Annotated in this window: 45 protein-coding genes and 1 riboswitch (2 of these 46 only partly in view); of the genes, 15 read left to right on the forward strand and 30 right to left on the reverse strand. The window is 69.6% G+C overall.

The window, feature by feature from the left end:
* Positions 1–111 carry the start of a helix-turn-helix domain-containing protein gene (locus tag HQ314_RS13640; protein ID WP_308119400.1) on the reverse strand. Its footprint begins 714 nt before the window's first position, so 111 of the gene's 825 nt are visible here — the first part of the coding sequence; the start codon lies at positions 109–111; the stop codon falls past the left edge of the window.
* A gap of 72 nt (positions 112–183) precedes the next feature.
* On the opposite strand from HQ314_RS13640, the gene HQ314_RS13645 reads away from it, so the two are divergent.
* Genes HQ314_RS13645 through HQ314_RS13655 form a run of 3 tightly spaced genes read left to right on the forward strand, consistent with a single transcriptional unit; the run spans position 184 to position 1343 of the window.
* Complete coding sequence (locus tag HQ314_RS13645; RefSeq protein WP_056442458.1) at positions 184–561, forward strand: VOC family protein; 378 nt, start codon at positions 184–186, stop codon at positions 559–561.
* Positions 562–615: 54 nt separating this feature from the next.
* Positions 616–906, forward strand: coding sequence for a putative quinol monooxygenase (locus tag HQ314_RS13650; RefSeq protein ID WP_027503772.1), 291 nt, complete (start codon positions 616–618; stop codon positions 904–906).
* Positions 903–1343, forward strand: a complete 441-nt coding sequence (locus tag HQ314_RS13655) for a 6,7-dimethyl-8-ribityllumazine synthase (protein WP_027503771.1) — start codon at positions 903–905, stop codon at positions 1341–1343. Before HQ314_RS13650 ends, HQ314_RS13655 begins: the two co-directional genes overlap by 4 nt.
* Here HQ314_RS13655 and sigJ read toward each other — a convergent pair.
* The 4 genes from sigJ to HQ314_RS13675 form a co-directional block, all read right to left on the reverse strand.
* Positions 1340–2233 carry an RNA polymerase sigma factor SigJ gene (gene sigJ, locus HQ314_RS13660; RefSeq protein WP_222627294.1) on the reverse strand — a complete coding sequence of 298 codons (894 nt, stop codon included), beginning with the start codon at positions 2231–2233 and terminating at the stop codon, positions 1340–1342. The genes HQ314_RS13655 and sigJ overlap by 4 nt on opposite strands.
* Positions 2230–2985, reverse strand: a complete 756-nt coding sequence (locus HQ314_RS13665; RefSeq protein WP_222650324.1) for an SDR family oxidoreductase — start codon at positions 2983–2985, stop codon at positions 2230–2232. Before HQ314_RS13665 ends, sigJ begins: the two co-directional genes overlap by 4 nt.
* A 78-nt stretch (positions 2986–3063) precedes the next feature.
* Entirely contained in the window at positions 3064–5073 is a 2010-nt protein-coding gene (locus tag HQ314_RS13670; protein ID WP_222650325.1) for an SDR family oxidoreductase, read from the reverse strand.
* 35 nt (positions 5074–5108) lie between these two features.
* Positions 5109–7223, reverse strand: a complete 2115-nt coding sequence (locus HQ314_RS13675; RefSeq protein ID WP_222650326.1) for an MMPL family transporter — start codon at positions 7221–7223, stop codon at positions 5109–5111.
* Between the two features lie 111 nt (positions 7224–7334).
* Here HQ314_RS13675 and HQ314_RS13680 point away from each other — a divergent pair, with 111 nt between their 5' ends.
* From HQ314_RS13680 to HQ314_RS13690, 3 genes are all read left to right on the forward strand, one after another.
* Positions 7335–7649: a DUF6412 domain-containing protein gene (locus tag HQ314_RS13680; protein WP_261781651.1), complete on the forward strand. Its 315-nt coding sequence runs from the start codon at positions 7335–7337 to the stop codon at positions 7647–7649.
* Between the two features lie 64 nt (positions 7650–7713).
* Positions 7714–8337, forward strand: a complete 624-nt coding sequence (locus HQ314_RS13685; protein WP_222650327.1) for an ABC transporter ATP-binding protein — start codon at positions 7714–7716, stop codon at positions 8335–8337.
* A complete protein-coding gene (locus HQ314_RS13690; RefSeq protein WP_222650329.1) occupies positions 8328–9632 on the forward strand; it encodes a DUF6297 family protein in 1305 nt (434 codons plus the stop codon). Before HQ314_RS13685 ends, HQ314_RS13690 begins: the two co-directional genes overlap by 10 nt.
* A gap of 10 nt (positions 9633–9642) precedes the next feature.
* On the opposite strand, the gene surE is transcribed toward HQ314_RS13690, so the two are convergent.
* From surE to HQ314_RS13705, 3 genes are read right to left on the reverse strand one after another with little or no spacing between them, the layout of a single operon-like run.
* A complete protein-coding gene (surE, locus tag HQ314_RS13695; protein ID WP_222650330.1) occupies positions 9643–10449 on the reverse strand; it encodes a 5'/3'-nucleotidase SurE in 807 nt (268 codons plus the stop codon).
* Between the two features lie 29 nt (positions 10450–10478).
* Entirely contained in the window at positions 10479–11420 is a 942-nt protein-coding gene (locus tag HQ314_RS13700) for a 1-phosphofructokinase family hexose kinase (RefSeq protein WP_222650331.1), read from the reverse strand.
* 57 nt (positions 11421–11477) lie between these two features.
* Positions 11478–12002 (reverse strand): hypothetical protein, encoded by a 525-nt coding sequence (locus HQ314_RS13705; protein ID WP_261781652.1) that lies wholly within the window; start codon positions 12000–12002, stop codon positions 11478–11480.
* 198 nt (positions 12003–12200) lie between these two features.
* Between HQ314_RS13705 and HQ314_RS13710 the strand changes: the two genes are divergently transcribed.
* Entirely contained in the window at positions 12201–15512 is a 3312-nt protein-coding gene (locus HQ314_RS13710) for an error-prone DNA polymerase (RefSeq protein ID WP_222650333.1), read from the forward strand.
* A 106-nt stretch (positions 15513–15618) separates the two neighbouring features.
* Here HQ314_RS13710 and HQ314_RS13715 read toward each other — a convergent pair whose 3' ends face one another.
* Positions 15619–16083, reverse strand: coding sequence for a tRNA (cytidine(34)-2'-O)-methyltransferase (locus HQ314_RS13715; protein WP_222650334.1), 465 nt, complete (start codon positions 16081–16083; stop codon positions 15619–15621).
* Positions 16084–16137: 54 nt separating this feature from the next.
* On the opposite strand from HQ314_RS13715, the gene HQ314_RS13720 reads away from it, so the two are divergent.
* Together HQ314_RS13720 and HQ314_RS13725 are read left to right on the forward strand one after the other, a co-directional pair.
* Positions 16138–17010: a bifunctional methylenetetrahydrofolate dehydrogenase/methenyltetrahydrofolate cyclohydrolase gene (locus HQ314_RS13720; protein ID WP_222650335.1), complete on the forward strand. Its 873-nt coding sequence runs from the start codon at positions 16138–16140 to the stop codon at positions 17008–17010.
* A gap of 62 nt (positions 17011–17072) precedes the next feature.
* Positions 17073–17339 (forward strand): DUF3017 domain-containing protein, encoded by a 267-nt coding sequence (locus HQ314_RS13725; protein ID WP_027503762.1) that lies wholly within the window; start codon positions 17073–17075, stop codon positions 17337–17339.
* Here HQ314_RS13725 and HQ314_RS13730 read toward each other — a convergent pair.
* From HQ314_RS13730 to HQ314_RS13750, 5 genes are all read right to left on the reverse strand, one after another.
* Positions 17336–18175, reverse strand: a complete 840-nt coding sequence (locus HQ314_RS13730; RefSeq protein WP_056447645.1) for an ABC transporter permease — start codon at positions 18173–18175, stop codon at positions 17336–17338. The two genes, HQ314_RS13725 and HQ314_RS13730, sit on opposite strands and share 4 nt — an antisense overlap.
* On the reverse strand, positions 18172–19176 hold the full coding sequence (locus HQ314_RS13735; protein WP_222650529.1) for an ATP-binding cassette domain-containing protein: 1005 nt from the start codon (positions 19174–19176) through the stop codon (positions 18172–18174). Before HQ314_RS13735 ends, HQ314_RS13730 begins: the two co-directional genes overlap by 4 nt.
* Complete coding sequence (locus tag HQ314_RS13740; RefSeq protein ID WP_222650336.1) at positions 19173–29678, reverse strand: non-ribosomal peptide synthetase; 10506 nt, start codon at positions 29676–29678, stop codon at positions 19173–19175. The genes HQ314_RS13735 and HQ314_RS13740 overlap by 4 nt, the downstream gene beginning before the upstream one ends.
* A gap of 177 nt (positions 29679–29855) precedes the next feature.
* Complete coding sequence (locus tag HQ314_RS13745) at positions 29856–30947, reverse strand: homoserine O-acetyltransferase (protein WP_222650337.1); 1092 nt, start codon at positions 30945–30947, stop codon at positions 29856–29858.
* A 56-nt stretch (positions 30948–31003) separates the two neighbouring features.
* Positions 31004–32359, reverse strand: coding sequence for a bifunctional o-acetylhomoserine/o-acetylserine sulfhydrylase (locus tag HQ314_RS13750; protein WP_081821014.1), 1356 nt, complete (start codon positions 32357–32359; stop codon positions 31004–31006).
* Positions 32360–32586: 227 nt separating this feature from the next.
* A riboswitch (SAM riboswitch) is annotated at positions 32587–32705 on the reverse strand.
* Positions 32706–33001: 296 nt separating this feature from the next.
* On the opposite strand from HQ314_RS13750, the gene HQ314_RS13755 reads away from it, so the two are divergent.
* Both HQ314_RS13755 and HQ314_RS13760 read left to right on the forward strand, forming a co-directional pair.
* Positions 33002–34153, forward strand: coding sequence for an MFS transporter (locus tag HQ314_RS13755; RefSeq protein WP_027503756.1), 1152 nt, complete (start codon positions 33002–33004; stop codon positions 34151–34153).
* 94 nt (positions 34154–34247) lie between these two features.
* Positions 34248–35000: an exodeoxyribonuclease III gene (locus HQ314_RS13760; protein ID WP_261781721.1), complete on the forward strand. Its 753-nt coding sequence runs from the start codon at positions 34248–34250 to the stop codon at positions 34998–35000.
* Between the two features lie 9 nt (positions 35001–35009).
* Here HQ314_RS13760 and araA read toward each other — a convergent pair whose 3' ends face one another.
* The 9 genes from araA to HQ314_RS13805 form a co-directional block, all read right to left on the reverse strand.
* The gene (gene araA, locus HQ314_RS13765; RefSeq protein ID WP_222628131.1) at positions 35010–36554 is read right to left on the reverse strand and encodes an L-arabinose isomerase; all 1545 of its coding nucleotides are present in this window, start codon (positions 36552–36554) and stop codon (positions 35010–35012) included.
* Positions 36555–36633: 79 nt separating this feature from the next.
* Positions 36634–37311 carry an L-ribulose-5-phosphate 4-epimerase gene (locus tag HQ314_RS13770; protein WP_222650340.1) on the reverse strand — a complete coding sequence of 226 codons (678 nt, stop codon included), beginning with the start codon at positions 37309–37311 and terminating at the stop codon, positions 36634–36636.
* Positions 37308–38990, reverse strand: a complete 1683-nt coding sequence (gene araB, locus HQ314_RS13775) for a ribulokinase (protein ID WP_222650341.1) — start codon at positions 38988–38990, stop codon at positions 37308–37310. The genes HQ314_RS13770 and araB overlap by 4 nt, the downstream gene beginning before the upstream one ends.
* Positions 38987–40015, reverse strand: a complete 1029-nt coding sequence (locus HQ314_RS13780) for a LacI family DNA-binding transcriptional regulator (protein WP_027503751.1) — start codon at positions 40013–40015, stop codon at positions 38987–38989. The genes araB and HQ314_RS13780 overlap by 4 nt, the downstream gene beginning before the upstream one ends.
* Positions 40012–41055: a galactofuranose ABC transporter, permease protein YjfF gene (gene yjfF / locus HQ314_RS13785; protein ID WP_037183810.1), complete on the reverse strand. Its 1044-nt coding sequence runs from the start codon at positions 41053–41055 to the stop codon at positions 40012–40014. Before yjfF ends, HQ314_RS13780 begins: the two co-directional genes overlap by 4 nt.
* Positions 41052–42158, reverse strand: coding sequence for an ABC transporter permease (locus HQ314_RS13790; RefSeq protein WP_231476089.1), 1107 nt, complete (start codon positions 42156–42158; stop codon positions 41052–41054). The genes yjfF and HQ314_RS13790 overlap by 4 nt, the downstream gene beginning before the upstream one ends.
* On the reverse strand, positions 42155–43780 hold the full coding sequence (locus HQ314_RS13795) for a sugar ABC transporter ATP-binding protein (protein WP_027503748.1): 1626 nt from the start codon (positions 43778–43780) through the stop codon (positions 42155–42157). Before HQ314_RS13795 ends, HQ314_RS13790 begins: the two co-directional genes overlap by 4 nt.
* Position 43781: 1 nt before the next feature.
* Positions 43782–44771: an ABC transporter substrate-binding protein gene (locus HQ314_RS13800; protein ID WP_056447659.1), complete on the reverse strand. Its 990-nt coding sequence runs from the start codon at positions 44769–44771 to the stop codon at positions 43782–43784.
* A 192-nt stretch (positions 44772–44963) separates the two neighbouring features.
* Positions 44964–45980 carry an aldose epimerase family protein gene (locus tag HQ314_RS13805; RefSeq protein ID WP_222650342.1) on the reverse strand — a complete coding sequence of 339 codons (1017 nt, stop codon included), beginning with the start codon at positions 45978–45980 and terminating at the stop codon, positions 44964–44966.
* Positions 45981–46067: 87 nt separating this feature from the next.
* Between HQ314_RS13805 and trpS the strand changes: the two genes are divergently transcribed.
* Positions 46068–47111, forward strand: coding sequence for a tryptophan--tRNA ligase (gene trpS, locus HQ314_RS13810; RefSeq protein WP_056447663.1), 1044 nt, complete (start codon positions 46068–46070; stop codon positions 47109–47111).
* Positions 47112–47116: 5 nt separating this feature from the next.
* Positions 47117–48139: an inner membrane protein YhjD gene (gene yhjD, locus HQ314_RS13815; protein ID WP_222650343.1), complete on the forward strand. Its 1023-nt coding sequence runs from the start codon at positions 47117–47119 to the stop codon at positions 48137–48139.
* A gap of 18 nt (positions 48140–48157) precedes the next feature.
* On the opposite strand, the gene HQ314_RS13820 is transcribed toward yhjD, so the two are convergent.
* From HQ314_RS13820 to iolC, 5 genes are all read right to left on the reverse strand, one after another.
* Positions 48158–49537, reverse strand: coding sequence for a D-alanyl-D-alanine carboxypeptidase family protein (locus HQ314_RS13820; RefSeq protein ID WP_037183807.1), 1380 nt, complete (start codon positions 49535–49537; stop codon positions 48158–48160).
* A 69-nt stretch (positions 49538–49606) separates the two neighbouring features.
* On the reverse strand, positions 49607–51559 hold the full coding sequence (gene iolD / locus HQ314_RS13825; protein ID WP_222638737.1) for a 3D-(3,5/4)-trihydroxycyclohexane-1,2-dione acylhydrolase (decyclizing): 1953 nt from the start codon (positions 51557–51559) through the stop codon (positions 49607–49609).
* A 2-nt stretch (positions 51560–51561) separates the two neighbouring features.
* Entirely contained in the window at positions 51562–52455 is an 894-nt protein-coding gene (gene iolB, locus HQ314_RS13830) for a 5-deoxy-glucuronate isomerase (RefSeq protein ID WP_222650344.1), read from the reverse strand.
* Entirely contained in the window at positions 52452–53360 is a 909-nt protein-coding gene (locus tag HQ314_RS13835) for a hypothetical protein (protein ID WP_027503740.1), read from the reverse strand. The genes iolB and HQ314_RS13835 overlap by 4 nt, the downstream gene beginning before the upstream one ends.
* Entirely contained in the window at positions 53353–54387 is a 1035-nt protein-coding gene (gene iolC / locus HQ314_RS13840; RefSeq protein WP_051612912.1) for a 5-dehydro-2-deoxygluconokinase, read from the reverse strand. The genes HQ314_RS13835 and iolC overlap by 8 nt, the downstream gene beginning before the upstream one ends.
* A 173-nt stretch (positions 54388–54560) precedes the next feature.
* Here iolC and HQ314_RS13845 point away from each other — a divergent pair, with 173 nt between their 5' ends.
* The gene (locus HQ314_RS13845) at positions 54561–55298 is read left to right on the forward strand and encodes a GntR family transcriptional regulator (RefSeq protein ID WP_027503738.1); all 738 of its coding nucleotides are present in this window, start codon (positions 54561–54563) and stop codon (positions 55296–55298) included.
* 10 nt (positions 55299–55308) lie between these two features.
* On the opposite strand, the gene HQ314_RS13850 is transcribed toward HQ314_RS13845, so the two are convergent.
* Both HQ314_RS13850 and HQ314_RS13855 read right to left on the reverse strand, forming a co-directional pair.
* On the reverse strand, positions 55309–56307 hold the full coding sequence (locus HQ314_RS13850; RefSeq protein WP_222650345.1) for an ABC transporter substrate-binding protein: 999 nt from the start codon (positions 56305–56307) through the stop codon (positions 55309–55311).
* An 82-nt stretch (positions 56308–56389) separates the two neighbouring features.
* Positions 56390–57409 carry a LacI family DNA-binding transcriptional regulator gene (locus HQ314_RS13855; protein ID WP_285188685.1) on the reverse strand — a complete coding sequence of 340 codons (1020 nt, stop codon included), beginning with the start codon at positions 57407–57409 and terminating at the stop codon, positions 56390–56392.
* 172 nt (positions 57410–57581) lie between these two features.
* On the opposite strand from HQ314_RS13855, the gene HQ314_RS13860 reads away from it, so the two are divergent.
* Positions 57582–57671, forward strand: partial view of a Gfo/Idh/MocA family protein gene (locus HQ314_RS13860; protein WP_222650347.1) — the 5' portion only. The gene runs 1092 nt beyond the window's last position; the window shows 90 of its 1182 coding nt (coding positions 1–90); the start codon lies at positions 57582–57584; the stop codon falls past the right edge of the window.

Genomic DNA, 57671 nt, shown 5'->3' on the forward strand with positions numbered 1-57671 from the left:
GTCGTCGGGAGGGCGGGAGCGGCCGACGGTGATCCGACCCTCCGCACGCGCGGGGTGCAGGATCGCCGACTGCGCGCGTCGGCCTGCTCGGGTCAACGGATCCTCCGTCACGGAGCGAACCGTACCGCTCGAGGTGACGCGTTTGTTCAAGTCACGGTCCCGATGGTGAGGGAGGCTGGGGTCATGACGACGACGCGACTGGCGATGATGACTCTGGACTGTGCCGAGGTTCCTCCTGTGGCCGAGTTCTGGGCGGCGTTCCTCGGTCTGACCCAGACGATGGGCGACGGCGAGAACTACGCCATGCTCTCTGCCGCGAACGGGGGCCCGGCGCTGGGCTTCGGCCGCGTGGACGGCTATCGGCCACCCGCCTGGCCGAACCCCGACGGGAGCAAGCAGTTCCACTTCGACGTAGCGGTCGAGGACATCCCGGCCGCCGAGGCCCGTGCGATCGAGCTGGGGGCGACGCTCGCCGAACCACAGCCGGGTGAGACGTGGCGCGTTCTCCTCGATCCGGCCGGCCATCCGTTCTGTCTGACGGATGCCGCCAACTGGGGCTGACCACACGCGTGGTGAACTGGGATCGACAACGATCCCCGACCGAACGGACGTCCCGTGGCCATCACCGCTCTGCTCGAACTGCGTCTCGATCCCGCCCGGCTCGAGGAGTCGCACCGCATCATCGACGAGACCCTCGTCGCCACCCGCGCGTTCGAGGGATGCCTCGGTGTCGAGGTCACGGCGGACGTGAAGGATCCGGCGCACGTCGTCATCGTCGAGAGCTGGGCCAGCGTCGAGGCCGACGCCGCCTACCGGGCGTTCCGGGCGACGCCCGAAGGCCGCAGTGAACTCGGCTCGATCGTCACCGCGGCGCCGGTGCTGACCGTGCTCGCGCCCGTTCGATGACGACGGACGCGACTCCCTCGGTTGCCTTCGTCCAGGCCACCTGGCATCGCGAACTGGTGGACCGGGTGCGCCAGGGTTTCGTGCGGGAGTTCGGGCGTGACGTGGACACCTTCGAGGTGCCCGGTGCGTTCGAGATCCCCCTGCACGCCAAGCGACTCGCGCTCACGGGCCGGTACTCGGCCGTCGTCGCGGCGGCGCTGGTGGTGGACGGCGGTATCTACCGGCACGACTTCGTCGAGACGGCCGTCATCGACGGACTCATGCGGGTGCAGCTCGACACCGATGTGCCCGTGTTCTCGGTGGTGCTGACCCCGCACCACTTCCACGAGCATGCCGACCACACGAGCTTCTTCGCGGAGCACCTCGAGAAGAAGGGTGTCGAGGCGGCGAGCGCGGTGGTGCGCACGCTCGCGTCCCTCGACTCGATCGGCCGCTAGCTGTCGGGTCGGTCCTGCCAGACCGAGGGGTCGACGAGCGCGAGCTTGGCTGGTGACCGGATCATGTCGATCCGCGACACCAGGCCCGTCGACGACACCTCGAACGAGACGACGCCGACCAACCCGTCGCCCGCCACGAGGGCGAGTCCCGTTCTGCCGTTCACACGGCACGGACGCACCCGCAGACCGTCTCCCGCCTTCGCCGCGATGCCGAGGAGGAATCTCGCGACGTGGTCGGCGCCGATCACGGGACGCCGTGCCGCCGAGACGACTCCGCCCCCGTCGCTGACGAGAACGACGTCGGGGTCCAACGTCGTCAGCAGATCGGCGAGCACTCCCGTACCGGCGGCACGGGTGAAGTCACGCACGGCGCCGGCATGCAGCTCGGGCGACACCGCGAAACGTGGAGCCCCCTCCGTCACGTGCCGTCGTGCACGAGACGCGAGCTGCCGCACGGCATTCGGAGTGCGGCCCACGATCCGCGCGATCTCGTCGAACGGGACGTCGAACACGTCGTGCAGGACCCATGTCGTGCGTTCGGCCGGGGACAGCGTCTCGAGCACCACCATGAGCGCGAAGCGCACGCTCTCGTCGAGCGTCACCCGGTCGGGCGGCGAGTCGGCCGGTCCGACCAACGGCTCGGGCAACCACGGTCCCACGTACGTCTCTCGTCGCACGCGGGCCGACCGCAGCACGTCCAGTGCTGCGCGCGAGACAGCGACCACGGCCCACGCCTCGACGTCGAGAACGGGTGACGTCGCATCGGCCGCGACCAGTTTCGGCCAGCAGTCGGACACGACGTCTTCGGCGTCGGCGTGCGAACCGAGGACGGCGTAGGCGATGCGGACCAGCCGTGGGCGGACGCGGACGAAGTCGTCGGTGACACTCACCGGGTCGAGGCACCCACGCGCGCGAGCCACTGATCGAACGTCTCTTCACCGTGCGCAGCGTCCGGACCGGGAAGGAGCCCACCGTTCGCCATGCCGCGACCCCCGGCGCCCGGCAGCCGCAGGGGGAGGACGAGACGCTTCGATCCACGCGCGCGCAGCAGCCTCCGGGCAAGATCGGGTTGGTACTCCGGGCGCGGACCGGCGTACTCCACGACCGAGGTGAGCGGTGTCCCCACCGCCAGGTCGACGATGTGTGCGGCGACCTCGGCGGTGCTGACCGGCTGACTCCGCATCGTCGGGACCATCGCGACCGGACCCGAAGTCATCGCGAGAGCCTGATCGGTGAACTCGTGGAACTGCGTCGCACGGAGGATCGTCCTTGGCAGCGTCGACTCGCGTACGAGCTTCTCCTGCAGACGTTTACCGGCGTAGTAGCCGTAGTCGACACGATCGCACCCCACGATGGACAACGCCACGTGGTGACGGATTCCCGCGCGCTCACCGGCGGCCAGCAACGTCGACGTGACGGCGCCGAAGAACTTCTCGGACGCGCGCGCCGACATCGTCGTGACGTTCGCGGCGTCGATCACCGCGTCGACGTCCGTCAGTGCCCGGTCGAGCTCCGGCGTCGGCCGCACGAGATCGATTCCGGCCGATCTCGCGAGTACCACGGGAGTGTGTCCTCGCGCCCGCACCTGCTCCACCACGTGCCGCCCCGCTGCGCCCGTTCCGCCTGCCACTGCGATCCGCATGGCGTCATCCTTCCCTCGTGCGAGTCCTCGGTGGAACCCGTTCGAGAGTAGGACGAGAGAGAGCCGGCATCTGTGACATCACCAGTGGGCGCCGGGAACCCATCGTCCGGCCCGCCGCACGACCCGGGGCATCCGGAACTCGCGTCGGTTCTTCTTCGGTGCACGGGGACCGGACGACCACGAGCTGGTGTCGGTGATTCCCTTGGCGGCGGCACTGTCCGGATACGCCTTGTAGTACGACGCCAGCACGCGGTCCTTCGAGCGAGGCATCAGCAGGTTGCCCCACTCCGCGGCGGTTCCGGTGGGAACGTCGATGCGCTTGGGCTTCTCGATCAGTGCCCGCATCACCATCGCGGCGGCCTTCTCCGGCGTCTCGACCTTGTTGACGTTCTTGTTGCCGGTGGGGGCGATCATCGGGGTGTCCACGAGGGGCATGTGCACGGTGGTGAACGAGACACCGTCCGCCAGGGTCTCCGAAGCGGCGACCGAGGTGAAGGCGTCGAGCGCCGATTTGCTCGCCACGTACGCGGCGAAGCGCGGCGGGTGGCTCTGCACCGAGGCGCTGCTGATGTTGACGATGTGGCCATACTTCCGCTCGCGCATGTGGGGGAGCAGCGCGAGAATCAGGCGGAGTGCCCCGAAGTAGTTGACGGCCATGGTCCGCTCGAAATCGTGCAGACGGTCGGTCGACAGGGTGAGTGAGCGCCGGATCGATCTGCCCGCGTTGTTGACGAGCATGTCGACGTGGTCGTGGTCGCGCAGGATCGCGGCCACGGTCTCGGCGACGGACGCGTCGTCGGTGATGTCGCAGACGTAGCCGTGCGCGTCGCCGCCGTTCGCCCGGATCTCCTCCACGACGGCCGCCAGCTTGGCCTCGTCGCGGGCGACGATGATGACGCGCGCGCCCTTGCGGGCCGCAGCGAAGGCAGAGGCCTTGCCGATACCCGAGGAACCGCCGGTGATGACGACGTGTCGGTCGACCAGTGGCCCGGCCGGATCGTCGCGTCGCGCCCGGTACGGGTCGAGATGCGCACGCCAGTACGACCACAGTGCGGGTGCGTACGTGCGGAACTCCGGTACGCGGGCCGCGTTCTCGCCCATCGCCTCGTTCAGTGCGGCACGGGTGAGGGTCGAGTCGAATCGGGTGGGCAGCGTGAGGTGCTCGGCCATGACGGGCGGGATGTCGTAGTTCTCGAACACCGCGTCGCGGGCGGCGACGACATGACGATTGGTCGAGCGGAGCAGCGGCGTGACGACGGAGCCGGGAATGCTCCCCACGGCGCGGGGTGCGCCGGCCGCGTCGGCGAGAGCGGAGTAGATCTCCCGCATCGGTTGCGGACGCGGGTTGACGAGGTGGAACACGCGGCCGTCGAGATCCGGGGCGTGCAGGAGGGCGACAAGCGCGTCGGCGACGTGGTCGACCGGGACGATGTTGGTCGCGCCGAGTGCGGGCACCGTCATCGGCAGGGCCGAGGGCAACTCGGCGAGGAGGGAGATGAGCCGGAAGAGGTAGTACGGGCCGTCGATCTTGTCGATCTCGCCGGTGGTCGAGTCACCGACCACTGCTGCCGGTCGGTAGACCCGCCAGGTGAGGCCCGGAGTCTCGCGGACCACCTTCTCCGCCTCGAACTTCGTGCGGTGGTACGCCGTCGGAAAGTTCTGACCGAGGTCGAAGTCGTTCTCGGTGAACACCCCTCGATGGTCTCCGGCCACCGCGATGGACGACACGTGATGCAGGGTGGCGCCGAGTGACCGGGCGAGTTCGGCGACTGCGGCCGTTCCCTGCACGTTGGTCGATTCCTGGTCCTCGCCGGCGGTCAGGTCGTAGATCGCGCCGAGATGGATCACGTGGTCGACCGCTGTCAGAGCGGACAGTGCTGAGTCGTCGATGCCGAGACCGGGTCGCTCGAGATCGCCGATCAGCGGGCGAACGCGGTGACCGGACGACTCCGCGACGCCGCTCAGGCGGTGTTCCGAGGTCGGTCGCACGAGAACGTGGACCACAGCGTTGGCGTCGCGTTCGACCAGCCGGCGCACCACGGCCCGGCCGAGGAATCCTGTGCCACCGGTGACCACGTAAGTACTCATGCGCGGACCTTACCGCGGAGTAAGTACCGGCGGTATCAGTGACCGATGCCGACTTTTTCGTGCACCTTCTTCATCCACGCGGGTGCCCACCAGTTGGCCTCGCCCATGAGCTTGACCAGCGACGGGACCAGCAGCATACGGATGATCGTGGCGTCGATGATCAACGCCAGAATCATGCCGACACCCAGGAATCGCATGATGGACAGTCCGGACATCGAGAACGCCCCCGTCACGATGATCAGGATCAACGCCGCCGCGGTCACGATGCGTCCGGTCCGCTGGGCGCCGATCAGCACCGCCTCCTCGGTGGTGGCACCGGCCGTGCGCGCCTCCACCATGCGGGACATCAGGAACACCTCGTAATCGGTGGACAGCCCGAACACGACCGCGAGGATGAGAACCACGAACGTCGCCTCGAGCGGTGCCGGTGTGACGCCGAGCAGGCCCGCCCCGTGACCCTCCTGGAAGATGAACGTCAGAGCCCCGAACGTCGCGGCCATGCTCAGTCCCGCCATGGCAACAGCCTTGATCGGCAGCACCACCGAGCCGAACGCCAGGAACAGCAGGATCAGCGTCGACACCACCATGATGGTGAGCATCACCGGCAGCCAGTTCACGATGGCGTTGTTGCCGTCGAGGACCAGGGCCGCCGCTCCGCCCACCGTCAGGTCGGTTCCGTCGGGTGCCGGGATCGCGCGGAGTTGTTGCACCACATCCTGTTGCGCTTCCTGGGACACGTCCGAGGAAAAGGTCGCGTTGATGACCACGAAGTCGCCGCTGGCCGTGCCGAACTGAACGTTGGCGATCCCGCTCACCGCGCGCGCAGCCGTCGTGACCGCATTGATGGCGGGGCCGTCCGGCCGCGCCGACTCTCCGTCCAACACGATGGTGGCGCTGTCGCCGGTGCTGCTGAAGTCCGAGGCGAGGGTTTCGAACGCGATACGCGCGGGATCGTCGGCGGGCAGCGCGGTGTAGGACACCTCGCCCAACTGGGCCTTGACCAGCGGTGCGGCAACGACCAGCAGGCCGACGATGATCAGGGTGGCGACAGCGATCGGGCGCGTCATCACCTTCGTGACGACCCCGCCCCAGAACCTGTGTGCGCGTGCATCTCCGCGATCCGAGGCGGTCCTGGACCAGGTGATGGCATTGATGCGGTCACCCAGCATGGCCAGGACGGCCGGTACAGCCGTCAACGACAGCAGAGCCGCACATCCGACGGCCGCCATCGCGCCGAAGCCGAGGGATCGGATGATGGCCTGCGGGAAGACGAGCATCCCCGCGAAGGCGCAGATGAGCAGCAGACCGGAGAAGACGATGGTGCGCCCGGCGGTGAGCATCGTGCGTCGTGCGGCCTCGTGGGACGTGGCTCCGCCCCTGAGTTCCTCGCGGAACCTGCTGACGATGAAGAGGCCGTAATCGATGGCGAGTCCGAGACCCAGCAGGCTGGCGACGTTGACGGCGAAGGAACTGATCTCGGTGAACGTGGTGAAGATGCGCAGGACGGTCAGCGCGCCGGCCACCGAGAGCGCTCCCACGATCACGGGCACTGCGGCGGCCACGACGCCGCCGAAGATGACGACCAGAAGAATCAGCGTGATCGGGATGGCGATGATCTCGGCACGGACCAAGTCTTCCTGGAGCTGGGTGTTGAAGGAGACGCCGGCGACGGAGGCGCCCGCGAACTGCGTGTCGATGCCGGCGACCTCGAGCTTGGGGAGCAACTCCGAGAACGACGCGACCGTGATGCCGCTGGCGTCGCCGAGGGTGACGGTCGCGAGTCCCTTCGTGCCGTCCTTGCTCTCCAGGAACGGCTTCTGCACCGGTCCGGCCGTCCAGTAGGAGGTGATGTCGTTCGGACCCACCTCCGCCCGGAACGCGTCGAGCACCGGCGTGACGTCCGCGCCGATGTCGTCGAGTGTGCGGCCGTCGGGCGCGGAGTAGATGACGATGATGTCCGGGGCGGCGGTTCCCAGGCCCTGGATCTGTCGGGCGACCTGCACGGCCTCGCTGCCGGGATCCTCGTATCCGCCCTGGCTGAGGCTGCCGAAGACCCCGAGTCCCCACGTGGCGCCTGCCAGAACGATGACGATCGCGGCGGTCAGGACCCACCGTGCCCGCGACACCACGAACGAAGCCCAGCGAGTCACAGAAAATCCCCATATCGGTCAGGTCGAGCATCCACGGTCGTGTGTGACTGTAGTGAACGGTTCTGGGGAAGCTCTGAGAGCGGGGACAGACCGGGCGGTACAGTTCGGGCCATGCGAACGGCACGGCAGATCAGCGAACGGCTGACGGTGGCGATGCTCGTGCTCTCGACGACTCTCACGCTGATCGTCGCGATGCCGCAACCCATCGAGGTCGCCGTAGCTGTGGCCGTCACCGTATCGGTGGCTCTGCTCGCCGCCGCGTTCCTGCGACCCGAGTCGTTCGTGGGGCGCGTCGAGTCGGCGAACGGCCCTCCCGCCGACGAACGCCGACTGCGCGGATCCTTCCGCCGTCAGTCCCACCCCGCCACGCCGGGCCGTCCCATGCCCCGAGCACCCGGAGCTCTCGCGGGGGCGCAGCCGAGCTGATCGGCGCCGTGCGTCTCCGCACCGACGACACCGTTCACATCTCGGATCGTGGGAGAGAGACCTCATGTTGCACCTTTCCGGCATCACCCGTGCCCACGGAGAGTTCACCGTCTTCCGGCACGTCGACCTCACTGCTCGTCCCGGCTCGGCCTGCGCCGTGGTCGGTGCCAACGGCTCCGGAAAATCGACGCTCCTCCGCTGTGCCGTCGGCGCAGACGACGTCGACGAGGGGCGCGTGCTCCTCGACGGCACCGACCTCGACGAGACCGATCCCGCCACCCGTACGGCGATCGCGGCCGTCCTCGACGACGGGGGCATGTTCCCTCACCTGTCGGTGCGCGAACATCTGACACTGATCGCCACGGCCCATGCGGTCGACGACGCGGAGGCCGTCGTGACGGCGATCCTCGACGGGCTCGCCCTGTCCGCCGCGGCCGATCAGCTCCCGGTCACGCTGTCCAGTGGTCAGCGTAGGCGGCTCGTCCTGGCCTCCGCCTTCGTGCGACCTCGTCGCGTCCTCGTCCTCGACGAACCGGAGCAGCATCTCGACTCGGACGGGCGCGCGTGGCTCGCCCGCACACTGGCGGCCGAGAAGGAGGCCGGAGTGGCGGTGCTGTTCGTCTCGCACGACAGGGCAATCGTCGACGCCGTGGCCGACGTCGTCGTCGACGCCGACACATGGCGATGACCTCCGCCGCCGATCTGCACCGAGAGCTCCGCCGACGCCGCCGCGGCACCGAGAGTGCGGTCGAGCAGGTGTCGATCTGGGGTGGCGGCGCCTTGTCGACGGTGGCCGTCGCGCTATGGGTGCTGTCCGGCCGCGGGACGGGATTCACATTGGACCCGGTGCTGTCGGCGTCGGCATCGACGAGTGTCGGAATTGTCCTCGCGGCGGCCGCACTCCATGTCCTGCGCGTCGTCGGACCGATCGGAACCGACGCGGCCACGACGCATTGGCTCGTGTCGGCGCCGCTCGATCGACGCACTCTTCTGCGCGGCCAGGTGCTCGCCTGGACCGGCGCGCTCGTCGCACTCGGAGTGCTGGTCGCTCGTCTGCTGGCACTGGTCGCGGGTGCGACGTCCTGGTGGCCGTTGGCCGCCGTCGGGGCGGCGGCCGGTGCGCTGGTGGTCGCCCTGGCGGTGTTGGGGCAGCAGTCCCGCAGGTGGTCGTCCGCGCTGCCGATGATCGAGCTCGGAACAGTCGTGTCGGCGGGCGTCGCGACGCTCGCACCGCCTCCTCCAGCTGTCGCGTGCGCGACTGTGCTCGCCGTCGCGGCCGTCATCGGATGGTGGGCGGCCGACTCCCGCCTCGGGCGAATTCGTCGGACGTCCCTGACGTCGGGGGCCGATCTGCTGGCGGCCGGGTCCGCGGGACTGTCCTTCCTCGACGTCGGGTTCCTCGTGTCCGCGCTGGAGACCAGGGCCCACCGACGCCGAGGGGCGGTGCGCCCGCGGGGTCGTGCCGGAAGATCCGTCGGCCCGGTCCGCGCCCTGGTGCGGTCCGACCTGATGCGGCATCGCCGGAACACGATGCTGCCGGCGGTCCTGGTGACCGGACTCGGTCTCGTGCTCGCCGCCTCCGCGGTGTCGATGCCGTACTGGGCGGGCGTCGTGGGCCTTCTCGTGGGCTACGTGGCGACGTCGGCGGCCAGCATCGGGTTCCGAGATATGTTGGCGGATAGATCGTTACGGTTCTCACTCGCGCTGCCGGACCGTACGATGGCCGGTGCGTTCCTCGTGGTGCCGTCGCTGGTGGCGCTCACCGTCGCAGTCACGGTAGCGGCGGCGGTGTCGTGGTGGGCGGGCATCGTGGTCGGGTCGACGACGCTGATCGCCGTGGTCCGGTCCCGTACCGCGCCGCCCCGCGTCTACGACGGCCTCGCCGTGGTGACCATGTTCGGTACGGTGCCGGTCGACGTGATCCGTCAGGTCCTGCGTGGCCCGGGCCTGCTCCTCGTCGGTGCCGTGCTGCTCTTGCTGTGACAGGACGCGATCACTCCAACCCGGACAGGTCCACCTCCACCGCAGACGGCGGGCGTAGCGCAGTGACCGTCGCCCACCCACGCGCGACCAGTCCGGCGTCGCTCTCGTCGTCGTCGGCTGCGGCGATGGCGTCGAAACGGGCGGTCACGAATTCGTCGTCCTTCTCACCGATCTCGGCCTGGACCGCGCCGAAGGCGGCGAGCTCTGCTGGCCGGACGCCGCGGAGTTCCGACGGGGGGACCGGCGGGATGTTGACGTTGAGGACCCAGTCCGCCGCACCGTGGTCGACGAACCAGTCGAGTGCGCGCCGGGCCACGAGGTGGGCGGTGTCCCAGCTCGGAGCGCCCGAGGCGACCTCACGGTCGATCTGGTCGTGGATGTCGCCAGGCGCGGCGAGAGACGCCGTGTCGAGGCCGGCGAGGGACAGGGCCATCGCCGGAACCCCGTGGGTGGACGCGGTGAGGGCCGCCCCCACGGTGCCGGAGTGCAGAACGGCGGAGCCGGTGTTCGGACCGTGATTGATGCCGGACAGCAGGATGTCCGGCCGCGGACCGAATGCTCCGCGCGTCGCGACGAACGCGATCATGGCGGGCGAGGCCTGCACGGCGAACGCGTCGACGTCCAGGTCGGCGACCGACACGCGGGAGACCACGAGCTGGTCGCGGTTCTGGAGCGCCGACAGCGACGCACTCGCACCGCTGCGCTCCTCGTGCGGCGCCGCCACCACGACGTCGTGACCGGCCTCGACGGCGACCCGAGCGAGCACGGCGATCCCGTGACTGTCGATTCCGTCGTCGTTCGTGATGAGCACGCGCACGTGTGCCTCCTGCGAGTGGGTGCAGCCGGTCAGGACGAGAAGGGGCGTACCTCGACCGTCGACATGATGGTCTCGACGAGCCCCACCTGTCCTGTACCCAGTCCGCGGCGGGTCACGTTGGCGGTGCCGGCGGCGCCGCCGAGGGCGAGTGCCTCCTCGATGGACATGCCGCGGGCGAGTCCGGTGGCGATGCCGGCGCTCATGGAGTCGCCCGCACCATGGTGGTCCGTCTGTTCCAGGTCGGGAGTGACCACCTCGAGCACCGTGCCGTCGACGAGGGCGAGCGCCGGGTCCGCCGCGCGGGAGAGAACCACGATGTCGGCACCCTCGTCGTGCAGGGCGCGCATCGCCTCGATGAGGACGTCCGGGTCCTCCGACTCCGCGCGCCCGTCCTCGATGAGGTCTTCGTGGCTCATCTTGAGCACGGTGAGCCCGCCCTGCAGAGCCGCCGTCGCGGTCGGTCCGGACAGGTCCGCGACGACGGGCTTCGACAGCGATCGCAGATCGGTCGTGAGCCGTCGGTAGAAGTCTGCGGGCACCACCGACCCGGTGTGCGGGCCCCCCAGCAGCACGATGTCGGACGAGGCTCCGGACTCGAGGGTGATCCCGTAGAGATCATCGAGCGCGTGCCGGGCCAGGTGCGGGGGATCGATCGTCGCCACCTCGGTGCGGTCGCCGTCGCGCCGGTCGTGGATGTAGGACCCGGATTCGTCACCGATGTCCACGGCACGCACGGTGATGCCCTCGCGGTGGATCAGATCGCGCAGCACGCCGCCGCTCTCGCCGCCGAACGCGCCGGTCAGCGTCACGTCCATGCCGAGGTTGGTGGCCATGCGGGCGATCCAGTGGCCTTGGCCGCCGGCGTGCACGTGGAGTTCGGTGTCGCCGTTCGGCGCTGCGTCCAGGGTGATGGTGAGCAGCGGGGACGGCGCGAAGACGGTGGCGGTGGGCGCGTGTTCGGCAGTCGACATCGCCGTGATGTGCCCGATTCGTCCGTTCCCCAAACCCGACGTCGAACGGTCGACAGGTCAGCTGCCGAAGGCGTCCGCGAGGTCGTCGAGCGACGGGAAAGCCGGTTCCGGTGTTGCCTCGGGCACCGTGATCACCGTCGACGCCTGCTGGACCGTGTACACGGTCCAGGGCAACACCGTGGCCATGTACTCAGTGAAACCGGGGTAGTCGGACACCCACATCGCCTCGGTCGCGTCGCCGTCCTGGAGTGCGCACGTCGCCAGCACGACGTACGAGCCGGGAGGAACGTCGGACACCGTCTGGGTCGACGTGCCGGGCTCGATGTCACCGCCGTCGTAGAGGGTCTGCCCGGGTCCGAGAATGTCTTCCAGCGGCGGCAGAACGCCGTCCGGTGCGGGTGCCAACGACGTGGCACAGCTGAGGGTGCCGTCGGCAGCAGAGGTGATGGTGTCGGTGACGGACGTGCCGTCGACAGCGAACGAGTAGGTGACGTCGGTGGGTTCCGCCGCGGCAGCGAGACCGGGAGTGGCGAGGGCCAGGGGAATCGCTGCTGCAGTGCCGAGAAGGGTTCGGGTGAGCATTCGCACGGCATGTCCTCTTCGTCGTCGATGGTCGCTTCCAGAGGAAGTGTGCAACGGAAGCGGACCATTCGGCACCTTTCGTACCGGGTGTCCCCGTGGGGGTGTGGTTCCGGGCGAGACCACGGTTTCCGTCGACTTGCCGTCGGAGTGGAGGTGATGGTCCAATGGGAACATACGTTCGAAGAGTGGGGGTGCGTCATGGGCTGGAACGACGGGCCGCCCACGTGGACCGAGATGGAGCGTCTGCTCTCGGGAAAGCCCCGCGTCATCGATCCGCTCGCGATGGGCGACGGCGGTGACAGTCCGGCGTGGTCGCGCAAGCGTGATCCCTACGAGGGTGCGGTGGTGCGGCCGCGTGACACCGTTCCCTACGCGGAACTGCACGCCCACTCGTCCTTCAGCTTTCTCGACGGAGCCTCCCAGCCGGAGGAAATGGTCGAGGAGGCCGTACGGCTGGGTCTGGACGCCATCGCGCTGACCGATCACGACGGCATGTACGGCGTCGTGCGGTTCGCGGAGGCGGCACGCGAGTTGGAGATGAAGACCGTCTTCGGGTCCGAGTTGTCGCTCGGTGACCCGGGCATGCCGACCGAATCACGGACCGGCGCAGCCGATCCGGACGGAACTCATCTGCTGGTACTCGCTCGCGGGCAGGAAGGCTACCGACGGCTCTCCCGGGAGATCGCCACCGCGCATCTCGCCGGGGGCGAAAAGGGGCGTCCGCGCTACGACATCGATGCTTTGGCCGACGCAGCAGGAGGGCACTGGCAGATCCTGACGGGGTGCCGGAAGGGCAGTGTGCGACGTGCGCTGACCGAGAGCGGGCCGGCGGCGGCAGAGCAGGCACTACGCGAACTCGTCGATAGGTTCGGTCGGGACCGGGTCACGGTGGAGCTGACCCGTCAGGGAATCGCGGAGGACGACGACCGCAACGACGTGCTCGCGGAACTGGCCGAGCGGTTGTCGCTCCCGGTCATCGCGACGACGTCGGCGCACTTCGCGCGGCCGAGTCGGCGCCGACTCGCGATGGCCATGGCAGCGGTCCGTGCGCGGCGCAGCCTCGACGACGCGTCGGGCTGGCTTCCGCCGCTGGGTGGGACGCACCTGCGCTCCGGCGCAGAAATGGCGCAGCTGTTCTCGGCGTATCCCACCGCCGTGTCCCACGCCGCGGCGCTGGGGGAGGAGTGCGCGTTCGACCTGCACCTCATCGCGCCGCAGCTGCCGCCGTTCGACGTGCCGGAGGGCCACACCGAGATCACGTGGCTCCACGAGTTGACGATGCGCGGTGCCGAGCGACGCTACGGTCGACGCGAGGACGAACCTGCGGCCTACGCCCAGATCGACCGCGAACTCGCCGTCATCACCGAACTCGACTTCCCCGGCTACTTCCTGGTGGTCCACGACATAGTCGACTTCTGCAAGAGGGCCGACATCCTGTGTCAGGGGCGAGGATCCGCGGCCAACTCCGCTGTCTGCTACGCGATCGGCATCACCAACGTCGACCCGGTGCGCAACGGTCTGCTGTTCGAGCGGTTCCTCTCCGTCGAGCGCGACGGCCCGCCGGACATCGACGTGGACATCGAGTCCGACCGTCGGGAAGAGGCCATCCAGCACGTCTACGCCAAGTACGGCCGCGACTACGCGGCACAGGTGGCCAACGTCATCACCTACCGCGGGAAGTCGTCGGTACGCGACATGGCGAAGGCGCTGGGGGCATCGCAGGGTCAGCAGGACGCGTGGAGCAAGCAGATCACCCGCTGGTCGGGGGTGCCGGGGCGAGACCTGTCCGCCGAGGCCCGCGAGACCAGCATCCCGCTCCCGGTGCTCGAACTCGCCGCGCAGATCGAGAACTTCCCACGGCATCTCGGCATCCACTCCGGCGGCATGGTGATCTGCGATCGGCCGATCGCCGACGTGTGCCCCGTCGAGTGGGCGCGCATGGAGAACCGCACCGTGCTGCAGTGGGACAAGGACGACTGTGCCGCAGTGGGTCTGGTGAAGTTCGACATGCTCGGGCTCGGCATGCTCTCGGCGCTGCACTACATGATCGACCTGGTGAAGGAGCACAAGGGACTGCACGTCGATCTCGCCGAACTCGACCTCGGCGAGGCCGCGGTGTACGAGATGCTGCAGCGCGCGGATTCGGTCGGGGTGTTCCAGGTTGAGTCGCGGGCCCAGATGGCGACGCTTCCTCGCCTCAAGCCGCGGGAGTTCTACGACCTCGTCGTCGAGGTGGCCCTCATCAGACCCGGACCCATCCAGGGACATTCGGTGCACCCGTACGTCCGGCGCCGCAACGGACTCGAGCCCGTCACCTTCGATCACCCGTCGCTCGAGCGGGCACTCGAACGCACTCTCGGCGTACCGCTGTTCCAGGAGCAGCTGATGCAGATGGCCGTCGACGTCGCCGGGTTCTCGGCCACCGAGGCGGACCAACTGCGCCGGGCCATGGGGTCCAAGCGCAGTCCGGAGAAGATGGACCGCATGCGGCAACGCTTCTACGACGGGATGCGCGACCTGCACGGCATCACCGGCGCCAAGGCCGACCGCATCTTCGACAAGCTCTACGCCTTCGCCAATTTCGGCTTCCCCGAGAGTCATTCGCAGAGCTTCGCGTCGCTGGTCTTCTACTCGTCGTGGTTCAAGCTGCATCACCCGGCGGCGTTCTGTGCCGGGCTGCTCCGCGCTCAGCCGATGGGTTTCTACTCGCCGCAATCGTTGGTGGCCGACGCTCGGCGGCACGGTGTCCTGGTGCACGGGCCGGACGTCCGTGCCAGTCTCGCCCACGCCACCGTGGAGAACAACGGCCTCGAGGTGCGCCTGGGATTGTCCGACGTGCGGTCCATCGGGACGGCGTTGGCCGAGAAGATCGTGGCGGCGCGGGAGTCCGGCGGGCAGTTCACGTCTCTGCTCGATCTCACCGGACGTGTCGAACTCTCCGTCACGCAAGCAGAGTCGCTAGCCACCGCCGGCGCCCTGGCGTGTTTCGGTGTGACACGTCGAGAGGCGCTGTGGGCAGCCGGGGCCGCCGCAGCCGAACGCCCCGATCGACTCCCGGCACTGGGTGCGTCCACCCGGGCTCCGTCGCTGCCGGGAATGAGTGCGTGGGAGTTGGCCGCCGCGGACATCTGGGCCACCGGTGTCTCACCCGACAGCTACCCCACCCAGTTCCTGCGCGAGCGGCTCGACGAGATGGATGTCGTCCCCGCCGACCGCCTGCTGTCGGTGGCCGACGGAGATCGGGTGCTCGTGGCCGGCGCGGTCACCCACCGCCAACGTCCGGCCACCGCGGCGGGCGTCACGTTCATCAACCTCGAGGACGAGACCGGGATGATCAACGTGGTGTGCTCGGTGGGACTGTGGCAGAAATACCGCTCGGCGGCGCAGTTGTCACAGGCCCTGTTCATCCGGGGCATCGTGCAGAACGCCGAGGGCGTCGTGACGCTGGTGGCCGACAAGCTCGAGACGCTGGACCTGCGAGTGCTGCTGCGCTCCCGAGACTTCCGCTGATCCACCGATGGGTGGGCGTTCTGCTCCTCTCGCGCGCCGATCCGGCGGGATCCCGCTCCGCGCGCCCTCGACCGGAGCACAAACGCCATTCGACAGTCCGGGAAGCTCAGACGCTGCCCTCGAAGTCGCACTGACGCCACGCCTCGTAGACGACGACGGATGCGGCGTTGGTGATATTCATAGAACGTCGCCCGGCGAGCATCGGAATGCGCAGACGATCGGTGACATGGGGGTCGGCGAGAACCTCCGGTGCCAGACCGGTGGGTTCCGGCCCGAACAGCAGAACGTCCCCGGCCCGGTAGGACACCGACGCGTAGGACGTCGTGGCATGGGCGGTGAAGGCGAAGACCCGCTCGGGCGCGAGGGTGTCCCACGCCGCCTCGAGGTTCGGGTGCACCGTGACCGACGCCAGGTCGTGGTAGTCGAGGCCGGCGCGCCGCAGCTTGGGCTCGGACAGGTCGAAGCCGAGCGGTTCGATCAGGTGCAGCTCACACCCCGTACCGGCGACGAGGCGGATGGCGTTTCCCGTGTTCTGCGGGATACGCGGTTCGTGGAACATCAGACGGAACACCCGTTCAGCCTGCCATGTCCCACCCGCCTGCCCGAGCGTGGGAAACTGTGCGGTGTGACCGCAACGCGACTGGACGGCAAACTCACCCGCGACGAGATCTTCGTCGACCTCACCGCGCGGGTCACCGCACTGCGCGAGCGTGGGATCACCCCCGGCTTGGGGACGGTGCTGGTCGGTGACGATCCGGGCTCCGCTGCCTACGTGCGCGGCAAGCACAACGACTGCGCCAAGGTGGGCATCGCCTCCATCCGGCGCGACCTCCCGGCGGACGTGTCAAGCGACGAGCTCGACGCCGTCATCGACGGGCTGAACGCCGACCCGGCCTGCACCGGCTACATCGTGCAGCTCCCGCTACCGAAGCACCTGGACGAGAACCGCGCCCTCGAGCGCGTGAACCCCGAGAAGGACGCCGACGGCCTGCATCCCGTCAACCTCGGCCGACTGGTCCTGGGCGAGGACTCCACCCTCCCGTGCACTCCCCGCGGCATCGTGCACCTGCTGCGTCGCTACGAGGTGCCCATCGCCGGTGCCCATGTGGTCGTCGTCGGACGCGGCGTGACGGTCGGCCGGCCCCTGGGACTCATCCTCACCCGGCGCTCCGAGAACGCCACCGTGACGCTGTGCCACACCGGCACCCGTGACCTGGCCACCGAGGTGCGGCGCGCGGACATCGTCGTCGCAGGTGCCGGCGTCGTCGGACTGATCACGCCGGACATGGTCAAGCCCGGTGCCGCGGTCATCGACGTCGGCGTCTCACGCACCGACGACGGGCTGAAGGGCGACGTGGCCGACGGTGTCGACGAGGTCGCCGGCTTCCTGTCCCCGAATCCCGGCGGCGTCGGACCCCTCACGCGCGCGTTCCTGCTGAGCAACGTCGTCGAGCGCGCGGAGCGCATGCTGGCCGCATCGGAGTCGGTCTCGTCATGAGCGGGAAGGCCGGAGGCCGGCCGTTCGTGAGAAAGCCGACGCGGCGGAGGCCGGCGCGGGACATGCTCCGGCGCAGCATTCCGGTGGTCGCCGTCGTGCTGGTGATCGTCGTCGCCGTGGTCCTGGTGCTCGCCGACCGGTGGCGCCGCGGTGCGTTCGTGTTCGGTGTCGCGACCCTGATCGCCGCCGCGTGCCGGTTGTGCCTCGGAAGTGAGCGTGTCGGGATCCTGGCCGTGCGGTCGCGCGCCTTCGACACCTTCTCCCTGGCTGCTGTGGGCAGCGCGGTGGTGTGGCTCGCCGTCTCGATCGATCCGCTCGGGACGGACTAGCCCTCGCGTGAGCGGGTCACCCGCAATGTCAACGGGACGAAGATCGCGAGGATCAGCAGCGAGACGATCACGGAGTACAGCATCGGGTGTGTCGACGCCCAGTTGATCGGTTCGCGGATCGCGACGGACGGTGCGGTGGGATTGCCGAACGACTCGCGCGTCGACCGGGCCACCGAGGTGATCGGATTCCACTGTGCGACAGCGCGGAGCGGACCCGGCAGCGTCGAGGACGGCACGAACGCGGACGAGATGAACGTGATCGGGAACAGAATGATCATGAGCGCGCTCTGGGCACTCTCGGCAGTGCTGGCGACGGATCCGACCACGGCGCCGATCCACGACATGGCGAAGCCGAAGAACATCAGCAGCAGTACGGCGCCCAGTGCGTCGAGAGCGCTCCCGCGGATACGCCACCCGACGGCGTAGCCCGCGCCGATCATCACGGCGATGCTCACCACCGACACGAGCATGTCGGAGAGAGTGCGCCCCAGCACGATGGACAGACGCGACATCGGCAGCGAGTGGAACCGGTCGACGATGCCCTCCTTGCTGTCGGTCGCGAGCCCGATGGCCGTGAACGCGGCGCTGAACACGACGGTCTGCGTGAAGATGCCGCCCATGAGGAACTCGCGGTAGGTGGCACCGCCCAGTGCTCCGCCGAAGACGTAGCTGAAGAGCAGGACGAACATGAGGGGCTGAATCGTCGCTCCGAGCAACAGCTGTGGGACCCGCAGGATGGTCAGCAGGTTGCGCTGGGTCATGGTCACGCAGTCGACGAGGAAGCTCGAGGCGTTCTGCTCCCGGACTCCGCGGGGACCGACCAGTTCGGCGGTCATGCGGTGGCCGTCGCGAGGGCGGCGGCGGGGGACGCGCTACCGGTCGACTGGAAGAAGACGTCGTTGAGATCGGGCACGTTCACCCGCGCGTCGCCGACACGGATACCGGTGCCGTGCAGGCGACTCAGCACGTCGACCATGGATTCGCTGCCCCACGGCGCATCCACCGTGAACCACCCGGCGGACGCAGAGGCGCGGTGCACGCGGAAGTTCATCCGCGGGAGCAGATCCGCTGCCAGGCGCAGGTCACGAGGGTCGGCGAGGCGCACCTCGACGGACGGCGGACGGACGCGCGACTTCAGATCGGACGGGGTGCCCCTGGCCACGACGACACCGCCGTCGACGACGACGATCGCGTCGGCCAGTCGGTCGGCCTCCTCGAGATACTGGGTGGTGAGCAGCACTGCCGTTCCGTCCGCCTTGAGGTCGGTGACGATGTCCCACATGTCGTTCCGACTGCGGGGGTCGAGGCCGGTGGTGGGTTCGTCGAGCACGATGAGGGGTGGCCGCGCCACCAGCGCGCCCGCCAGATCGAGACGACGGCGCATACCGCCGGAGAACGTGGAGACCGAGCGGGTTCCCGTGTCATCGAGGCGGAACCGGGTGAGGAGCTCGCGCGCCCGCGCGCGTGCGTCTCGGCTGCTGAGCCCGTAGAGCCGCCCGAGCATACGGAGGTTCTCGTAGCCGGTGAGCCGACCGTCGACGGCGGCGTACTGGCCGGACAGCCCGATGAGCCCACGCACAGTGCGCGGGTCCTTCACGGCGTCCACGCCCGCGACGTGGACGGAACCCGACGTGGGCCGAATCAGTGTCGCGACGATCCGCACGGTGGTGGTCTTGCCTGCGCCGTTGGGGCCGAGCACCGCGGTGACCTGTCCCGCAGCGGCCGTGAGGTCGACGCCGTCGAGGGCCCGGTGCGTGTCACGTCGTCCCGTGTAGTCCTTGACCAACGATCGGACGTCGACGGCGAGAGTCGCTCCTCCGGAGAGTCCGGCGGTCACCGGGCACCGGCGAGCAGCGCCGGACGCACACCGCCGAGGCGACGTGCGACGGCGGCCAGCGCGTCCGGCGTGCCCATCGCGTTGTGCGGGACGTCGACGGGGTAGTCGGTGATCGACCCGGCGATGTAGCGCCGCCATGCCCACGGCGTGAGGGTGGGATCGGAATCGACGGTCGCGGAGAAGAACTGGAGATCGCCCGAGAACCGGGCCGGGGTGTGGTCGTGGCCGAGGTCGACGAAAAGCTGGTAGCGCTCGTACAGCCGTCGCATCTGCCCCTCGTCGAGATGGGCGGTCGGTCCCCCCGCGCCGCGGATCATGGCGATGGCCTCGTCGAGATCGATGTCGTCGTCGACGGTCACCTCGAGAGGAAGGAACTCACGCATCAGCGACGCCACGGACATCTCGGTGCGCGGGCGGTCGCTGCCGGCGAGGGGATACGCGTCCATGACGAACAGTTCGACCTCGTCGCCGAGCTTCTCGATCTCCACGGCCATCGCGTGGGCGATGAGACCGCCGAGTGACCACCCGAGGAGTCGGTAGGGGCCGGTGGGGAACTGGGCGCGCACGGTGTTGACGTAGTCGCGCGCGATCTCCGCGACCGACGCGGGCTCGGGTGCGGGGATGCCGATGCCGCGGGCCTGCAGACCCAGCACCGGGATCGACGGATCGAGGTGTGGCAGCAGTCCGGTGTAGCTCCAGGAGAGCCCGATCGCCGGATGCACGCAGATGAGGGGAGTCACACCGTCGTCGCCGGCACGCAACGGCAGCACCGCGTCGGTGCTGGTGCGGCGGACCGGTGGCTTCGGGGTGCGAGCGGACGGCTCGGCGACGGGCGGGGGTGCCGCGTGTGATCCGGTCCTCGTGGCGGTTCCGTTGGCTGCGGACCCATTCGTGCCCGAGCCGTTCGTGGAGGAACCGTTCGCGTGGCTGCCGCCGTCGCCTCGGGTGCCGTGATTGTCGTCGAGCATGATCAGCTCCTGTAAGCGAGCGGACAACGCAGCCGGGGTGGCTGCGTCGAAGAACCAGGTGACGTCGATGGAATCGGGGTCGACGTCGGTAGCGATGTCGGCACGGAGGCGCTCACGTAGGACGTCCATGACCCGCACCGCGGCGAGGGAGTTCCCGCCGAGAGCGAAGAAGTCGTCGTCCGGGCCGACGGCGTCCACCCCGAGCACGTCGGCGAAGACGCTCCGGACGGTGTCGAGCAACGACCGGGCGGGCGCGATCGCCGTGGCGGTGGTCGTCCGGGTAGGTGCGGCGCTCAGATGATCCGGAGCCAGCGGTTCGAGCCGGCCCAGGGGGATGAGCAGTGCGCGTCGGTCGACCTTGCCGTGCGGGGTGCGCGGCAACGACGAATGCACGGTGACCGTCGCGGGGACGAGGGCACGGGGGAGCTTCTCGGCGGCGAAGCTCCGCAGGGCGGCGGAGTCGACGGTGCCGTGCACCGTGACGTGTGCCGCGAGCGCCGCGCCGACGGAGTTCTCCTCGACGACGACGGCCACCGACGTCACGGCCGGATGTGCGGCCAACACGGCCTCCACCTCGGCGGGTTCGATGCGGACACCGCGGATCTTCCTCTGGGTGTCCGATCGGCCCGTCATCTCGACCATGCCGTCGGATGCGACCCGCACCAGGTCGCCGGTGCGGTACGTCCGGCCGCCGGGGCGGCCGGACGGGTCGGCCACGAAGCGTGCCGCCGTGAGCCCCGGGCGTCCCGGATAGCCCTGTGCCACTCCGGGTCCGGAGACGTACAGCTCACCCACGTCGCCGTCGGCGACCTCGGCAAGTGTCGTGTCGAGCACGCGCAGGGCGGTCCCGGGCACGGCGAGTCCGATGTGGGGTGCGCGGCCGGCGCGCTGGACGCCCGTCGTCGCCGCCACCGTGGTCTCGCTGGGGCCGTAGGCGTTGACCATGCGGCGACCCGGGGCCCACGCCTCGAGCAGAGCCGCGGGAAGCGCCTCGCCGCCGGTGCCCACCGACCGCACGCCGGACACGGTGTGAGGATCCAGGGTCGCCAGCGCGGCAGGCGTCAGGAACAGCACGTCCACGCGCTCACGCTCGATCAGGGCCTCGAGCGCCCTGCCGGCGTAGGCGGCGGGCGGCGCGACCACGGACGTCGATCCGCGGATCACCGTCAGCAACATCTCGAGGATCGCCGCGTCGAACCCCGGTGACGCCGCGTGCAGGACGCGAGACGTCCGGTCGGTGTCGAACGCGGTTCCGAGGGCGACGGCGAGGCTCTCGATGCCGCGATGGGTGACGCCGACGGGTTTCGGGCGCCCGGTCGTTCCCGAGGTGTAGACGAGGTAGGCGACGTCGTCGAGGCTGCGCCGGACCGCGGCCGGCAGGGCCGCGTCGGGCGTGGAGGGGTGATCGGGCGTTCCGTCGGTGTCGAGGGTCCACCACCTGACGGCGTCCGGCGCGACCACGGGATCCGAGGCCGCTCGCAATGCCAGGACGGGTTTCGCGTCGTCGAGGATGTAGCTCAGACGTTCCTCGGGATACGTCGGATCGAGAGGGAGGATCGTCGCACCGGTCCTCGCGACGGCCCAGAACGCCGTCACCGAGGACGCGGACCGGCTCATCGCGAGCGCCACGGTACGTCCGGGCCCGGCGCCGGCTGCGCGGAGTCGGTCGGCGAGAGCGTCTGCAGCGGTGAGGAGTTCACCGTAGGTGCGGGTGCCCTCGGGAGCGACTACGGCCACGCGCTCCGGGGAGTCGCGCGCGACACGCTCGACCAGCACGTCCAGGAGCTCCGTCTCGGACGGGAGGCGGGACGGGCCCGTGAGGCTCGCGATCGACAGTGCGGGATCGGACGTGGCGCGGTCCAAGGTGTCCACCACGGCGTCGGCCAGGTGACGAGCGGTGCTGGGCAGGAACAGGTCTCGGGCATAGGTGACCGACACGTCGGCACCACCGTCCGTCCGGGCGCGGACGGTCACGACGAGATCGAAGGCGGATCGCTCCACGGGCAGGCGGAGCGCGGAGACGGTGCGCCCGCCGAGGTCGAGGTGCAGCGGCGGAGCGGCGTGGACCGAGAGCATGATCTGGACGATCGGGTGGCGTGCCGGATGACGCTCGGGCTGCAGTGTCGACACCAGCGTCTCGAACGGAACCGCGGCATGGTCGAGCGCCGCGAGATCCCGGTCCCGCACCAGCTCGACGACCTCGTCGAAGGTGGATGCCAACGACACCGGCACCCGCAGCGCGAGGGTGTTCACCGCCATGCCGACCATCGACTCGGCTCCGGCGCGGTCCGCGTAGGGGGTGCCGACGACGACGTCCGCCGTTCCGAGCAGCGGGTCGACCCCGGGGGTGTGCGCGGCCAGCACGGCGGCCAGTGCTGCGTGCACCACCATGAACTCGGTACCGCGGTGATCGGCCGCACAGGCCAGCACGCGTTCGCGGACCTGCGGACTCAGGACCGCGTCGACGACGTCGGCGCGGCCGGTGGGCCGGTCGGGGCGCGGGCTGTCCAGAGGTACCGAGTGCACGGGGGGAGCACCGTCCAGGGCGGAGCGCCAGAAGTCGACGGCGCGGGTGTGGTCGGCGCTGCCCACCGAGAGTGTGAGTGCCAGCGCGTGATCGATGTACTGCACCGGCTCCGTCGGCCACACCGGTGCGACTCCCGTGCGGCGAGCCTCGTAGGCCAGCAGCAGGTCGGTGGTGAGCGGCGCCACCGATTCGCCGTCGGCGGCGATGTGATGGACCGCGACGCCGACGACGTGGCTGTGCTCCGACAGGCGCACCACGACGGCACGGACGGGAGCCTCGATCGCGAGATCGAACCGTCGCCGGGCGACGTCGTCGAGTGCCGCCTGCACCTCGGGCGCCGACGGATCGAGGTCGGAGTCGGAGGGAGTGACCAGCTCGACGGAGACGGGAGCGGCGTCGAGGACCACCTGCACCGGCTCGCCCGCGACCGTGGGATACACGGTGCGCAGCGATTCGTGCCGCGCGACCACGTCGTTCACGGCTGCACCGACGGCGTCGACGTCGAGCGGACCCTCCACGAGCAGTCCGGCCACGATCGTGTACGCCGTGGCGGTGCTCGCCACCTTCGACGAGAACCACATCGACAGCTGCGCCGGCGTCAGCGGGACGGGATCGGGTCGCTCCGCGGGTGTCACCGCGGCGGCCGATGGGAGGGTGCCCGGATCTGTTGTCAGGTCGGTGAACTCGGGCAGTTCGGCGAGCTCGGCGACCGTGGGTCGATCGAAGATGGTGCGCACGGCGACGGGCACACCGGTGACCTCGGTGATGCGTGCGGCGTAGCGCGTCGCGGTCAGCGACGTTCCGCCGAGCGCGAAGAAGTCCGCTGTGACACCGACCCGCTCGACTCCCAGGACCTGCGCGAGCACACCCGCGAGGGCTGCCTCCGCGGCGGTTCCGGGAGCGCGGTCGTCCTCGTCGACGAGGGCGGACGGCATCGGCAACGCCGCACGGTCGAGCTTGCCCACCGGTGTCAGCGGAAACGCGTCCACGACGACGATCGCGGTGGGCACCATGTGACGCGGCAGTCGAGTGCGGGCGAGGCGGAGCAGATCGCTCGATCGCAGGGCGGCCGACTCGTCGACGACGGGATGGACGAAGGAGACGAGCAGGGTCTCGCCGGTCGGTCCGGGCGTCGTCAGCGTGACGGCTCCACCGACACCCGGTGCCGACGCGAGCACGGCGTCGATCTCGCCGAGCTCGATCCGCAGACCACGGATCTTGACCTGGAAGTCGCTGCGACCGGTGATGCGGACGACCGGTTCGGTGCTGTCGGGATCGGCCGCGAAGGTCCACCGGGCCAGGTCGCCGGTGCGGTAGGTCCGGCTTCCCGGCGGGCCGAAGGGGTCGGCGACGAAGCGTGTCGCCGTGAGGCCCGGCCGGTCGAGGTAACCCCGTGCGAGTTGTACTCCGGCGAGGTGCAGTTCGCCCTCGACTCCGGGCAGCACCGGGTGCAGCGAGGCGTCGAGCACGGTTGCCCGCATCCCGGCGACGGGGCGCCCGAGTGCGACGTCGTCACCCTCGTGCAGCGTCCTGGCGTGGGTGCAGATCGCGGTCTCGGTGGGCCCGTAGATGTTGATGACGGTGCGTCCGGGCGCGACCGCATCGAGTAGTTCCGAGCCGAAGTTCTCGCCGCCGACGCCGAGTGCGGACAGTAGCACCGGGTCGCCGGGGACGAGGTCGTCGGCGGAGAGCGTCGACAGGACGGAGGGGGTGAGAAAGCAGTGCGTCACGTCGTGGCGGCGCAGCAGCGTCGCCAGTTCCGTACCGCCCACGACTCCCGGGGGCACCACCACCAGCGCGCCTCCGGATCCGAAGGCGAGGCCCAGTTCCAGCATCGAGGCGTCGAAACTGGGAGAGGCGAAGGCGAGCACGCGGGCGTCGGTGTCCGCCCCGTAGGCGCGCACCAGTTCGCTGGTGATGTTCGCGTATCCCTGACGTGTGACCTGGACGCCCTTGGGGCGTCCGGTCGTTCCCGACGTGTAGGTGACGTACGCCGTGCAGCCGAGCGGAACCACCCAGCCACCGTCGTCGGGACACGTCGGGACGTTCTCCTCGGCGAACAGTGAGTCGGTCGTGGACCACAGGAAGCCGTCGCTCGGGACGTCCGAGGGATCGGAGCAGACGGCGTGCAGCGTCTTGCTGTCACGCACCATGAACGAGCGCCTGTCCGCCGGGTAGTCGGGATCGACGGGCACGATGGCACCGCCGGCGCGTGAGACGGCGAGGATCGCGGCCACCGACTCGGTCGAGCGTCGCAGCAGGCCGATCACACGCGTGTCGGCGGAGACGCCGTTGTCGACGAGGCGTGCGGCGCCGCGGGCGACGAGTGCCTCGAGCTCTGCGTAGGTGGTCCGCCGGTCGCCGTCGACCACGGCCACCGCGTCCGGAGTGGCCTCGGCGTGATGCGCCACGAGAGCGTCGAGCGCGGAGGTCGAGTCCGTCGACCGAGCTCGCGCTCGTTCCCGCATCGGTACCGTCGCCGCGCGCTCGGGAGGCAGCAGGACGTCGATGTCGGCGACGAGCGCGTCGGGGTCGGCGGCGATCGCGTCGAGCACGGCCAGCAGTCGATCGAGGACTGCCCGCGCGGTGCGCTCGTCGAACAGGTCGGTGGCATAGGTGAGATCGATGCTCGACCGCGGGCCGGCATGCCCGGGTGACTCGTCGAGCACCAGTTCCAGGTCGTATTTCGCCCGCGCGACGTCGATCCCGTGGGCGGTCACCCGTGCATCGCCCACCGCGCCCGACGTGTCCGGCGTGCTGCGGGTGGTGAGCATGACGTCGAACAGCGGGTGGCGGCCCGGAGTGCGCGGTGGGTCGAGGAGATCGACGAGGGTGTCGAAGGGCATGTCCGCTCGGGCCAACGCGTCCAGGTCGGCCGCCCGCACGGCGTCGAGATGGTCGGCGACGGTCGCCGCGCCGTCGACCACGGTGCGCAGCACCACGGAATTGACGAACATGCCGACGACCCCGTCGAGGTCCGGGTGATCGCGTCCGGCGACGGCAGTGCCGATGGTGACGTCGTCGCCTGCTCCGGACCGACTCAGCACCAGGACCAGTGCGGCGTGCACGATCATGAAGTGGGACAGGCCGATTCGGCGGGCCAGGGCATCGACGTGCACTCCACGATCGCCGTCGAGGACGACGGACACCGTCGCGCCCTGTCCGGACGGTTCCGCGCGACGCGGGCGATCGGCACCGGGAGTGGGGACGTCGGGGAGATCCGCGAGCGCGTCGGCCCACCAGGCCGCGGACGTCGCGAGAGCCGACTCCGGATCGTCCGCGGACCCGAGTGCCAGCCGCTTCCATTCCGAGGCGTCGGCGTACTGCACGGGCAGCGGGGACCACGCCGGGGTGCGACCCTCGAGCCGCGCGGAGTACGCGACGACGAGGTCCGTGGCCAGCACGCCGAGCGACCACCCGTCGACACACACGTGGTGGAGGACGAGAGCCAGGACGTGATCGGCCGCCGGTCCGGACGTGCCGGCGACGCGGACGATCCGGGCGCGCAGGGGCAGGTCGACGGCGAGATCGAAGGGGCGGGACGCGACGTCCGTCAGCGCCGGGAGGACGGCGTCCGTGTCCGGCGCGTCGAGCACGTCGACATCGAACAGAGCTGTGGCCGTGTCGATGTCGAGGACACGCTGCACGGGTCCGTCGACGGCGTCGTCGCGGTCGAAGAGTGTGCGCAGGCTCTCGTGACGATCGAGGACGTCGAGAAGCGCGGCTCGCGCCGCCTCGACCGAGAACGTACCGGTGACGCGGAGAGCGAGCGGCACGTGATAGGTCGCCGACGGCCGGTACTGCTCGATCCACCACATGCTGCGCTGGGACGGCGAGGCGGGGATCGGCACGGAACGGTCGACGGGCACGGGCCCGTCCTGATCGCCGGTGGACGGGGTGCCGTCGTCCAGGTGCAGTGCGAGCGCTTCGACCACGGGATGCCGGAACACCTCGCGAACCCCGAGGGCATGGCCCCCCACCGCGGAGATCCGGGCGGCGACCCTCGTCGCGAGCAGGGAGTTGCCGCCCAGTTCGAAGAAGTCGTCGGTGGCGGCCACGTCGTCGAGGCCGAGGACGTCGGCGAGGACGCTGGCCACCAGGAGTTCGTTCTCCGATTCCGGAGCGCGCGCGGGACGGCTCTCACGGGCACGCGGTTCGGGGAGGCGTCGCCTGTCGATCTTGCCGTTCGGCGTCAACGGCATCTCGTCGAGGATCGTGAGCCGGTTCGGCACCATGTAGTGGGGGAGCAGAAGAGCGAGATCGTCGAGCAGCGTGTCGGCGACGGCGCCCGCGTGCGTCATGCGCACGTAGCCCTCGACGGTGCGGAGGGTGCCGTCACCGCGGACCACCACGGCGGCGTCCGCGACGTCGGGCAGCGCGCGCAGCGCCTCCTCGATCTCGCCGAGCTCGATCCGGAATCCGCGCACCTTCACCTGGCTGTCCCGGCGCCCGAGGTAGACCAGGGTGCCGCGGGAGGTCCACTTCACCAGATCGCCTGTGCGGTAGAGCCTGTCGGAGTGTCCGAACGGATCGGCGACGAAACGTTCGGACGTGAGGGCGGTACGGCCGAGGTACCCGCGAGCGATGCCGGTACCGCCGAGGTAGAGCTCACCCACACAGCCGGGCGGTGTCAGTGCGAGCGAGCTGTCGAGGACGAAGGCACGGATGCCCGGGAAGGGCGACCCCAGCTCCACCTCGTGTTCGGCGACCAGGGGACCGAACGTCACCGCCACCGTGCTCTCGGTCGGCCCGTACACGTTGACCATCCGGCGTCCGGGCGCCCACTCGTCCACCAGCGCGACCGGGACGACGTCCCCGCCGACTCCGATGGCACGCGGACCCGCGCCCGGCGCCACGGGAACGGTGGCGAGGGCCGAGGGCGTGATGAAACCGGCGTCGATGCGCTGGGAGTCGAGCACCTCGGCCAGCTCCTCGCCCCCGTGCACGTCGGTCGGCACGACGACCAGCGTCCCGCCGGACCCGAAGGCCAGCACCATCTCGAGGACGGAGGCGTCGAATCCCGGTGACACGAAGTGCATCACCCGCGCGCCGCGCGGCAGACGATGCGCCGAGACGGCCGCGTACGTCATCGCGGCGAAGCCCCGGTGCGTCACCGCGACGCCCTTCGGCGTCCCGGTGCTGCCGGAGGTGTAGATCACGTAGGCGAGGTCGTCCGGTCCGGGGCGCCGTGCTCCCACGAGGCCCTCGGCGGTGAGCGGTGCTCTGTCCTCGTCGATGAGGACCCATTCGACCTGCGCGGGAAGCGAATTCACCAGTGCGCTCGTCGTGATGCCGACCAGTGCGCCGCTGTCGCCGATGATGGTGGTGATCCGGTCGGCAGGCAGGGCGGGGTCGACCGGCACGTACGCGCCGCCCGCTTTCGCGATGGACCAGGCCGAGGTGACGGACGCGTGGGAGCGGGGGAGCGCGGACACGACCATGACGTCGGGACCGACACCCAGATCCAGCAACTCGCGGGTCAGGGCGTCCGAGCGGCGGTCGAGCTCGGGATAGGAGAGTGCGATGTCGCCGTCGACGACGGCGGGCACCTTCTCGCCCAGCACCAGCCCGTGCGTGAGGATGTCGGCGAACGTGGCGAACGGCGGCACCAGCGGATCGAGTGCCGGCAGGACGGCGGCGCGGTCCTCGTCGGTCACGAGGGACAGCGCGCGCAGCGGTGTGTCGACGTCGGCCTCGGCGAAGTCGACGAGGAAGCGGGCGAACCGTTCGCTGTGGACGACCAGTTCGTCGGCCGTGTACAGGGCGGGGTTGCCCTCGAGGTCCACCCGCAGGCGACCCGTGGTGGTGTTCTCGTGCACCGTCACGGCCATGTCCGCGGTCGGTCCGGAGGTCAGTAGTTCGAGATCGGCCGGGATGTCGCCCAGCACCACACGTTCGCCGAACATCATGAGGTTGATGGTGGGACCGAGGGTGACGCCGGGGGCACCGAGCAGGTGGGCGATCTCCGAGGCGGGAAGCAGCTGGTGGCGGAGTGATTCGCTGACGCGGTTCCCGACCTCGCGGACCACCGAGCCGATGTCGACGCCGCCGCCGCAGTGCGCGGGCACGGGTACCGCGTTGGCGGCCATGGACGCCGATTCGCGCATCCACGACGTCACGCGGGCGGCCATCGGCATCGTCAGGACGACGTCGGGTGTGTCGGTGACACGCGCGAGGAACGCGGCGAACGCGGCGGCGACGACGACCGCGACGGTGGATCCGTGACGCTCCGCCGCGTCGTGAACCGTCCGGTCCGCCGAGGTACCGAGCAGCGTGTCGCAGCGGTGGTTGAACGCGGACGGCGGCGCGACCCGCCCGGACATCGAGACCGGCTCGCCGAGGACGTCGCGCAGACCGGCCCAGTGGGCTCGATCGCGTTCGTACCGCGACGACGCCCGGTAGCGCGCCTCGGCCTCGGCGAAGGCTCGGGGATGCCGTGCTCGCGACGGCGGTGGATCCTCGCCGCGTACCAGTGCGGTGTAGATCTCGGCGGTGCGAGCGGCGGCGACCGAGGCTCCGTAGCCGTCGATGGCCACGTGATGGCCACGGGCGTACCAGTAGTGGTGGTCCTCGGCCAGGGTGATGACGGCGGTGTAGCCCAGCGCGTCCCGATACATGTCGAGGGGACGGGTGAACTCCGTCATGATCTCGGCCGCCGCCTCCTCGGGGAACTCGTCGTCGCTGACGTCGATGCGGTCGAGGTCGATGTCGAGGAGCGAGAGGTCGAGCCGCTGGCGGAGCGAGTCGGAGTCGACGCGCGCGTCCTGCGCGTCACTCGTGACGAGTCGGGTGAGCATCGAGCCGGTGTCGAGAGTGGCGAGGCGCATGGCCTGCTCGAGAAGATCGACGTCGAGCGGGCCGCGGATGTCCATGTAGTGCGCGACGGCGAAGGTGACCTCGGGGTCGAGTTCCTGCAGCAACCACATGTCCCGCTGGGCGCGGGTGAGATCGAAGACCTCCGTGTAGTCGTCCGCTCCCGCGCCCGAGCCCGGGTGATCGTCCGACATGCTGTTCCCCCGGCTCGCTCGCATCCCCACGGTGGGCCCTTCGGTCACCGCAGCGTCGAGCGCTGCGGTGCAGACCACACGATGTCGAACACTAACAAACCAGAAACTTGATTTCCCTCGTCCTCGAGGACTCCAAGTTTCTTTGTGAGAGTTGCCAAGCTCAGGGGAGCGTGAGGGTCAGTCCTCCGCCGCGAGCGCGTCGGAGGCCAACGCCATGGTGGCCACGAGCATCGTGGACACCGCGTCGGGTTCGGTGAGGAAGCCGTCGTGGCCGTCGCGCGAGGAGATGATGCGCAACCCGTCGCACCCGGGGATCAGATCGGCGATCTCCTGCTGCTGCCGCAGGGGGTACAGCCGGTCGGAGTCGACGCCGCCCACGATGGTGGGCGTGCGGACCGACCCCAGGGCCGCCTCGAGCCCGCCTCGCCCGCGGCCCACGTCGTGCCGGTTCATGGCCTCCGACAGCAGCACGTAGGTCCCGGCGTCGAAGCGGTCGACGAGCTTGGTCGCCTGATGCTCGAGGTAGCTCGCGATCGCGTAGCGCCCGCCGTTCAGCGGGTCCTCGCCGATCTGGGGCTCGTTGCCGAACCGGGCGTCGAGTTCGTGCTCGGTGCGGTAGGTGAGGTGCGCGATGCGCCGAGCGACGGCGAGTCCGGCACGCGGAGCGCGACCGGAGGCGTGATAGTCACCGCCCTGCCAGTCGGGGTCGGCGGTGATGGCGGCGATCTGCGTGGTCTGGGTGCCGATCTGGTCCGCGGACGCGCGCGCACCGACGGCGAGCACCAGTGCCGAGGCGACACGGTCCGGGTAGGAGACCAGCCACTCGAGAGTGCGCATACCGCCCATGGAGCCGCCGACGACCGCCGCGAAGCGGTCGATGCCGAGGGCGTCGGCGACCATGCGCTCCGCCGCCACCTGGTCGCGGATGGAGATGGCCGGGAATCGGGATCCCCACGCGACACCGTCCGGATCGAGCGACGCGGGACCCGTGGTACCTCGGCACCCGCCGAGCACGTTCGTCGCCACCACGCACCAGCGATCGGTGTCGAGGGGTGCGCCGGGACCCACCATGCCGGTCCACCACCCGGGCGACGGGTGATCCGGTCCGGCCGGTCCGGTGACGTGCGAGTCCCCGGTGAGCGCGTGCTGGACGAGAACGACGTTGTCCCGCGCGGGCGAGACCTCGCCCCACCGCTGCACGGCGACCGTCGCGTCGGGAACCACGCGTCCGCTCTCGAGGGGAACGTCGCCGATGTGCACGGTGCCCACCTGCCCGTCCGCCGGCGGAAATGCCGACGGACGGGCAGGCGAGTGGAGATCGAGTGTCAAGATGCGGCCCGGAAACCCTTCTCCAGATCGGCCAGAATGTCGTCGATTCCCTCGATACCGACTGCGAGTCGCACCAGACCCGGAGTGACTCCGGAGGCCAGCTGCTCCTCGGGCGTCAACTGCGAGTGCGTCGTCGACGCGGGATGGATCACCAGTGAACGCACGTCTCCGATATTAGCGACATGGCTGTGCAGCTCCAGCGCATCCACGAAACGCTTGCCCGCGTCGACACCGCCCGCGAGTTCGAACGCCACGATGGCACCCGCTCCGCGCGGGGCGAGTTCCTGTCCGCGCTCGTACCACGGGGAGGACGGCAACCCGGCGTAGTTCACGCTCGTCACCTCCTCGCGCTGCTCGAGGAACTGTGCGACCGCCGTCGCGTTCTGCACGTGTCGCTCGAGGCGCAGGGACAGTGTCTCGATGCCCTGGCCGATGAGGAACGCGTTGAACGGGGAGACCGCCGCGCCGATGTCGCGCAGCAGTTGCACGCGGGCCTTGAGTGCGAAGGCCGGAGCGCCGAGATCGGCGAACACCACACCGTGGTAGCTGGGATCGGGGGTGGTGAAGTTGGTGAAGCGACCCTGTGTCCAGTCGAAGCCACCGCCGTCGACGATGACGCCGGCGATCGCGGTGCCGTGGCCGCCGAGGTACTTGGTGGCCGAGTGCACCACGATGTCCGCACCGTGCTTCAGCGGCTGGATCAGATACGGCGTCGCCACGGTGTTGTCGACGATCAACGGGATGCCGTGGCGGTGTGCCACGTCGGACACTCCGCGGATGTCGAAGATGTCGTTCTTCGGGTTGGAGATGGTCTCGCCGTAGAACGCCTTGGTCTCGGGGCGGACGGCCTTCTCCCACTGGTCGAGGTCGTCCGGATCGTCGACGAAGGACACGGTGATGCCCAGCTTGGGCAGCGTGTAGTGGAAGAGGTTGTACGTGCCGCCGTACAGACGGGGGCTGGAGACGACGTGGTCGCCGGTCTCGGCGATGTTCAGGATCGCCAGCGTCTCGGCGGCCTGGCCGGACGAGACGAGCAGTGCGGCGACGCCGCCCTCGAGCGAGGCGATGCGCTGCTCGACGACGTCCTGCGTCGGGTTCATGATGCGGGTGTAGATGTTGCCCGGCTCGGCGAGCCCGAACAGCGCGGCGGCGTGGTCGGTGTTGTCGAACGTGTAGGACGTCGTCTGGTAGATCGGCAGGGCGCGCGCGTGGGTGGTGACGTCGGGAACCTGTCCGACGTGCACCTGCCGCGTCTCGAAGCTCCAGTTCAGTGCCGGATCCTCGACGGGTGCTCCGGCTGCGTCGACGACGTCGCCCTCGGTGGCACCGGTGTCGGAAGTGTGATCGGTCATGGGTGTCGTGCTCCTCGTGGGGGTGGTGCTCGAGTGGAGTGCTCGAGTGGGATCCACGTCGGCAGCCGCCACGCCCGCAGCACGAGAGGCACCTCACCGTGTGCAGAGCGCAGTAGGCGAGCCGATCTTCGTGGAGAGAAGGGTCGGGGCCTATCGCCGGCTACAACACAGTCGGTGGGAGAACATGGGTACCTCCGAGATCGTCGGTCGGTGGGCCCGAGGAGACGGGCCCGCGCTTGCTCTCGGCCCGTTCGGGCCGAGTAACCCGGTCATCACCCGGGGCACCCCACCGCGGTTGGAGGGTTGCCGGCCAGCAAGCCGGGGCTCGATGCTGGCACTCATGACCTTGGCGGGAATGGTAGCGGGTCGGGTGTCGACGGCACGAGGGTGGCCGAACTCACGATCGTTCGATTGGCGAATGATCCTGCCGACGGTCAGACTGGTCAGGTGATCGGGCGCCTCTCGGGGCGCCCGTCGTCGTTGACCACCCGAGCGCTTCTGAATCGATCATGAACGATCGACGACGGGCGCAGACCAGAAAGTGAGCTCGTGACACCCCCCTCCGTCGCGTTCGACGTCCTTCCCGCTGCTGCCGCGGACCCCGCGGCGGATCGGCTGCGGGTGCGCCGCCGACGCGTCGCGATGCTGGCGCTCGCGCTCGGCGGTTTCGGCATCGGCACCACGGAGTTCGTCTCGATGGGCCTGCTCCCGGAGATGGCGACCACGATGGGGGTGTCCGAGCCCAGCGCCGGCCACCTCATCTCCGCCTACGCCGTCGGTGTCGTGGTGGGTGCGCCCGTCATCGCCGCGCTCGCGGCGCGGGTACCGCGGCGGACGTTGCTTCTCGCCCTCATGGTGGCGTTCACTCTCGGCAACCTGGGCACGGTGTTCGCGCCCAGCTTCCACGAGCTGATGGCCTCCCGCTTCGTCGCCGGACTGCCGCACGGCGCGTACTTCGGTGTGGCAGCGCTGGTGGCCGCCCACCTCGCCGATCCCGGTGCGCGTGCCAAGTCGGTGGCCATGGTGATGATGGGACTGTCCGTCGCCAATGTCGTCGGTGTGCCGGCGGCCACGTGGATCGGCCAGGCGTTCGGCTGGCGCAGCGCGTTCGGCATCGTCGCCGTCATCGGTGCCCTCACCGTCACCGCCCTCGCGGTGTGGCTGCCGCGACTGGACTCGATGCCCACCACGAACCCGCGGACCGAGCTGGGCGCCTTCCGGCGCACGCAGGTGTGGATGACCCTCTTCGTGGGCATGGTGGGCTTCGGCGGCATGTTCGCCGTGTACACCTACATCGCCACGACTCTGACGGACGTGGCCGGTCTGTCCAAGGCCGCGGTGCCCCTGGCGCTGATGATCTACGGCCTCGGCATGGTGGTCGGCAACATGGCCGGCGGATGGATCGCGGACCGCATGCTCGTCCCCGGGCTCTTCCTGGCGATGACGTCCGTCGCGGTGAGCCTGGCGGTGTTCGTCGCCGCGGCGCACAACCCGGTGACCGCTCTGATCGTCGTGTTCCTCATCGCCGCATCGGGATCCGCCATCGTGCCCGGACTGCAGACGCGACTGATGGACGTCGCCGCCGATGCGCAGACCCTCGCCGCCTCGCTCAACCACGCGGCGTTCAACTTCGCGAACGCGCTGGGGGCCGCCCTCGGCGGCGCCGTCATCGCCGCGGGCTTCGGCTACACGGCGCCGGCCGTGGTGGGTGCCGGTCTCGCGATCGCCGGCATCGCCGTTCTGGCCACGTCGGTGGCGATGCAGCGTCGCACCGACGCTCGTCTCGCCGCCTGACGGTCCTGTCCGCCCTGTCGGATACGGTGCTGCGGTGTCTCACACCATCACGTCGGTCAACGTCAACGGAGTGCGCGCCGCGGTGCGCAAGGGCATGCTCGAGTGGCTCGAGCAGTCCGCGGCGGACATCGTCTGCCTGCAGGAGACGCGGGCGACGGACGAGGAGCTGCTCGCATGCCTCGCTCCCGCGCTGGGCGAGGGCTGGCATCTCGTGTCCGCCGAGCCGTCCGCGAAGGGCCGCAACGGTGTCGCCATCCTGTCGCGGGTTCCTGCGGACAGTGCCGTCGTCGGGTTCGGGAGCGCCGAGTTCGACGACGCGGGGCGCTGGATCGAGGCCTGCTTCCCGGCAGTCGGAGCAGATCCGGCCGTCACCGTCGCCAGTCTCTACCTGCCGTCCGGTGAGGTGGGCACCGAGAAGCAGGACTCCAAGGAACGGTTCATGGCCGCGTTCGAGCACCGTCTCGCGGCGCTCGCGTCCTCGGGCGAGCATCACGTGGTCTGCGGCGACTGGAACATCGCGCACACCGAACGGGATCTGAAGAACTGGAAGGGCAACCGCACCAAGTCCGGCTTCCTGGCGAGCGAGCGCGCCTGGCTCGACGCTCTCGTCGGTGAGTCGGGAGCATGGGTCGACGTGATGCGAGCGCTCCACCCGGACGTCGACGGGCCCTACAGCTGGTGGTCGTACCGCGGTAAGGCCTTCGACAACGACGCCGGGTGGCGCATCGACTACCAGATGGCCACCCGGGACTTCGCGGACCGCGCGAAAGACGCCGTGGTCGAGCGGGCCGACACCTACGACCAGCGGTGGTCCGACCACGCACCGGTCACCGTCGTCTACCGCTGACCGGTCGGCTCACAACGCGGCGGCCAGTCGGTGGTACGCCGCGTTCCAGCGCAACGTGCGCTGGAAGTCTCGTGTGGTGGTGCCCTCCTCGATCGTGAGCAACTCCACCGCGATCATGTCCGAGAACGCTTCCAGTACCGGCAGATCGAGCGCGGTGCTCAGCACCGTGTGATGCGGTGCGCCGGCTGTGAGCCACGACTCCGCGGACACCGACAGCGAGGGCTGCGGTTTCCACACGGCGCAGGCCACCGGCAGGGAGGGCAGCGCCTCGTCCGGCTCGACGACCTCGATGACGTTGGCGGTGAGGCGGAACCGTTCGCCGACGTCGGAGATGCCCACGACGATGCCGGCGCCGGGATCCGCCGTGAAGCGCAGTCGTACGGGATCCTCGCGCCCGCCGATCGACAACGGATGGATCTCGAGAGTCGGGGTCGCCGTGGTGATGGACGGGCACACCTCGAGCATGTGTGCCCCCAGGATCTTCTCCTCGCCGGGCACGAGGTGGTACGTGTAGTCCTCCATGAACGACGTGCCGCCGGGCTGCCCGATGGCCATGGTCTTCATGGCGCGCAACAACATCGAGGTCTTCCAGTCGCCCTCGCCGCCGAAGCCCCACCCGTCGGCCATCAGCCTCTGGACCGCGAGTCCGGGGAGCTGACGCAGGCCGCCGAGGTCCTCGAAGTTCGTGGTGAAGGCGCCGAATCCGCCCTCGGTCAGGAACTGTCGCATTCCCGCCTCGACCCGTGCGCCGTAGCGCAGCGACTCGTGTCGATCGCCGCCCGGCCGCAACGCGGACGCGACGTCGTAGGTCTCGACGTACTCGTCGACCAGGGCGGACACCGCGGCCTCGTCCACCGCGGAGACGACCTCGACGAGATCGTTGACACCGTAGGTGTTCACCGAGACGCCGAACCGCAGCTGAGCCTCCACCTTGTCGCCCTCGGTGACGGCCACGTCGCGCATGTTGTCGCCGAAGCGCGCCAGCCGGAGCGACCGCATGTCGGCACGACCGCGCGCCGCACACGTCCACTGTTCGACGCGCCGGACGACGGCGGGATCGTCGACGTGTCCGGCGACGGTGGTCCGCAGCACACCGACGCGGGACTGGATGTGACCGAACTCCCGGTCGCCGTGCGCGGCCTGGTTGAGGTTCATGAACTCCATGTCGATGGTCGACCACGGCAGCGACATCCCGGCCTGCGTGTGCAGATGCAGGAGAGGCACGTCGAGGGCGTCGAGGCCGGCGATCCACATCTTGGCGGGGGAGAAGGTGTGCATCCAGGTGATCACCCCGATGCAGTCGTCGGTCGTGTTGGCCTCGCGCATCCGGTTCAGGATGGACGACGCGTCGAGGAGCACCGGCTTCCAGACCACCGTCACACCCAGTGCGTCGTCGAGTTTCTCGGCGATCGTGCGGGACTGCACCGCCACCTGCTCGAGAGTCTCGGGACCGTACAGACTCTGGCTGCCCGTGAGGAACCAGACCTCGGGTCGGGCGACACCGGACGGTGCGGGCGAGGGGGACGGGGCGGACCTGGTTTCGACGACGGACATGGGAACCTCCTGGTCACCGCAGAGGCGGTGGAACGAGTGCGGGTGAAGACGGGTGCGGAGCGAGTGGTGCTGCGGCGGTTCAGCGTTGGCCGTACACGTTCTGGTAGCGGTCGTGCAGCGCGTCGACGGCGTCCGGCGGGATGGGCAGCGGCCGGCCGAGCTGGTGTGCGAGATGCACCGACCGTGCGACGTCCTCGCACATCACCGCTGCCTTGACAGCGGACCGCGCCGTCGGGCCCACCGCGAAGACGCCGTGGTTCTGCATCAGCACGGCGGGCGACCTGCTGCCACGCAGCGTGTCGACGATGCCGCGTCCGATCGAGTCGTCACCGATCGCGGCGAACGGTCCGACGGGGATGTCGCCGCCGAACTCGTCGGCGCACATCGTGGTGACCACCGGGATCGGCTCGCCGCGGGCGGCCCACGCCACCGCGTAGGGGGAGTGGGTGTGCACCACGGCGCCGACGTGATCGAGGTGGCGGTAGACGTAGGCCTGGGCCGCGGTGTCGGAGGACGGGGCATGATCGCCCTCGACCACGGTGCCGTGCAGATCGCACAGCACCATGTTCTCGGGGGTGAGGTCGTCGTAGGAGACGCCGCTCGGCTTGATCACGAAGAGGTCGTGGCCGGGGACCCGAGCGGACACGTTGCCGGCGGTCCACACCACCAGTCCGTACCGCACCAGTTCGGCGTGCAGCGCGCACACCTCGGCGCGGACCCCCTCCACGGTGCCGCGAGCGCTGTCGAGAACGGTCATCGTCGAACCGCCTTCCGGTCGAGCACGTCGCCGCGGAGGGCCCGCAGGTCGCGCATGGTGGACACCTGACGTCCGAAGTGGTCGTGAAGATCGGAGTAGATGCGGAACAGAGCGTCGTAGGCCTGCGACCGGCCCTCGTCGGGTTGGTACGCGCCGCGGTGCACGCGGCCCATCGCCTTCGAGGCCACGGGCACGTCGGCGTAGCAGCCAGCCGCGACTGCCGCGTGGATCGCCGATCCCAGCGCCGGACCCTGCTCGGACCCGATGACCGAGAGCGGCATGCGCAGCACGTCGGCGTAGATCTGCATCAGCAGTGGGTTCTTCGCCAGTCCGCCGGCGACGACGAACTCCTCGACCGGAACACCGCTGGCGCGGAAGGTCTCGACGATGACCCGCGTGCCGAAGGCCGTGGCCTCGAGCAGTGCCCGATAGATGTCCTCGGGCCTGGTGGCGAGAGTCGTACCCAGCAACAGTCCCGACAGACGGTGGTCGACCAGGACGGATCGGTTGCCGCTGTGCCAGTCGAGGGCCACCAACCCGTGTTCGCCGACCTCCTGCTCGGACGCCAGCCGGGTCAGGTACTCGTGGACCGACTCGCCGGCCTCGGCGGCGGCGTCGCGGTAGTCGGCAGGAACCCCGGTGCGCGTGAACCATCCGAAGATGTCGCCGACTCCGGACTGCCCGGCCTCGTACCCGTAGGACCCCGCGACGATGCCGCCGTCGACGACGCCGCACATCCCCGGAACCTCCCGCAGTACGTCGGCGCTCATGACGTGACAGGTGGAGGTGCCCATGATCGCCACCATGCGCCCGGGTTCCACGGCGCGGGCCGCCGGCGCCGTGACGTGCGCGTCGACGTTGCCGACGGCCACGGCGATTCCCTGGGGCAGTCCGGTCCACGCGGCGGCCTCGGCGGTCAGAGACCCTGCACGAGAACCCAGTTCGCCGATCGGCTGGTCGAGCTTGTCGGTGACGAACGCGGCGAACCCGGGTGCCAGGGCGGTGAGGAACTCGGCCGACGGGTACTCGCCGTCCTGGAGAATGCCCTTGTAGCCGGCCGTGCAGGCGTTGCGGACGTAGCGTCCGCACAGCTGCCAGACGATCCAGTCCGCCGCCTCGACCCACCGCTCCATGGCGTCGTAGACCTCGGGGTCCTCCTCGTGGATCTGCAACGCCTTGGCGAACTCCCACTCGGACGAGATCAGTCCGCCGTAGCGGGGGAGCCACGTCTCGCCGCGCTCCGCGGCGAGGGCGTTGATGCGATCGGCCTGGCCCTGTGCCGCATGGTGTTTCCACAGCTTCACGTAGGCGTGCGGCCGATCGGCGAACTGCGCGACCTCGTCGAGCGGGGTGCCGTCGGCGAGTGTGGGCACCATCGTGCACGCCGTGAAGTCGGTCCCGATGCCGACCACCCGGTCGGGCGGGACACCGGCATCGCGCAGGGCTGCGGGAACGGCGGTGCGGAGCACGTCGCGGTAGTCGTCGGGAACCTGGAGGGCCCAGGCGTCGCCGAGTCGCACGGAGCCGCCGGGCAGCGTCGACTCCAGGACTCCGTGTCGGTACTCGTGCACGGCCGTACCCAGCTCGGCACCGTCGGAGACCCGCACGACGACGGCCCGTCCGGACAGCGTGCCGAAATCGACTCCGATGGTGTAGGTCTCGTGATCGGGCGTCGTCATGGCTGTTCTCCTGTGGCTCGGGTGGTGCTCGCGCGCACGACGAGTTCCGGAGCGATCTGCGTCTCGGGACCGCCGGTCCCGTCGATCGCCGCTCGCAGGATCTCGATGGCGCGTCGGCCCACCTCGGTGAAATTCTGTCGGATCGTCGTCAGCGGAGGGATGAGATAGGCGGCTTCGGGGATGTCGTCGAAGCCCACGACGCTCACGTCCTCCGGCACCCGACGGCCGTGCTCGTGGAACGCACGCAGCAGGCCCAGCGCCATCTGATCGTTGGCGCAGAACACCGCCGTGACGTCGGGATCGGCCGCCAACCGGGAGCCGCGCTCGAACCCACTGCGCGCGGACCAGTCACCACGGAGCGGAGGGGTCCACGGCAGGCCCGCCTCGTCGAGGACCTCCCGCCACCCCTGTTCGCGCGCGCGAGCCTCGGCCCAACCCAGCGGACCCGCGAGGTGGGCGATGCGTCGATGTCCGGAATCGACGAGGTGACGGGTGGCGAGGCGGGCGCCGCCGACCTGGTCGATGCCGACCGTCCAGCGCGAGGTCAGCGGATCGCCCTCCACGACGACGACGGGCACCACCGCCTCCTCGGAGCGCGCCGCGGCCACCGCGTCGTCGGTCGCGGCGATGAGGACGATGCCCTCGACGCCCTGGTCGTGCAGGTGGTGCATCGCGTCGACGAGCTCGTCGCGCGAGAGGGTCGTGAGACTGACCGCGCTGACCGAGAAACCGGCCTCGCGGGCGGCGCTCTGGACGGTGCGGTGGGTGGTGCTCGGGCCCCAGAATCCGAGCTTGGAGCCGATGATGCCGATGGTGGCCGACCGCTTCGTCACCAGGGCGCGGGCGGCCCGGTTGGGCCGGTACCCGAGCTGGTCGATGGCACGCTGGACCCGTTCCCGAGTCTCCGGGCGAAGGTTGTTCTGTCCGTTGATGACTCGGGAGACCGTCTGATGGGACACGCCGGCGAGCCGGGCGACGTCGGCCATGACGGGAGGTCGACCGTCCGTGCCGGTCGTGGTGGTCATGCTCGCCTCGGACGGAAGCGGGCCCGCGGCACCGTGGTCAGACGCTGAGCGACGACGAAGACGAGCAGCAGTGTTCCGACCGTGATCCGGGTCCACCACGAACTCAGGGTCCCGTCGAACGCGATGAACGTCTGGATGGCACCGAGGATGAGGACACCGACGACCGAGCCGAGAACGTAGCCTCGGCCACCCGTGAGCAGCGTCCCACCGATGACGACGGCGGCGATCGCGTCGAGCTCCATGCCGACCGCGTGCAGGCTGTAACCCGACAGGGCGTAGAACGCGAACAGGAGTCCGCCGAGCGCGGCGCAGAAACCGCTGATCGAGTAGACACCCACCTTCACCGCCGCCACACGCAGTCCCATCAGCACGGCCGACGCCTCGTTGCCGCCGATGCCGTAGACCGACCGGCCGAAACGGGTGCATGCGAGGACGTAGGCCGCCACCGCGACGGTCACGAGTGCGATGACGACGCTCCACGTGATGGTGTAGCCGCCCGGGAGCTCGATCACGGCGAACGCGATGGAGCTGAACGTCTCGTCGGTGATGGGGATGGACTCGACGCCGATCATGTAGCAGAGACCACGGGCGAGGAACATGCCGGCGAGCGTGGCGACGAACGGCTGGATCTGGAGGTAGTGCACCAATACGCCCATCGTGGTGCCGAGCAGCGTGCCGCACAGCAGCACGGCGGCGATGACGAGGACGGGGGACCAGCCGAGTTGCAGTGTGCGCGCCGCGATCATGGTCGACAGCGCCACGACGGAGCCGACCGAGAGATCGATACCGCCGGTCAGGATGACGAAGGTCATGCCCACAGCGAGGACGATCAGGAACGCGTTGTCGACGAACAGGGAGAGGAACAGCTGCGGGTCGGCGAAGCCGGGGTAGCGCATCTCGCCGACGCCGAACAGGCCGACGAGCAACGCGAAGGTGGCGATGACCGGCAGGAACCTGCTCGGCGGCGAATAGCGCCGGATGCGGTCCCAGCGGGACGGCGCAGTGGAGGTGGCCGGGGGGCGTGTCAGCAGATCGGTCATGACCGGGCCGCCTTTCGAGTCGTCGGTCTCCTGTGTCGAAGGCCCAGCAGTGACGCTCGGGCACGCGGTGACTGCAGGAGGCAGACGACGATGACGACCAGAGCCTTGAAGAGGTAGTTGGCCTCGGAGGGGATGCCGAGATTCGGGATGGTGCGGGTCAGGGTGCCGATGAGCAGCGCACCGACCACGGTGCCGGCGAGCGAGAAGCGTCCGCCCGTGAGTGCCGTGCCGCCGATCACCACGGCGAGGATCGCGTCGAGCTCGATCCACAGACCGAGGCTGTTGGCGTTCACCGAGTTGGTGTTGGCGGCGATGATGAGACCGGCGATGCCGGAGCATGTCGCCGCGAAGACGTAGACGGTCCACACGATCGTGCGGGCGCTCACTCCCGCGAGGCGACTGGCCTCGGGATTGATGCCGACCGCTTCGACGAGCATGCCGAGGGCGGTACGGCGGGTCAGCAGGGCGGTCACCACGACGACGGCGAGCGCGATCAGCAGTGCCACGGGGAGTCCGAAAACGATCCCCGAGGCGAGCGAGCTGAAGGCCCCGTCCTGCACGGTGGTGATCTGACCGTCCGTGATGAGCATGGCCAGGCCGCGGCCGGCCACCATGAGGACCAGGGTCGCGATGATCGGCTGAATCCCGAACACCGACACCAGCAGTCCGTTCCACAGGCCCAGCAGCACACTGGCTCCCAGTGCCCACACGACGGCCATGACGACGGTGGTGACGGCGCCCTCGTCCGGGGCGGCCGCGATACGGGTGCAGGCCACGGCCGCCGCGATGACGGCGACGGCGCCGACCGACAGGTCGATGCCGCGGGTCGCGACCACGAGCGTCATGCCCACCGCGACGAGGATGAGCGGTGCGGAGTTCCGCGCGATGTCGACGACGTTGCCGAACAGGCCACCGTTCTCGATCCTGATGTCGAGGAAGTCCGGTGTCGCGACGACGTTGACGACGATCAGCGCGATCAGGGCGAGCAGCGGCCAGACGACCGGGTGCGACATCCATCCCGGGGTCCGGCGACCGGCCGGGGCGTCGGACGCCGGCCGTGGCGGGGGAGTCGACGTCGGTCGTACTCCCAGAGTGTCGGTCATGCCTCGGAACTCCTGTCGTCTGCGCGGGTTCCCGCCGCGATGGTCGCGAGGACGTCGTCGACGGAGACTCCTCGGTTGACGCGCTCGTCGATCAGGTGGTGATCGCGCATCACGACGACGCGGTCGCTGAGGCGCAGGATCTCCTCGAGCTCGGCCGAGATGAACACGACCGACATCCCGCGTTCGGCGAGATCGGCCACGAGAGCCTGGATCTGCGCCTTGGCGCCGATGTCGATTCCGCGGGTGGGCTCGTCCAGGATCAGGATCTCCGGTTCCGTGACGAGCCAGCGCGCGAGCAGCACTTTCTGTTGGTTGCCGCCGGAGAGGTTGCGCATCAACGCGTTCGGGTCCGCGGGGCGGATGTCGAGTGCAGTGATGTACTTCTCCACCAGGGCGGTGCGGGTGGCGCGGGGGATCGGGCGCATCCACCCACGAGTGGCCTGGAGCGCGAGCATCATGTTGTCGGCCACCGTCAGGTCGCCCACGACGCCGTCCGCCTTGCGGTCCTCGCTGGTGAGCGCGACCCGTCGATCGACCGCGTTGCGTGGTGTGCGGAAACGTCGACGGGTGGAGTGGATCTCGATGGTGCCGGAATCTGCGCGGTCCGCCCCGCCGAGCAACCTCGCCAGTTCGGTGCGGCCCGATCCCAGCAGCCCCGCGACGCCGACGACCTGCCCGGCGTACAGCCGGAGATCCGTAGCCTCGAGGGCGCCCTTGCGGCCGAGGCCGAGCACCTCCATGACGGGTTCGGTGGTGGGATCGACCACCGTGGGCTCGCGGTCGTCCAACTCGCGCAGGGTGTCGAGCTCCCGGCCGATCATCAGTTCCACCAGGGTCAGTTGCGGGGTGTCCGCCACCGACCGCTCCTCCACCAGGCGTCCGTTGCGCAGGATCGTCATGCGATCCGAGATGCGATAGACCTGGTCGAGGAAGTGGGAGACGAAGACGACGGCCGTACCCGCGTCCCGCAGCCGCTCGATGACCCCGTACAGGGTCTCCACCTCGTCCTTGTCGAGGCTGGAGGTGGGCTCGTCGAGGATGAGCACGCGGGCGTCGACGTCCACCGCACGAGCGATCGCGATCAGCTGCTGCACGGCGATGGGGTGATCGCCGAGCACCGACGCGGGATCGACCGCGAGGCCCAGTCGATCGAGCGTCGCACGTGCGCGGCGGTTCATCGCCCGGGTGTCGATACCGCCCACGGCGTCGAGAACGGTGCGCACCGCGCCGCCGGTGCCGCCGAGCAGTCGGTCGAGCCGCCGCGGCTCGCGCCCGAGCAGCATGTTCTCGGCCACGGTGAGGTTGGGCAGGAGGTTGACCTCCTGGTACACCGTGCTGATGCCGGCGGCCTGAGCGGCCGCCGGACTCGCGAACTCGTGCACGGTCCCGTCGACGGTGACGGTGCCGCTGTCGATCGGGTAGACGCCGGTGAGCGCCTTGATCAACGTCGACTTGCCGGCACCGTTCTCGCCCATCAGCGAGTGGACCTCGCCCGGGTAGAGCCGCAGGGAGACGCCGTCGAGGGCACGGACGGCGCCGAAGGTGATGGAGATGTCCGTCATCTCCACGATCGGTTCCGTCGCCGTCGTGGTCGGCGGGGGGACGATCATCTCGGTGCTCATGTCAGTACTGGCGGTCGGCGAGCACGGAGGCGGCCTGCTCGCGGGTGAACGTGGTCTCCTCGGTGACCACGCGCTTGGGTACCTCTTCGCCGGCGACGACCTTCTTCGTCAGGTCCATCAGTTGCGGTCCGAGCAGCGGGTTGCACTCGACGATGTAGTCGATCTTGCCGTCGGCCAGCGCCTGCATGCCGTCCTTGACCGCGTCGACGGTGATGATCTTGATGTCCTTGCCGGGGACGAGGCCGGCCGCCTCGATGGCCTCGATGGCGCCGAGGCCCATGTCGTCGTTGTGGGCGTAGACCACGTCGATGGCCTTGTCGGAGTTCAGGAACGACTCCATGACCTGCTTGCCGCCGTCGCGGGTGAAGTCACCGGTCTGGGACTTGGAGATGGCGATGGTCGGTTGTGCGGCGATGGCCTCGCGGAAGCCCTCGGCGCGATCGATGGCCGGTGCGGCACCCGTCGTGCCCTCGAGCTCGACCACGTTGATGCGTCCGTCGGCGTTGACGTCCGACGTCGCGCTGTTCTCGACGAGCCAGTCGCCGGCCTTGACGCCCTCGGCGACGAAGTCGGATCCGAGGAACGTGGCGTACAGCGACTCGTCCGTCGTGTCGACCGAGCGGTCGGTGAGGATCACGGGGATGTTCGCGCGCTTCGCTTCCTGCAGCACCGGCTCCCAGCCCGTCTCGACGACCGGGCTGAAGGCGATCACGTCCACCTTCTGCTGAATGTAGGTGCGGATGGCCTTGATCTGGTTCTCCTGCTTCTGCTGTGCGTCGGAGAACTTGAGATCGATTCCGGCCTCGCTCGCCGCGCCCTGGATCGACGTGGTGTTGGCGGTGCGCCAGCCGCTTTCGGCTCCGACCTGCGAGAACCCCAGGACGGTCCCGCCTCCGCCGCTCGCGGAGTCGCCTCCGCCGCCGCAGGCACTCAGGATCAGCGCACTGCTCACCAGGAACGTGCTCGCTGCAACGACTCTCTTCGACGTCATCGTGGTCTCCTCTGTAGGCATCACTCCGTGTGACGCGTGACACAGAGTGTGAGCGTTAACATTCCTCCGCGTCAAGAGGTTCGCAAACATTGCCGAAACGTGATGTGAACGCTCACATCAGTGGCATCATGGGCCGGTCGTGAGGCGGCAGGGCCGGACGACCACACCGCGGGAAGGCTGGAGGTGGGCCGACTATCGCGCGGCGAACCTGTACTCGATCACGCAGCGAGACGTCTCGCCCGGGCGCAGGACGGCCGACGGGAACGCCGGCCGGTTCGGGCTGTCGGGGAAGAACTGGGGCTCGAGCGCGAGTCCGTCGCCCTGACGCAGCGCGGTACCGCGTCGGGACACGGTGCTGCCGTCGAGGAAGTTGCCGGTGTAGACCTGCAGCCCGGGCCGATTCGTCCACACCTCGAGCGTCGTGTCGCTGCGATGCGACGTGACGCGCGCGGCGCGGCGCAACTCCCCGCCGTCCTCGGGTCCGTCGAGGACGAAGTTGTGGTCCACCCCTCGCGTGGCCGCAACATGAGGATCGTCGGACCGGACGACGTCGCCGATGCGGCGCGGGAGCCGCAGGTCGAGTGCCGTGCCGTCGACCGGGACGACACCGTTCGTGGGAATTCCCGCGGAGTCCACGGGCACGAACGAGGCCGCCTCCACCTGCAGTTCGAGGTCGTCGACACCGTGTCCGTCGAGATCGATGTACGCATGGCTGGTCAGGTTCACCACTGTCGTACGTGAGGTCTGCGCGAGGTACTCGATGCGCATCGTGTCTCCCCGGACCGAGTAGACGGCGCGTGCCCGCACCTCGCCGGGGTAGCCCTGGTCGCCGTCGGGACTCACCAGGGACAGTTCCACCTCGTCGGCGGTGACCCGCTCCACCGTCCAGGTGCGGGAGTCGAAGCCGTCGACTCCGCCGTGCAGGTGGTTGTCGCCGTCGTTGCGCGACACCTCCACCCGCTCACCGTCGAGGTCGAATCGCCCGTGCGCGATGCGATTGGCGTAGCGCCCCACGGTCGCCCCGAGGTAGTCCGTGCCCGCGCGCAACTCGGCTTCGCCGGCGACACCGACCGACACGTCGCGGCGTACACCGTCCCCGCCCGTGACGGTCAGGCGCAGCAGGGTCGCACCGTACGGCAGCACCTCCACCTCGATCCCCGGCGCCGAGCCGATGGTCACGGCGGTGTCGGACGTCCTGTCAGTGGTCATGGCGCAGACCCTACGACGGTCATGGCGCAGACCCTGCGACGGTCATGGCGCAGACCCTGCGACCAGAGGTGATTGAATCTGTAGATCATGACGACCGACACCGCGACCGACAGCGCAGGAGTCGCACCTCGGCACCGAGTGCTCTCCGGCATCCAGCCCACGGCGGATTCCTTCCACCTGGGCAACTACCTGGGCGCGGTGCGGCAATGGGTCGAACTGCAGGACGAGTACGACGCCTTCTACTTCATTCCGGACCTGCACGCCATCACGGTGCCGCAGGATCCGAAGGAGTTGCGCGCCCGGACTCGCCGCGCCGCAGCGCAGTTGCTGGCCGTCGGCATCGACCCCGCGCGCTCCACGCTGTTCGTGCAGTCCCATGTACCCGAACACGCCCAACTCGCATGGGTTCTCAACTGCATCACCGGATTCGGCGAGGCCGGCCGGATGACGCAGTTCAAGGACAAGTCGGCACGCCAGGGCAGCGATCAGGCGAGTGTCGGCCTGTTCACCTACCCCGTGCTGCAGGCCGCGGACATCCTGCTCTACCGCCCGCAGCGAGTGCCCGTGGGGGAGGACCAGCGCCAGCACCTCGAGCTGACCCGCGATCTCGCCCAACGCTTCAACTCGCGCTACAAGAAGACGTTCGTCGTGCCGGAGGCGCACATCGTCACCGGTATCGCGAAGATCTACGACCTGCAGGAGCCGACGGCGAAGATGAGCAAGTCCGGCTCCGGCGTGTCGGGCCGGATCGACATCCTGGACGACCCCGCCGTGTCGGCCAAGAAGATTCGCTCGGCGGTCACCGACAACGAGCGTGAGATCCGCTACGACACGGCGGAGAAGCCCGGTGTCAGCAATCTGCTCACCATCCAGTCCGCCCTCACCGGCACGCCCGTCGCGACGCTCGTCGAGGGATACGTCGGAAAGGGATACGGTGATCTCAAGAGCGACACCGCGGATGCGGTGTCGGCGTTCTCCGCCCCGGTGCGCACGGCGTTCACGGAGTACATGAACGACCCGGCCGAACTCGACCGGATTCTTCGGGACGGGGCCGAGCACGCACGCTCGATCGCGTCCAGGACGCTGGCACAGGTGTACGACCGGGTCGGATTCCTTCCACCGAAAGGCTGAGCGCCATGCCGGACTTCGCGGCGATCATCGAGGAACGTCGACGGCGGTGGCCGTGGTTCGATCACCTCGCGCGGGCCGGCTCGGTGTACCAGCAGCAGAAGGGCGACTACTACGCCGCGGGTATCACCTACTTCAGCGTTCTGGCCCTCTTCCCGCTGCTGATGGTCGCGTTCGCCGTGGTGGGCTTCGTTCTGGCCTCCCGGCCGGACCTGTTGACGGAACTGCAGTCCCAGATCGCCGAGAACGTTCCCGGGAGTTTCGCGGGCACCATCAACGAACTGGTCTCGAGTGCCATCGAGTCGCGCACCAGCGTGGGCATCATCGGTCTCCTGGGTGCGCTCTACGCAGGCCTCGGATGGACGGCCAATCTGCGGGAGGCGCTCACCGCGATGTGGGAGACGCCGCACGAGGCGGGCAGCTTCCTGGCCACCAAGGCCAAGGATCTCGGAGCGCTGCTCGGTCTGGGTCTGGCCCTGGTGATCTCGCTCGGCCTGTCGGCGGTGGCCAGCGGGTCGGTGGTCCCCGCACTCCTGAAGGCCGTCGATCTGGACGATGTTCCCGGTGTCGGCGTCGCCGTGCAGATCGCGTCGTTCGCCCTGGCGATCGCCGCGACGTGGGCACTGTTCGTGTGGGTCATCGCCCGGCTGCCCCGTGAGCCCGTGACCGTGCGCAGCGCGGCACGCGCCGCGCTGTTGGCGGCCGTGGTGTTCGAGATCTTCAAGCAGGTCGGCGCGGTCTACCTCGAGAGCGTCACGTCCGGTCCGGCCGGTGCCACGTTCGGACCGATCATCGGCATCCTCGTGTTCGCCTTCACGACGTCACGCTTCCTCTTGTTCTCGACGGCGTGGGCGGCGACGGCCACGGAGAACCTGTCCCTCGCGGCACCCGCCGTGCCCGACAGTGCGGTGATCGCACCGCAGGTGGTGGTCCGCGAAGGGGTCTCACCCGCCGGTGCGGCAGCTCTCGTCGGCGCCGGCGTGCTCACCGTGCTCGGCCTGGGCGGATGGCGCGGCCGGCGCCGACGCTGACGCTGACGTGCAGCGTGGTCAGGACCGTCTGCGGTGCAGCGTGCGTGCCCACAGGAGGAGCCCGATCACGACGATCAGACCCAGAACTCCCGCACCGACCCTGATCGCCACCTCGCTCTCGTCGTCCACTCCGGCATAGGCGCCGCCACTGCTCGCCTCGGTCCGCCGATCGGTCGGCGCGGTCGAGGCGGGGGTCGACGAGGTCGGCGCCGCCGCCGCGTCCGGGCTCCCGGTCACCAGGGTGCCCACCACCGTGTCGGCAGGCTGCGTGAAGCCGTAGTCGAGCAGGCGGGCGGCCTGCTCCCAGGGCCGGATGGGCAGCACGTCGGCATTCATGAGCGACACGGCCAACCGGCGGCCACCGCGTTCGGCCGCGCCGACGAAGGTCTGGCGTGCGTCGTCGGTGTAGCCGTTCTTGCCGCCCAGTGCATCCGGGTAGTTGAACAGCAGCGCATTGTCGCTGGCAAGGGTGAAGCCCGGCCGGTCCTCGTTGAGCGGCAGATCGGGGTTCACCGGCACGCCGGGCATGTCGGGCCGTGAGGGGTTGTCCGGCTTCGACGCGTCCTTGGGATAGCCCGGGAACGGAACCGATTCGGTGGCAACGAGTTCGGCGAAGGTCGGATCGTCCATCGCGGCCCGGAAGATGAGCGCCAGATCGTAGGGTGAGCAGGCCATGCCCGGTCCGTCGAGACCCGACGGCGACGCCGTGCGCGTGTCCAGGGCACCGAGCTCACGGGCCTTCGCGTTCATCTTCTCCACGGCGGTGTCGACGCCGCCGAGCTGGACGGCGAGGGCGTGCGCGGCATCGTTGCCCGACGCCATCACCAGCCCCTGCATCAGCTGGCGCACCGAGTACACGCCGCCGGTACCGATGCCCACCGCGCTGCCCTCGGCGGCCGCGTCCTCCGCGGTGGCCACCACGGTGCGATCGAGATCGAGCTCGTCGAGCGCGACGAGCGCCAGCAGGACCTTGATCGTGCTCGCCGGCCGGTACCGGCCGTGCGGATCCTTCGCCGCGATCACCGCGCCGGAGTCGAGATCGGTGAGCACCCATCCCGCCGCCGAGATGTCCGCGGGAAGAGCGGGCGCACCGGCCGCGGTGATCACACCGCACGCCGCCAGTTCCTCGCCGCCGACCGTCTCGGCCGGGACGGGTACGGGCTGCGGTTCCGCGTCGCCGGGAGCGGGGACCTCGGACGCATCGATGGCCGGTGGTGGCACGTCACGGTGGGGACAGGCGTCGGTGTCGGGCGTCCGGAACGGGGTGGACGTCGGAGGCGGTGCGGGCTGCGCCCCGGCGAGACTCGGAAGGAGTGCCGGCGTACCCACGAGCACGACCGCCGTCGCGATCGCCGCGGCTGTCCGTCGGCCGCGTCCGGTGCGGTCGTGAATGTTCATCACCGGTCACCCTAGGCGGCGCGCTCGCGCACGCCGCCCCGGGTGACCGGGTGTGTCCGGATCGAGAAGTCAGTCGGCGGACGGCCGGAGGTACGGCCGCTGGACCTTCTTCCACGCCTCGTACGTCTCGTACGCCGTCTGCGTGCTCTCGAGCGTCGAGGTGGCGCTGACCGGGACGTCCCACCAGGACTCGCTGTCCGGAGCGGCGATCAGCGGATCGGTCTCGACGTGGATGACCGTGCAGCGGTCCGCCGCCTTGGCCACCTTGACGGCGTCGGCGAACTCGCCGGCGGTGTTCACGCGGATGACGTCGGCGCCGAGGCTCTGTGCGTTGGCCGCCAGATCGACGGGCAGCACACCGCCGTCGAGTCGACCGGACTCGGACCGATAGCGGTACGCGGTGCCGAAGCGCTGGGAGCCGAGCGACTCCGACAGTGATCCGATGGAGGCGAAGCCGTGGTTCTGCACCAGCACCAGGATGACCTTCACGCCCTCCTGGACCGCGGTGACCAGCTCGGTGGCCATCATGAGGTAGCTACCGTCGCCGACCATGACGAAGACGTCGCGATCCGGTGCCGCCATCTTGACGCCGATGCCGCCGGCCACCTCGTAGCCCATGCAGGAGAACCCGTACTCGACGTGGTAGCCCTTGGCATCGCGTGTGCGCCAGAGCTTGTGGAGGTCTCCGGGCATCGAGCCGGCGGCGCACACGACGATGTCGCGTGGGTCGGACAGCGAGTTGGTGAGACCGATGACCTGGTTCTGGTTCATGCCGAGGTTGTCGTCGTCCACGGCGTAGACCGAGGCGACCGTGCGATCCCACTCGGCGGCGAGTTCGGTGGCGCGCGCGCGGTACTCGGCGCTCACCTCGTGGTCCGCGAGCGCGTCCGTCAGTGCTTCGAGCGCCTCGCGGGCGTCGGCGACCACGGAGAGACCGCCCTGCTTGACCGAGTCGATGGACGCGACGTTGATGTTGACGAACCGCACGTCGGGGTTGGAGAAGGCCGTGCGCGACGCGCTGGTGAAATCGCTGTAGCGCGTGCCGATCCCGATGACGACGTCGGCCTCGGTCGCGAGGGCGTTGGCGGCCGTGGTGCCGGTGGACCCGATCGCTCCGACCGACTGCGGGTGGTCGTACACGAGGGAGCCCTTGCCGGCCTGGCTCTGGCCGACGGGGATTCCGGTCTTCTCGGCGAACGACGCGAGCGCCTCGGTGGCACCGGAGTAGATGACGCCGCCGCCGGCGACGATCAGCGGCGCCTTCGCCGAGCGGATGATCTCGGCGGCGCGGGCGACGACGGACCGCTCGGGCAGCGGGCGGGCGACGTGCCAGGTGCGCGGCGCGAAGAACGACTCGGGCCAGTCGTGTGCCTCGGCCTGGACGTCCTGCGGGACGGCGACCGTGGCGGCGCCGGTCTCCACCGGGTCGGTGAGGACGCGCATGGCGCCGAGCAGAGCCGCGGGCAGTTGCTCGGCGCGCCACACTCGATCGAAGTAGCGCGAGAGCGGCTTGAACGCGTCGTTGACGGTGACGTCGCCGCTGGACGGGAGCTCGAGCTCCTGCAGCACCGGCGAGGAGGCACGGGTGGCGAAGGTGTCCGCCGGGAGAAGCAGGACGGGCAACCGGTTGATGGTGGCCAACGCCGCGCCGGTGAGCATGTTGGTCGAGCCCGGTCCGACACTGGCGCTGACGGCCCAGGTCTGGAGACGGTCCTTCTGGCGAGCGAAGCCGACGGCGCTGTGCACCATGGCCTGCTCGTTGCGGCCGAGGACGTAGGGGAGCTCCGGCTCGGTGCCCGCCTCGACGGCGTCGATCTCGGCCTGCAGCAACGCCTGTCCGAGACCGGCGACGTTGCCGTGGCCGAAGATGCCGAAGCAGCCCGCGAAGAACTTTGTCCGGACCCCGTCACGCTCGACGTACTGGTTGGCGAGGAAGCGGACGATGGCCTGGGACACCGTGAGGTGCACCATCGGCTCGGCGTTCTCGGTCTTGCTCTGTGACATCGGTGCGGTGGACACCATCGTCAGGCTCCTTTTCCACGGTGCGCTGAGTCCAGCGGAGGTCGGGGGGTGAGGGGGAGGCGTGGATCGACGTCCTGGCCGTCCCACGTGCTGCGGATCCAGGTGTGGTCGGGATCGTCGACGATCTTCCAGGCGCGCTCGCTGCCCGGTCCGGCCATGACGTTGAGGTAGTACATGTGGTAGCCGGGCGCCGCGACGGACGGCCCGTGATACCCGTGCGGGACGAGGACGACGTCACCCGTGCGCACCTCTTCGAGCACCTCGATGGGACGCTCGGGTGTGCCGTACACGCGGTGGTATCCGAAACCGGCGGAACCGTCACGGCCACTGTCGATCTCGAAGTAGTAGATCTCCTCGAGTGCCGATTCGGTCTCGGTCTCCTCGTCGTGCTTGTGGCCGGGGTAGGACGACCAGTTGCCGCCGGGGGTGATGACCTCGCACGCGATGAGCGAGTCGGCCTCGAAGGTGTCGGCGGTGCCGAAGTTGTGCACCTGCCGGCTGCAGTTGCCCGCGCCGCGCAGTTCGACGGCGACGTCGGTGGCGGGAACGTAGCGGAACGGCAGGGCCCGCGAGGCGCGTGCGCCGCACAACGCGAAACGTCCACCCTGCTCGCTGCGGAGGGTGTAGCTGCTGTCACGGCCGACGTACGCGAAGTCGGAGGGCCCGTCGAAGACCGACGCGCGCCCCGTCAGTGCGAACGACTCCTCGCCGCACGTGACGGTCGCGGATCCCTGCAGAGGGACCACCATGATCTCGTCGTCGTCGGAGGTGAGATCGACGGACTCGCCGGGTGCGAGAAGCACTGTGCGCAGACTGGACTCGGTCCATCCCGCGCTCTCCGGGGTGACGGTGACTCCGGCGCCGGGGACGGCGGGAATGTAGAACTCGCTGTTCACTCGTCCGCCCCGCCCCGCACCATGTCGACTGCGGTCGCCACCGCGGTGGCGACGTCGCCGTCCTTCGGGTAGAGCAGTGTGCGGCCCACGATGAGGCCGCGGACGGCGGGGATCTTCAGTGCGCGTGCCCAACTGGCGAAGGTCTCGTCGGGCGCGGTCTGCGGGTCGCCGCCGAGGAGCAGCGTCGGGAGCGTGGTGGCGTCCATGACGCGCTCCATCTCGTCGACCACGGGCAGCTTCATCCAGGTGTACGCCGACGAGGCGCCGAGGCCCTGGGCGATGTGGATGGACTTGATGACGGCGTCGGCACGCAGATCGTTGACCACCTTGCCGTCGCGGCGCGACGACAGGAACGGCTCGACCATGGCCATGAGGCCCTCGGCCGCGAGTTCGTCGATGGCCTGCGCGCAGGCGGTGAGGGTGCCGAGCGTGCCGGGATCGTCGAGGTCGATGCGGGTCAGCATCTTGGCGCCGTTCATCCGCGCCTTCGCGGTGGACGCCGCGGTCGCGCCGGTCATCCGGTCGTCGAGCTCGAACGACGCGCCGGCGAGTCCGCCGCGGTTCATCGAGGAGATGACGACCTTGTCGTCGAGGGCGCCGAGCAGGACGAGGTCGTCGAGAATCTCGGACGTCGCGAGGACACCGTCGACTCCCGGGTCGGCAAGCGCGGTACGCAGGCGGTCGAGCAGTTCGGTGCGACTGTTCATGGCCGTCGGGTTCGAGCCGACCGACAGGGCACCGCGGGCGGGGTGATCGGCGGCCACGATCATGAGCCGCCCGTCTCCGCGCACCGTCTCACGGGTGACGCGAGACGCCCAGGCGCGGTCGATCGCGCCCGGGTCGTGCGCCCGGATCTCGGTGACGTCGGCGTACGTGGTGCAGGTCGCGGTGATGGTCTCAGACATGTGCTTCCTCGGAATCGGCGAGATCGGAACCCGGTGCGGTGACCGCGGACTCGGCGAGGGCGGCGACCTCGTCGGCGGTGGGCATGGCGGTGGAGCATTCGAGGCGCGACGCGACGATGGCGCCGGCCGCGTTGGCGTGGCGGAGGATCTTCTCGAGTGGCCAGCCGGACAGCAGTCCGTGGCACAGCGATCCACCGAAGCTGTCGCCGGCACCGAGTCCGTTGACGACGTCGACGAAGTTCGGTGGCACCTCCACGCGCTCGGTGCGCGTCTTGCCCAGTACGCCCTTGGGGCCCTGCTTGACGATCGCCAGTTCCACCCCCATGTCGAGCAGCGCGTCGGCGGCCCGGTCCGGCTCGGTCTCGCCGACGGCGACCTCGCACTCCTCGCGGTTGCCGACGGCCACCGTGACGTGTCGCAGTGCGCGCTGGACCTGCTCGGTCGCGGCGGCGGGGCTCTCCCAGAACATGGGCCGGTAGTCGAGGTCGAGCACCGTCAGCGGAGCGCGTCCACGCGCCTCCCAGGCGGTGAAGTGTGCACTGCGCGAAGGCTCCTCGGACAGACCGGTGACCGTCGACCAGTACAGAGCGGCGCTCCGGACGGCCTCGGTGTCGATGTCCTCGGGGCGCACCTGCAGGTCCGGCGCGGTTGGCTTGCGGTAGAAGTACAGCGGGAAGTCGTCCGGCGGGAAGATCTCGCAGAACGTGACCGGGGTGGCGTACTGGCCGTCGACCACGACGTAGCGGTTGTCGACGCCGAGGCGGGCGAGCTCGGCGCGCACGAAGCGGCCGAACGGATCGTCGCCGGCGCCGGAGATCAGCGCGGTGCGGCGCCCGAGTCGCGCGGCGGCGACGGTGACGTTGGCGGCGCTGCCACCGAGGAACTTGCCGAACGTCTCGACGTCCTCGAGGCCCACACCGACCTGCAGGGGATAGATGTCGACTCCGCTGCGTCCGATGGCGAGCACGTCGAAACGTGCATCACCGGTGGGGCCGGTGTTGTTCACTGTGGTCAAGGTCTGCTCCATCGATACTCGGGGCGTGTGCGTGGGGGCCGGTATCACTGTGCTCCGCGCCACACCAACCTGTCAATAGTTTGTCCTGACATTCTAACTTGCCGTCATATTGCGCACGGTCACTTACACTCTGTTCTCGGGCAGCCCGCCCGCACACCCGCCTAGTTTCGGATCGGAGCTGGTACGTGAGTCAACCGCTCGCCGTGGAGCTCGACAGGTCGAGTCCCGTTCCGCTCTACTACCAACTCGCGCAGGCCATCGAGGGCGCGATCCTCGGCGGCAGTCTGGCCCCGGGTGACCGCTTCGAGAACGAGCTCGCCCTCGCGAAGCGCCTGAACCTGTCGAGGCCGACCACGCGTCGGGCCATCCAGGAACTGGTGGACAAGGGGCTGCTGGTGCGCAAGCGTGGCGTCGGCACACAGGTGGTGCAGAGCCCGGTGCATCGACCGGTGGAGCTCACCAGCCTCTTCGACGACCTGGCGCGCGCCGGCCAGGACCCGACGACGAAGTTGCTCGAGTACTCGGTCGGGCTGCCCACCGAGGACGTGGCGCGCGAGCTCAACATCGGGCCGGAGTCCGAGGTGGTCACCGTGCGGCGTCTGCGACTGACCAAGGGTGAACCGCTCGCGCTGATGATCAACTACATGCCCGTCGACGTGGCGCCGGAGCCCGCCGAGCTCGAGGCGCACGGCCTGTACCAGTCGCTTCGCACCAAAGGAGTCCACATCCGCCTCGCTCGCCAGCGCATCGGGGCGAAGGCGGCCGATCGCGACGAGGCGCACCTGCTGGACGAGAAGCCGAAGGCGCCGCTGCTCACCATGCACCGAACGGCGTTCGACGACTCCGGCAAGGTGGTCGAGTACGGGTCGCACGTGTACCGCGCGTCGCGGTACTACTTCGACACGACCCTCGTCGACCGCTGACCCGGAGGCGTCAGCCTGCGGTCGACCGGAGCGTCGGCCGAACCTTCTCCAGCGCGTACGTCAGCGACGCCGGTGACGGTGTGTTCAGCGCGATGATGGTCGCGTAATCCGTGATCAGCATGCCGCCCGAGCGCACCGAGGGCAGATCGGCCCAGCCGGGCAGTGCCTCGAGATCGGCCGCGGTACCGCCGTTCACGAGGATGATCACCAGGTCGGAGTTCAGGACGTCGACGCGTTCTGGCCCGACGACGAGCCGGTTGCCGGCCGTGGCGGGCAGGTCGACGGCCGGCAGCGTCATCCCCAGTTCCTGGTAGAACGCCGAGGCGCCGTCGTCGGGATCGGCGACCACGACGAGCTGCTGGGTGGCCGGGATGTACTGCGACAGCAGCGCCGTCCTCCCCGCCAGTCCGGGCAGCTCCGCGGCGGCGTCGGCGAGGGAGGTCCGCGTCCGCGCGATCACCGCGTCGGCGTCGTCCTCGCGGCCGAGCGCCGTGCCCAGCGCGCGCGTCAGCGCGTCGTAGGGCGAGACCGTGTCGCCGATGACGGGAATGGTCGGGGCCAGTGCGGTCAACTGCTGGTACTGGGTCGGTGTCGACGCGGCGAAGTCGGCGAGTATGAGATCCGGTGCGTACGAGGCGATCTCCTCGATGGGGAGGGTGCCCTCGACGGGGACGGGAATGAGCGGTACGTCCGCCGCCAGCTCCGACTGCCAGGGATAGCGGCCGTCCGGTGCCCCGGTCGTGTCCGAGGCGAAGGCCACCGGCTGCACCCCCAGAGCGAGCGCGGCGTCCACGGCCGGAGCGGTGAGGGCGACGATGCGGAGGTCGGACCCGAGTTCGGCGCGGTCGATCGCGGTGGAGCCCAGTGCGTGCTCGATGGTCACGGTGCCCGTCGGGGCGTCGCTGTCGGGCACCGCGTCGGACGCCTGATCACTGCTGCACCCGGCCGCCGTGAGGAGTGTCAGAACGGCGACGGCCGTGGCGAATCGTCGTGATGTCGTGCTGCGCATGCGGTACCCCTGCTGCTCGCGATGCCTCCGGAGACCGCGGAGGTAGGGGTACCCTAAGTCACCCGGGAGGCCGCGTGGGGAGCTACGTGTCGGCCGGCGGTGCCGTGCTTCCGCGCACCTGCAGTGTCGGCGCGATGAGGTCGAGGGTGCCGGCTGCCGTCGGACGAGCGATCCGGTCGATCACCGCCGCTGCGGCCCGGCGACCGACCGACGCGCTGGCGTTGTCCACCGACGTCAGGGAGACGTGGCGCAGTTGTGCGATGGAGGTGTTGTCGTATCCGACTATCGAGATGTCCTGCGGCACGGTCAGTCCCGCTTCCTGACAGGCCGTCATGACACCGACCGCGGCGATGTCGTTCACCGCGTACACGGCGGTCGGGCGGGGGGTGCGGGCGAGGAGTCTCCGGGCGGCGTCGTATCCGCCGTCCTCGGTGAGGTCGCACGCTTCGACGAGGCCGTCGGTGTCCAGACCGCGCGACGCCATCGCGGCGCGGTAGCTGTCGGCGCGCAGAGCGGACACGGCGCCGAACGACCCGGCCACGTGGGCGATCCGGCGGTGACCCAGTTCCGCGAGATGCGCCACCGCCAGCGCGGATCCCGCGGTGTCGTCGTTGGCCACGACGTCCGCGCGGGGGAGTTCGAGGTCGCGGCTCGCGACGATCACCGTCGGCATGGACGTCGCGGCATCGGCGACCAGGGGAGTGGGTGACCGGGTGCCGACCAGGACGAGCGCGTCGAGTCGCAGTTCGGTGAACTTGCGGACGACGGTGTCGTCTCCGCTCCGGTCGGCTCGACCGTCGCCGAGCATCATGGTCAGCCCGTGTGCCTCGAGCACCGGGGCCATGCCCTCGAGGCAGTCCACGAACCACGGGTTGCGGAGGTCGTTGATGAGGACCCCGACGATGTCCGTCCGTTGCCGGGACAAGTTGCGGGCCGACAGGTTCGGCCGGTAGCCCAGCTCGTCGATGGCTGCGTGCACGGCTGCGCGCTTCTCGTCGCTGACGTTGGGGGAGTCGTGCAGGACCAGGGAGACGAGCGACTTGGACACGCCGGCGCGTTCGGCCACGGTGCGGATCGTGGGTGGCCGCTCGATGTTCGTCACGGCTCGCTCCGTCCGGTGAGGCGGCCCCGCCGAGTTGGACCGTGCCAAACGCAGCCTAGCGGGACGGACGCGGTGAACGGAAGAGCGTTGACAGCGCGATCGGGCGGCGGGCAGACTGCGGACAGTCTTCTGTTTGGAACGGTCCAACAACCCCCTCGTCTGGAGTGCACCCATGTCCGACCCCCGCCTCACCACTCTGCCTGTCGCCGTCGTCGGCTTCGGCTGGATGGGCCGCGTCCACACGCAGGCCTACAGCCGCGTG

The sequence above is a fragment of the Rhodococcus sp. BP-332 genome (assembly GCF_019836065.1).
Classification (GTDB): Bacteria; Actinomycetota; Actinomycetes; order Mycobacteriales; family Mycobacteriaceae; genus Rhodococcoides.

Bases quoted from the DNA above. Each gene is read 5' to 3' on its own strand.
- HQ314_RS13755 (WP_027503756.1), top strand. From the start codon at position 33,002: ATGCTGGCGCTCGCGCTCGGCGGTTTCGGCATCGGCACCACGGAGTTC.
- HQ314_RS13800 (WP_056447659.1), bottom strand. From the start codon at position 44,771: ATGACGTCGAAGAGAGTCGTTGCAGCGAGCACGTTCCTGGTGAGCAGT.
- HQ314_RS13780 (WP_027503751.1), bottom strand. From the start codon at position 40,015: ATGACCACCACGACCGGCACGGACGGTCGACCTCCCGTCATGGCCGAC.
- iolD (WP_222638737.1), bottom strand. From the start codon at position 51,559: ATGGTGTCCACCGCACCGATGTCACAGAGCAAGACCGAGAACGCCGAG.
- HQ314_RS13670 (WP_222650325.1), bottom strand. From the start codon at position 5,073: ATGAGTACTTACGTGGTCACCGGTGGCACAGGATTCCTCGGCCGGGCC.
- HQ314_RS13795 (WP_027503748.1), bottom strand. From the start codon at position 43,780: ATGAGCACCGAGATGATCGTCCCCCCGCCGACCACGACGGCGACGGAA.
- araB (WP_222650341.1), bottom strand. From the start codon at position 38,990: ATGACGACGCCCGATCACGAGACCTACACCATCGGAGTCGATTTCGGC.
- araA (WP_222628131.1), bottom strand. From the start codon at position 36,554: ATGTCCGTCGTCGAAACCAGGTCCGCCCCGTCCCCCTCGCCCGCACCG.
- HQ314_RS13790 (WP_231476089.1), bottom strand. From the start codon at position 42,158: ATGACCGACACTCTGGGAGTACGACCGACGTCGACTCCCCCGCCACGG.
- iolC (WP_051612912.1), bottom strand. From the start codon at position 54,387: ATGGAGCAGACCTTGACCACAGTGAACAACACCGGCCCCACCGGTGAT.
- yjfF (WP_037183810.1), bottom strand. From the start codon at position 41,055: ATGACCGATCTGCTGACACGCCCCCCGGCCACCTCCACTGCGCCGTCC.
- HQ314_RS13725 (WP_027503762.1), top strand. From the start codon at position 17,073: ATGCTCCGGCGCAGCATTCCGGTGGTCGCCGTCGTGCTGGTGATCGTC.
- HQ314_RS13685 (WP_222650327.1), top strand. From the start codon at position 7,714: ATGTTGCACCTTTCCGGCATCACCCGTGCCCACGGAGAGTTCACCGTC.
- HQ314_RS13710 (WP_222650333.1), top strand. From the start codon at position 12,201: ATGGGCTGGAACGACGGGCCGCCCACGTGGACCGAGATGGAGCGTCTG.
- HQ314_RS13730 (WP_056447645.1), bottom strand. From the start codon at position 18,175: ATGACCGCCGAACTGGTCGGTCCCCGCGGAGTCCGGGAGCAGAACGCC.
- HQ314_RS13740 (WP_222650336.1), bottom strand. From the start codon at position 29,678: ATGTCGGACGATCACCCGGGCTCGGGCGCGGGAGCGGACGACTACACG.
- HQ314_RS13835 (WP_027503740.1), bottom strand. From the start codon at position 53,360: ATGTCTGAGACCATCACCGCGACCTGCACCACGTACGCCGACGTCACC.
- HQ314_RS13700 (WP_222650331.1), bottom strand. From the start codon at position 11,420: ATGTCGACTGCCGAACACGCGCCCACCGCCACCGTCTTCGCGCCGTCC.
- trpS (WP_056447663.1), top strand. From the start codon at position 46,068: ATGACGACCGACACCGCGACCGACAGCGCAGGAGTCGCACCTCGGCAC.
- HQ314_RS13805 (WP_222650342.1), bottom strand. From the start codon at position 45,980: ATGACCACTGACAGGACGTCCGACACCGCCGTGACCATCGGCTCGGCG.
- HQ314_RS13750 (WP_081821014.1), bottom strand. From the start codon at position 32,359: ATGACCGATCACACTTCCGACACCGGTGCCACCGAGGGCGACGTCGTC.
- HQ314_RS13705 (WP_261781652.1), bottom strand. From the start codon at position 12,002: ATGCTCACCCGAACCCTTCTCGGCACTGCAGCAGCGATTCCCCTGGCC.
- HQ314_RS13680 (WP_261781651.1), top strand. From the start codon at position 7,335: ATGCGAACGGCACGGCAGATCAGCGAACGGCTGACGGTGGCGATGCTC.
- HQ314_RS13850 (WP_222650345.1), bottom strand. From the start codon at position 56,307: ATGCGCAGCACGACATCACGACGATTCGCCACGGCCGTCGCCGTTCTG.
- HQ314_RS13690 (WP_222650329.1), top strand. From the start codon at position 8,328: ATGGCGATGACCTCCGCCGCCGATCTGCACCGAGAGCTCCGCCGACGC.
- HQ314_RS13645 (WP_056442458.1), top strand. From the start codon at position 184: ATGACGACGACGCGACTGGCGATGATGACTCTGGACTGTGCCGAGGTT.
- HQ314_RS13820 (WP_037183807.1), bottom strand. From the start codon at position 49,537: ATGAACATTCACGACCGCACCGGACGCGGCCGACGGACAGCCGCGGCG.
- HQ314_RS13655 (WP_027503771.1), top strand. From the start codon at position 903: ATGACGACGGACGCGACTCCCTCGGTTGCCTTCGTCCAGGCCACCTGG.
- HQ314_RS13665 (WP_222650324.1), bottom strand. From the start codon at position 2,985: ATGCGGATCGCAGTGGCAGGCGGAACGGGCGCAGCGGGGCGGCACGTG.
- HQ314_RS13770 (WP_222650340.1), bottom strand. From the start codon at position 37,311: ATGACCGTTCTCGACAGCGCTCGCGGCACCGTGGAGGGGGTCCGCGCC.
- yhjD (WP_222650343.1), top strand. From the start codon at position 47,117: ATGCCGGACTTCGCGGCGATCATCGAGGAACGTCGACGGCGGTGGCCG.
- HQ314_RS13760 (WP_261781721.1), top strand. From the start codon at position 34,248: ATGCTCGAGTGGCTCGAGCAGTCCGCGGCGGACATCGTCTGCCTGCAG.